The organism is Rhodococcus cercidiphylli (assembly GCF_033042225.1).
In the GTDB taxonomy this organism is placed as follows: Bacteria; Actinomycetota; Actinomycetes; order Mycobacteriales; family Mycobacteriaceae; genus Rhodococcoides.
On sequence record NZ_JAWLKE010000004.1, the window covers coordinates 1 to 56,148 of the forward strand.

Here is a 56,148-nt window from a genome sequence, read left to right on the forward strand (position 1 = left end):
CTCCGGATCGATTTTCTTGGGCATGTGCTCATCCTTCCTGACTCAGAAGGAAGCGGCATCAAACCTAGGGTGATTCAGATTGCCGAGCGTAGGTCGAGTGCTCTCATGTTGTGGGCGGGATGTCTGATGTCGTCCAGGTCGAGGGCAGAGCTGTGCCGTGTGCCCCGGCCGACGGGGGTGTGGGTGCAGAACAGGGCTGCGGCGGAGGTCAGTGATCCCAGGCGACGCTGGCGTGGATTGTCGCTGGCGGCAGTGGCAGCGTCGGTCGGGCCTGTTCCCGGTTCCGGGCCTCGGGCTGACGTCGCCCCGGATGCCGAGGAGTCGGATGGTGTTGTGGGAGAGTGTGATTCCGAACAGTTCGATGTGATATCAGGTGCCGGTGGTGTCTGTCCCGCAGGTGATAGTGACGCTGAAGCCGGTTCAGGCGAAGCAGCGACGTCAGGGCCGGTGGCCGATGTTGCCTGAGCGGGAGGGTCGATCACTGGCGTCCCTGCGCGTGTCGCTGCGTGCTTCCGAACAGGATCGGTGTCTGGGTCGGGAGTTGCCGGCGGGTCGGTCGCAGGTGCGGGTATGGACTCGTCGTTCTCCTCGGCATCGCCGGTCTCGCCGGTCTCGTCGACCTCATCTGAGAGTGTCTCTGGTGACTCTGGTGACTCTGGTGACTCTGGTGCCGGTGCCGGTGCCGGTGCCGGTGCCTGTGGTGGCGCTGGTGCCGATGCGGGTGCTGCTGGTTCCGGTGTTGGTGTCGAGGTGTTCCCCGGCGCAGGTGCAGGTGCAGGTGCACTTGCCGGGGTCGGTTCGGTCGAGGAATCTGTCGCCGCCCTCGAGTCCGCTTCCGACCCATTTCCCTCGTCAGCATCCGCAGCCGAGTCTGCAGCCAAGCCCAAGCCCAAGCCCGCGTCTTCGTCCTTCTCTGTTTCCGTTTCGGGTTCTGTTGCAGCCGATGCCTTCTCGCTGTCCGAGCGTCGTTCCCATTGCCCGGTCTCCGGGTTCTGCACAGCGAGTCCGAGTTTCTCGGCGAGGGTCACTGCTTCGGTGAGCAGGATCTGCCAGTGACTGTTGCGTGCCAACTCTCGTGCGAGATCCGGGTCGATGGAACCGTGCCCGGCCAGATAGGCCGGGTTGGCGAGTAGTCCGATGAGGGTGGCGATGTCGACGGTGATCATCGTGAGCGGCACCCGCCGATCCGGCAGCACTGCCTCGGTTTTGGGGCAGTCGGTGCGTTGGCACAGGCATGCCAGTCGGGGTTCGCCGTGCATGCGGGCCATGAATGCATCGCACAGGCGTTCTTTCTTCCCGCGCGGGTCTTTGGGGCAGAGGGTGTCGGCCATCTCCTCGAGCAGTTGCCATGCGGCGGCGGCTTCGGGGGCGGTCAGCTCGGCTCGGATGCGGGCGAGTTCTCCGGCGGGGCTGTAGGTGACGGTGCGGAATTTCTTCGCGAACTCCCGCAACGCGGCGGCTTCCTCCGGTGCAACGCGCAGCAGGATGTCCCAGATCGCCTGCTCGAGCGGGCCCGGGGACGACCTCCGCGCCGCCTCGACCACCTCGGCTTCGACCGACCTGACGATGTCGTCGGAGAGATTGTCGAGGATTCGGCATACCGTCCGCACCCGCGCGAGATCGATCTCACCGGTCTCGAACGTGGTCTTCACCTGGGGAAGCCGGGTATGCAGGGCGACGCCGACGGAGACATACGCTTCGGCGACGGTCGCCGAGCAGCCCAACGCCACTGACATCTCCGTGCGCCCGTATCGGCTGTAATGCTCGTGCTTGGCGTCCCGCGCGATCCAGTCGCAGTGCACGCGATAGCAGGCGGTGATCTTGCGGGCCGCCTGCCGATTCTCCTCACGCGCGGCAGCGGTCAACGCCTCCAATGACACGGTCGGTATTGCACCCATTTTTTCACCCCCCGGTGAGCCGAAACAAGAACGCCTGTTCGAACAAGAAGAAGACTAACCGGACCCACCGACAGGTTTCGATAACCGCTGTTGCGGGCCATGACCTGGACGCTTATCGTTACCTGTGCGAATAAATGGCGATGTCATCTACGACGATGGACCGGTCCGTCTCGACGAGGCAGGCGTCACTCTGAGGTACTACTACTTCCCCTTCGCCACGAAGAAGTTCGTACCGTACGACAGGATTCGCGCCGTAGACACCGCCGTCCTCGGCAACTGGAACGGTCGTTGGCGTCTGTGGGGTGCGTCGACAATCGATCAGTGGCTCCCGCTGGACGTGATGCGTCCCAAGAAGGACACTGCAGTGGTGCTGACTCTCCGCCGCATCTCGCCGGTCTTCACCCCCGACGACCCGGACCAGGTTGCCCATCTGATTCGCGAGCGCATGACCCCACGGGCGTGACGCGCCCCGACGAGCGGTTCACACTCGCCAGCGAACGCACATTTCTCGCCTGGCTGCGAACCTCTCTCGGCCTGCTCGCCGGCGGAATCGCGATCGTCCACCTGGTTCCTGATTTCAGTACCGGGTGGGTTCGGACGGCGCTGGGCCTGATTCTGATCGGTCTCGCTGCGGCGGCACCGATCATCGGTCTGCGACGGTGGATGCGCGTTCGCGACGCCCTCGAAAGTGGTGCACCGATGCCCGAGTCACGAGATCTGTGGATCTTCGCTGTAGGTATCGGGTCCGTGGCGGTACTGGCGGCAGTGGTCACGGTTCTGGGGATCCAGTAGCAGCCCAGGAGTGGAGCCTGCGGAACGACCCGTGGGGCAGGAGTGGAGCCTGCGGAACGACCCTTGGGGTACGCCGCGAACCACCACAGGTGCACAATCGAAGAACTAGGACGACCAACGACAGGAGTTCGGCGTGGCGCAGGGTCTCAAGCTGGGGTACAAGGCATCGGCGGAGCAGTTCGGACCGCGGGAGTTGGTCGAGCTCGGTGTGCTCGCCGAGCAGCACGGTATGGATTCGGCGACGGTCAGCGATCACTTCCAGCCGTGGCGGCACGAGGGTGGCCACGCGCCGTTCTCGCTGGCATGGATGACGGCGGTCGGGGAGCGGACGAACACGATTCAGCTCGGCACCTCGGTACTGACGCCGACGTTCCGTTACAACCCGTCGGTCATCGCGCAGGCGTTCGCGACGATGGGTTGCCTGTACCCCGGACGCATCATGCTGGGTGTGGGCACCGGAGAGGCGCTCAACGAGATCGCGACCGGATTCACCGGCGAATGGCCGGAGTTCAAGGAACGATTCGCGCGCCTGCGTGAGTCGGTGCGGTTGATGCGTGAGCTGTGGCTCGGCGACCGCGTCGACTTCGAGGGCGAGTACTACACCACCAAGGGCGCGTCGATCTACGACGTCCCCGAGGGCGGTATTCCGGTCTACATCGCGGCCGGCGGACCCGTGGTGGCGCGGTACGCAGGACGTGCGGGCGACGGATTCATCTGCACGTCGGGCAAGGGCATGGAGCTCTACACCGACAAGCTGCTTCCGGCCGTCGAAGAGGGCGCGGGCAAGGCCGAGCGCGACGCCGGCGAGATCGACAAGATGATCGAGATCAAGATCAGTTACGACACCGATCCCGAACTGGCGCTGGAGAACTGCCGTTTCTGGGCCCCGCTGTCACTGACGCCCGAGCAGAAGCACTCGATCGACGATCCGATCGAGATGGAGAAGGCCGCCGACGAGTTGCCGATCGAGCAGGTCGCCAAGCGCTGGATCGTCGCATCGGACCCGGACGAGGCAGTGGAGAAGGTCAAGCAGTACACCGATGCCGGCCTGAATCACTTGGTGTTCCACGCGCCCGGACACGATCAGAAGCGGTTCCTGGAGCTGTTCGAGAAGGACCTGGCCCCGCGCCTGCGCAAGCTCGGCTGAATCCCGAAGAGACTAGAGATCGGCCGCGAGTGCGAACAATCGCATGTCGCGGTCGGTCCGGGTCTCGTATTCGCCGTAGACCTCGACCATCGCGTCGAACTGCCGGTAGATACGAGCCTTCTCGTCGCCGGTGATCCGGGTGGCCGTCACCGGAATCTTCTTGCCGCCGATGGCCACCACGGCCTTCGGGTCTGCGAGGAGGTTCGACGTCCACGCCGGGTGGTGCTGCTGACCGAAATTGGATCCGACGACGTAGATCTTGTCGCCCTCCCGGTAGTACAGCAGCGGACTCGTCCTGGGCTTGCCGGATTTTCGGCCGGTGGTGGTCAGCAACACCACCGGAGCCGCGATCGGCCCGAGGACGGTGAAGCGGCCGTCGGATTTGGTCAAGAGCCACCGGTCGACGCCTGCGAGGTTCCGGATTACCCACGAACCGGGCTTCGTCGACGCGAACTTCACGGCGGGCTTGCGGATGAACGATGTTTCGCTGCCCCAGCGCACATCCGGGAACGGTGATTCGGCCATGGTTCATGGGACAACCCGACCGCGCCCGGTGTCAACACCCCAACCCACTGGGCAGGAGTGGAGCCTGCGGAACGAGCCCTACCAGCCAGGAGTGGAGCCCGCGGAACGACCCCTACTAGGCTGGCGGTCATGGCTGAGCCCAGCGGCACCGACGCGTCGGACATGTATCCCTCGAGCATCTACATCGCGTCACCGGAAGGGGATACCGGGAAATCGACCATCGCGCTCGGTGTGCTGCAGATGCTCGCCGCTTCCGCGGCCCGGGTGGGGGTGTTCCGTCCCATTGCTCGATCGACCGACGAACCCGATTACATCCTCGAGTTGCTCGTCGAGCACACCACCGCAGATCTGACGTACGAGCAGTCGCTCGGTGTCACGTACGAGCAGGTGCACGCCGATCAGGATGCAGCGCTCAGTGAGATCGTCAATCGCTATCACGAGGTGGCGTCCCAGTGCGACGCCGTGGTGATCGTGGGCAGTGATTACACCGACGTCGGCAGCCCCAGTGAACTCGGCTTCAATGCGCGCATCGCGGTCAATCTCGGTGCCCCCGTGTTGCTTGCGCTGCGCGGGTCCGGTCGCATGCCCGACGAAATCGCGCAGTTGGCCACTCTGTGCCAGGGCGAACTGCGTCAGCATCATGCCCACCTGGCTGCGATCGTGGCGAACCGTTGCGCCCCCGAGGATCTCGATGCGGTCACCGACGCGTTGGCGTCGGTCGGCGTGCCCGCGTGGTCTCTGCCGGAGATTCCGCTCCTCGTCGCGCCGACGATGGCGGAACTGCTCGAGGCGGTGGACGGCAAACTGTACTCCGGTGATTCGTCGTTGCTGCAGCGAGAAGCGTTGCGGGTCATGGTCGGTGGCATGACGGCCGAGCACATCCTCGAACGCCTCACCGAGGGCGTCGTCGTCATCGCGCCTGCAGATCGATCCGACGTATTGCTCGCCCTCGTCAATGCCCATGAGGCGGAGGGCTTTCCGTCTCTCGCCGGAATCATCATGAACGGCGGCATCGAGCCCCATCCGGCGATCGCTCGTCTGGTGGCAGGGCTCGGCCCCCGGTTGCCGATCCTGACCACCGAGCTCGGCACCTTCGACACCGCTTCTGCTGCAGCGCAGACGCGCGGCCGCGTGGCGGTGGGTTCGCAGCGCAAGGTGGACACCGCGCTAGGTCTGATGGAACAGCGGGTCGACGCGAAAACTCTTCTGGAGCGGCTCGACATCGCCATTCCCACCATCACGACCCCGCAGATGTTCGAGTACCAGCTGATCCACCGGGCGCGCGCCGATCGCAAGCACATCGTGCTCCCCGAGGGCGGCGACGATCGCATCCTCCGGGCTGCCGGACGTCTGCTGCAGCGTCAGGTTGCGGACCTGACGATCCTCGGCGAGGAAGGCCCCATTCGACGACGCGCATCGGAACTGGGCGTCGATCTCGACAGTGCGACGGTTCTCGACCCCAGGAACTGCGACTACGCCGAGGACTTCGCGGCCGAGTACACCGAGCTGCGCAAGCACAAGGGTATGACGATCGACCGTGCCCGCGAGATCATGGCCGACATCTCGTACTTCGGAACCATGATGGTGCACAAGGGAATTGCCGACGGCATGGTCTCGGGAGCGGCGCACACCACCGCACATACCATCAAGCCGTCGTTCGAGATCATCAAGACGACCGAGGGCGTGTCGACGGTGTCGTCGATCTTCCTGATGTGCCTGTCCGATCGTGTTCTCGCCTACGGTGACTGCGCAGTCGTACCCGACCCGACGGCCGAGCAGCTCGCCGACATCGCCGTGTCCTCGGCGCAGACCTCGGCCCAGTTCGGGATCGAGCCGCGGGTGGCCATGCTGTCGTACTCCACCGGCGAATCCGGTTCCGGAGCCGACGTCGACAAGGTGCGGCAAGCCACAGCGCTTGTGCGCGAACGCAATCCGGAACTGCTCGTGGAGGGTCCGATCCAGTACGACGCGGCGATCGAACCGTCCGTCGCCGCGTCGAAGTTGCCCGATTCCGACGTGGCAGGCCGAGCGACGGTGTTCATCTTCCCGGACCTCAACACCGGCAACAACACCTACAAGGCCGTCCAGCGCAGCGCCGGTGCGGTTGCCGTCGGCCCCGTTCTGCAGGGCCTGCGCAAGCCGGTCAACGATCTCTCGCGCGGTGCGCTGGTCGAGGACATCGTCAACACCGTCGCCATCACTGCGATTCAGGCGCAGGGGATTGCCGCCGCAGCCGATCAGGAGGGCAAGTGAGCATCCTCGTCGTCAACTCCGGTTCGTCCTCGGTCAAGTTCCAACTCGTCGACCCTGGCTCCGGAGAGTCCGTGGCCACTGGGCTCGTCGAGCGCATCGGTGAATCCGACGGCCGAGTCGAACTCGACTATCGGGGTGAGAGTGTCGAGCGAATCCAGCACATCGACGACCACGGTGCCGGTCTGGCGCTGGCGTTCGAGATGCTCGCCGACGCAGGCGTCGAACTGGAGGCGGTCACCGCGGTCGGGCATCGTGTCGTCCACGGCGGGACCGTGTTCTACCGGCCGACGATCATCGACGACGCCGTCGTGCAGCAGATCTCGGACCTGAGTAGTCTTGCACCACTGCACAATCCGCCGAACGTGCTGGGCATCGAGGTCGCCAGGAAGCAGCTGCCGAACGTGCCGCACGTGGCAGTGTTCGACACCGCCTTCTTCCACTCCCTGCCCGACGCGGCCGCGACCTACGCCATCGACGCGAACGTCGCCGCCGAGCACGACATCAGGCGCTACGGCTTCCACGGCACCTCGCACCACTACGTCTCGGACCAGGTGGCGCAGTTCCTGGAACGCGATCTCGCGGAGCTGAATCAGATCGTGCTGCACCTGGGCAACGGGGCCTCGGCCTCGGCCGTCGCCGGCGGCAAGGCGGTCGACACCTCGATGGGACTGACTCCCCTCGAAGGTCTGGTGATGGGTACCCGCAGTGGGGATATCGACCCCGGGGTGATTCTGCATCTGCGTCGCAGTGCAGGCATGAGCGCCGACGACATCGACGCCCTGCTCAACCGTCGCTCCGGGTTGATCGGACTGTCCGGGGTCAACGACTTCCGGCAATTGCAGCAACGGATCGACGACGGCGACGCCTCCGCACGCTTGGCATACGACGTCTACATTCACCGTCTGCGCAAGTACATCGGTGCGTACATGATCGGGTTGGGCCGGCTCGACGCCATCACGTTCACCGCCGGTGTCGGCGAGAACGCCGCAGCAGTGCGCGCCGATGCCCTGGCGAATCTCGAGGGCTTCGGCATCGAGATCGACCCAGAGCGTAATGCGGTGCGCAGCAAACAGGCTCGGGTGATTTCCACCGACTCGTCGACCGTCACTGTGATGGTGGTGCCCACCAACGAGGAGCTGGCGATCGCTCGGGCAGCGGACAGCCTGGTACGCAGCTAGAACAGCGAACGCGGCCGAATGGCGTTCGCCAGGTCCACCAACGAGAAACGGTGGGCGCGATCGGTGGCGTTGCGGGCCAGTGCGCGTAGGCCCTTCTCGGTGCCGCGCCGCAGCCCGTCTTCGGTGAACGGGACGCTGAGAATGGGTTCTCGTTCGGCTGTCGCAGCGTGGCCGGAGACGATCCAGTCCAGGGCCATCGCCAGCACCAGCGTGCGCATCTGCAGCGCCCGGCTCTCGGCCTTGGGTAGCAACGCCACTCGCCGTGCCGCAGAACGGAAATCGGCCTCGGACAGCTCGGCTCGCGAGCGATCCATCAGCAACGTCAACACGCTGGTCATGCGGGCCATGGAGTAGTGTCGCGAGCTGATCGGTACCTGATCGAGCGCGGCGATGGCACCGGTCTGATCGCCGCGGCGCTGCAACTGCCTGGCCAGGCCGAACGCGGAGCTGACGATGCCACGATTGGTTCGCCACACTGCTCGGTACAGGCCCTCGGCGCGGGCCCGCCACTTCTCGGCTTCTTCTTTGTTGCCCGCGGCCACATGCCCGAGTAGTTCGGAGGTGGCTCCGAGAGCGAGCTTGGGTGCCAGTTCGCCGGGCATCGCACCGAGAACGTTGTCGAAATTGGTGAATGCAGAGTCGTATTCGTGGTGCAACAGCGCGATCAGGCCCGCGTACCACTGCACTCGCCACGGGTCCGCGGTGTGGTCGGTCGACTGCACCTTGGCCAGAATGTCGGTTGCGTCGACGACGTTCCCGAGATCCAGGTGGGCCTTGACCTCGGCCAGGGTGATCTCGAGACTCAGTTCCACCGGACTCGAGGAGCCTGCGGAACGGTTCGATTCGGCTCCGGCGGTGACGCGTTCGATGCCGTTGCGTTTGGCGTGCTGCAGCGAGTCCAGGGTCTGTCGAGGTTCGACGTGTACGGCCGCCGCCAGCAGCGGTGCGCTCGGGTCGTTGGGGTCCACGAGCGGAACCGGAAGCGCGGCAACCACTTCGGCTGCGGTCATTCGTTCGTGGCGTACCGTGCCGTCCACGTAGGTGTCGGTGCGGCCCACCGACTGCTCGGTGCCGAACGTCGTACGCGGCGGGCTGAACACCGTCGACAGTCCCGGCCGCTCGACACCTGTCCTGATGGCCAGAATCTCACGCAGCACCCCGGTGGCCTGCCCGGCGAACTCGTCCGCGGATCGGAACCGCCGAGTGGGGTCCTCGTGCGTCGCGCGCAGCAGCAGTCGATACAGCGACGGAAACTGCTGTAGTACCTCGGATTCCTCGGCGGAGGGGAGCCCGTCGAGGTACTTGCCGTTCTTCGACGGCATGTCCAGCGTCAACACCGCGAGCGTGCGGCCGACGGTGAAGATGTCCGACGCCACCGTCGGTCCCGTTTTCACGATCTCCGGTGCCTGGTAGCCCACCGTGCCGTACAGGTAGCCGTAGTCCTCGATGCCCGCGACCGCGCCGAGGTCGATGAGTTTGATCTGGTCGTCGGAGACCATGATGTTCTCCGGTTTGAGATCGTTGTAGACCAGCCCGATCGAATGCAGATAGCCCAGTGCCGGAAGCACTTCGAGAACGTAGGCCAGCGCCTGCTCGACGGGCAGACGGGCACCGTCGCCGCAGGCGGTGAGGATGTCGCGCAGTGAGCGGCCGCCGACGTATTCCATCACGATGAAGCCGACGGTCGACCCGTCGCTGCGGGGTTGCTCGACGAAGTTGTAGATCTTCACCACGCCGGGATGGGCGACCTCGGCGAGGAACTGCCGCTCGGCGACCGCGACGGCGTGGGCCTCTTCGTCCCCGAAATGCAGCAGTCCCTTGAGGACCACCCAACGGTCGCTGACGTTACGGTCGATGGCGAGGTAGATCCAGCCGAGCCCACCGTGTGCGATGCAGCCCTGAACGTCGTACTGGCCGACCACGCGATCGCCCGGCTCGAGCAACGGAGTGAAGTCGAACGTGGCACCGCAGTGCGGGCAGATACCCATCGCCACGTCGGGCTCACCCGGTTCACTGCGGCCGACCTTGGCATTGCACTTCCAACAGAACCGTTTGTGCTGCGGCACCGTCGGATCCGACATCACGGCAGTGGCGGGATCGATCGGTTCGACGCGAGGCACGTCCACCAGACCGCCACCGAGTCGACGCCGAATGCCGGTGCTGCGCGATCGACCGGATCTCGACCGACCCGTCTTGGAGCGAGTGGAAGCGGACTGTGACGCGGTGGATGTCGGGTTCCGATCACCGACCGATGACCGCGATACGGCCTGAGTACGCTCGACGCCGTCCGTTCCCGAGACTGCTTGCGTTCTCGACACTGCCCGGGTGCGTTCGCTGTCGTCGGCGCGCGAGACCGCCTGCGTTCGCTCCGCCGGGGCCGTGGGCTGCTGTTCGTCGTCGTCCATGTCCGGGCCCCCTAATCGCTGTACGTCGCGCTGGGCGGACCGGGAGAGGGGCCGAGCACCGTCAGCCATCGGTCGTAGATGCGATTCCAGGTGCCGTCGGAGCGGATGCGTGCCAACGTCCCGTTGACGAAGCGCACCAGATCCTCGTTGTTCTTGTTGATTCCCACCCCGTACGGCTCCGGGCTCAGGCTGTCGCCGACGATCTCGAGGTAGGGATCCTGAGCGGCGAGGCCGGCGAGGATGGCGTCGTCGGTGCTGATGGCGTCGACCTGCCGTTGCTGCAGCACCACAAGGCAATCCGACCACATCGGTACCGTCACCACGGTCGCGGCGGGCTGGACGCGTTGAAGGCGTCGCAGCGAGGTGGTGCCCTCCACGGCGCATACTCGCTTGCCCGCCAGGTCCTCGACACCGCGGATGCCCGATCCCTGCACCACCAGAACACGGTGCTGCGCTTGGAAGTACACGGTGGAGAACTGCACGTCCTTGCGGCGAGCGCACGTGATGGTCATGGTCTTGACCACCATGTCCACCGAAGAATCCTGCAGAGCTTCGAGCCGCTGTGCGGAGGTGAGGATGCGAAAGTCCAACCGATTCGGATCGCCGAACAGGTCTCGTGAGACTTCCCGTGCGATGTCGACATCGAACCCGACCAACTGGCCGGTCATCGGATCGCGGAAGCTGAAAAGGTTGCTGCCCGTGTCCAACCCGACGACCAACCGGCCTTTGGCGCGCAGCGCGTCGAGTGTCGGTTGTGGCGGCGGTGGAGCATCGGTGCCTACCGTCAGCGGTCGCAGGCTGGCGGTGGGGCGTGCGCACTCGTCGTCGGCCGGGCTCTCGGTGGGCCTGGCGGCGACGGACGCGCCGTCCGGTAGCGGCGGTTCGGTGAACGTCGTCTCCGCTTGCGGCGGAGCGTTGTCCGGCGTGGCGCAGCCGACCACGAGCGCGGTGACCAGAATGCCGACGGCGAGCAGACGTTTCACAGGTACTCACGCAGCCTCGGGAACAGGCCGACACCGAAGGCGACCGACGCGAAGACGGTGAGCACGTATGCGCCGTTCGACAGTCCGGACAGCACCCACACCGATCGGTCGATGTTGGACCGCAGTTCGCTTCGCGCATTCTCGATTCCGTCGACCAGAACGCTGTCGAGCGCGGTGAACGCGGCCGCCGAATCGGACTCGCCGGTGCCGGTGGCAATGGAGACCGCGCCGTTGAAATCGCCGACCTCGAGTGCGGAATCGATCCTCGAGTGCGAGACCGACCACGTGTTCAGTGCATCGATCACCGCGGTATCGCCCTGGAACATCTCGGTCAGCCGAGAGACGTTGGCGTCGAACGATTCTCCGTAATCCTGACCGCCGCCGCGGCGGGCGAGGTCGAGTGTCTCGTCCGCTCTGGCCTGTTGCGCCAGAATGAAACCCGTCGTGTAGGACTTCAGCGGGGACACTCCGCGGTCGATCGCGCGATCGGTGGCGATCGACGAAATCAGTCCCACCACCAGCATCCAGCCGAGCAGTCCGGCGACAGCGGCTGTGGCAGTGAGGAATCCGGCGTTCAACGTTCGGCGAGTGGTCCGTGACAGGTACCACTGGGCCAGGCCGGTCATCAGCAACAGGAACACCAGCGAGCCGATCGCGAACAGTGGCGGACTGGTGAATCGTTCCTGATCGGCCGAGACCCGCGACGCCTGTTCGGTGTACAACTTCTCGGCCAGCGGCAGCAAACTGGACTGCATCATCGTCGACGCCTCGCCGAGATACGCCGCGCCGACCGGATTTCCGCTGCGGTTGTTGGCTCGCGCAGTCTCGACCAGACCGCTGTAGACCGGCAACCCAGCGGCGATCTGCGTGAGCACCGCGCTGGTGGCCGCGTCGTTCTCGGTCACCCCGGCCGAGGCCGCGATCAGCTCGGACGACGCCTCGCCGAGCGCCTGCGAGTAACGCTCGCGTACCTCCGCCGGCTCGAGACCACCGGCGATGAACGCGGTGGCCGCGGCTGCGTCGGCCACCGACAGAGCCCCGTACAGATTCTGTGCCGAATTCGCGAAGGGCTCGGTGCGCACCAACAGGGTGCCGAGGGTGTCGACCCGATCGTGCACGGCCGTGGACGCGAGATTCCCGACCGTCAACGCGAGCACCACCAGCGCGATTCCCATTGCGACCAACCGCGCAGGCGTCGAACGCATCGTGTAGCGAACCGGTGGCTTGCCTGCAGCGACACCGACGTGCGTAGCCGTTGTCGGGGGGACGGCAGCGGAGGGGGTAATACCGGCCGCGATCACGCACCCGAGCATATAAGCAGGCGGACCGTACTGCAGCCACTACAGGCAGGTGATTCACCTAGGGTGGTGAGCATGCGTGGTGACGGTGACGGCTGGGTGATCGGCGAGAACGGCACACGGCACTGGGGAAAGCACGGAGCCGCCGGACTGTTGCTGCGTGCACCGTCCGACGCAGGCGAGCCGATGGTGTTGCTGCAGCACCGTGCCTTGTGGAGTCACCAGGGCGGAACCTGGGCACTACCCGGCGGAGCCCGCGATTCCCACGAGAGCACCGCGCACGCCGCGGTGCGCGAGGCCCACGAAGAAGCCGGCATCACGGCCGACCAGCTCAGTGTTCGCAGCGAGCGCGTCACCGCGAGTGTCGAGAGCGGCTGGTCGTACACCACCGTCGTCGCCGATACCGATCATCCGTTGACCACCGTGCCCAACGGGGAGAGCACCGAGCTGCGCTGGGTGCCGGAGTCGATCGTCGACGAACTCCCGTTGCACCCGGGCTTCGCGTCCAGCTGGCCGTCGCTGCGCACCGTGCCGCTGCGGGTGCTGCTCGACACCGCCAACGTGCTGGGGTCCCGGCCGAACGGATGGTGGAAGGACCGCGCCGGATCCACCGGTGCACTGCTGACCGCGCTCGCCGAGACGCTGCCGCGGACCGTCGAACTGCCCAGCGGTCAGTACGGCTGGCTCACCCGCATCGACGCCGTGCTCGAAGGCCAGGCCCGCGACGCCGTGGTCGACGACCCCCGCACTCGGACGATTCTCGCCGACGGCAGTGGCGACGACACCTTGGCCGAGCAGGCCGACATCGACGGAGACCTGACCGCGCTCGTCACCGCCGACCGCGGACTACGCGACCGGCTGCCGGAATCGGTGCAGGTCCTGACGCCGTCCGCGGTACTGGGTTGGCTCTAGGCCTGCAGCGCCTGCACCAACGAACGGGCGGCGGCCTGCGGGTCCCGCGCCTCGGTGATCGCTCGGACCACCACGATGCGATCGGCACCGGCTGCTCGAACCTCGTCCACGTTGGTCGCGTCGACGCCGCCGATCGCGAACCACGGCCGTTCCGGCAGCGCGTCCGCGGTCGCCCGAAGAGCTTCGAGTCCCGCGGCCTTGCGATTGGGCTTGGTGGGCGTCGGCCACACCGGCCCGACGGCGAAGTAGTCGACGCCGTCCTCGATCGCGGCGAGCGAGGACTGAGCGCGGTTCTGCGTCGACCGGCCGATCACCACGTCCGGCCCCAGGATCTGACGGGCGTAGTGCACCGGCAGATCTCCCTGACCCAGATGGAGAACGTCGGCGCCCGAGGCCAACGCCAGATCCGCACGGTCGTTGACTGCCAACAGCGCACCGTGCCGCTTGGTCGCGGCGAGCAGAATCGCCAGCGCCGCGAGCTCGTCCTTGGCCTCGAGGGGACCGAACTCGCGCTCGCCTGCGGAGTTCTTGTCGCGCAGCTGAATGATGTCGACGCCACCGGACAACGCGGCCTCGGCGAACTGCGCGAGGTCGCCCTTGTCGCGCCTGGCATCGGTACACAGGTACAGGCGAGCGGACGCAAGACGCTCACGGGGAGTCTGGTTGCGGGCGGTCTGAGATGGATGCACAAAGCGAACTGTATTCTCATGGTGGCCGCCACCGACGACGGAGTGGCCGAGAAATCGCGGGAGTCCCGGGGATCGTGGGGCTGAGAGTGGGTTCGCCGCCCTTACCGTCAATACCTGAACCCGATCATGCGGGCGCAGGGAGTGAGGACGTGAATCGCGTGCATATCGTCGTAATCGGCGGAGGCGTCATCGGGTTGTCGACGGCGCTGCGCCTGTCCGAGGACGGTCACCGAGTGGTCGTGCACGATCCCGCGCTGGGTCGAGGCGCATCCTGGGTCGCAGGCGGAATGCTGGCCCCGCTGTCCGAGGGCTGGCCCGGCGAACACGAACTGCTGCACCTGGGCGCTGCGTCGTTGGCGCGTTGGCCGGACTTCGCCCGACGCCTCCCCGGCCCCTCGGTGTTCTCCGCAACCGGATCGGTGACGGTTGCCCTCGACTCCGCCGACGCCGCCGACTTGCGAACCATCGCCGAGTGGGTGGGTGAGCAGGGACACGAACTCGAGATTCTGGGACGAGCGCAGCTGCGCGAGCTCGAACCTGCTCTGGCGCAGAACATTCGACTCGGCCTGCTGGCTCCGAGCGAACTGTCGGTGGACAATCGGGCGCTGATCGCCGCGCTCGAGCAGGCGTGCCTGGACGCGGGAGTCGAGTTGGTGACCACCCCGGTGGAGACCGTGCCCGACGCCGACCAGGTGGTCCTGGCCGCCGGTGCGCAGTCGGCCGCGTTGTGGCCCACGCTGCCGGTCCGGCCGGTCAAGGGCGAGATCCTGCGACTGCGCAGACGGCCGAGCGCCGCACCGCCACCATCGCGCACCGTTCGCGGAACCGTGCACGGCCGCGCGATCTACCTGGTACCGCGCGGCGACGGATTGGTCGTCGGCGCAACCCAATACGAATCCGGCCAGGACACCCAGGTCACCGTCGCCGGGGTACGAGACCTGATCGCCGACGCCGAACGACTCATGCCGAGCATCGGTGAATACGAACTGTACGAAACCGCTGCAGGATTACGCCCGATGAGCCCGGACGGACTCCCGATCATCGGCAGGCTCGACGAAAATGTCGTCGTCGCCACCGGCCACGGCCGCAACGGCATCCTGCTCGCGCCCATCACCGCCGACGCCGTCGCCGCGCTGATCTCCGGTGACGCCCTGCCCGAGGCGAAAGCAGCCACACCCGAACGCTTTGCACACATCGAGAGGACACCATGACACAGGTCGCGATCGGCATCACCGTCAACGGCGAGGATCACCTGCTCACCGAGGACATGACCATGCGTCGGCTGCTCGAATTCCTGGGCCTGCCCGAGAAGGGCATCGCCGTCGCCGTCGACGGAGCGGTGCTGCCCAAGAGCCGCTGGGACACCACCAGCGTCGAAAAGGGTTGGACCATCGACGTTCTCACGGCAGTGCAAGGTGGTTGAGGGCATGGCGGGTTTGACGATCGCGGGCCGCACCTTCACCTCCCGGCTCATCACCGGCACCGGGGGAGCGGCGAATCTCGCAGTGCTCGAGGAAGCCCTCGTCGCGTCGGGAACCGAACTGACCACCGTCGCGATGCGTCGCGTCGACGCCGCGGGTGGAACGGGAGTGCTGGATCTGCTGCGCCGGTTGAACATCGCGCCGCTACCGAACACGGCTGGCTGCCGTGGTGCGGCCGAAGCAGTACTCACCGCGCAGCTCGGGCGTGAGGCGCTCGAAACCGATTGGGTGAAGCTCGAAGTGATCGCCGACGAGCGAACCCTGCTGCCCGACGCCATCGAATTGGTCAAGGCCGCAGAACAACTCGTGGACGACGGCTTCCAGGTGCTGCCGTACACCACCGACGACCCGGTCCTGGCGAAGCGACTGGAGGACATCGGCTGCGTTGCTGTCATGCCGCTCGGCTCGCCCATCGGCACCGGCCTCGGCATCGCCAACCCGCACAACATCGAGATGATCGTCGACGCTGCAACTGTGCCGGTGATCCTCGACGCGGGCATCGGCACCGCCAGCGACGCCACCCTCGCAATGGAACTCGGCTGCGATGCGGTGCTGCTCGCGACCGCGGTGACCAGGGCGAAGGACCCGGCACTGATGGCGTCGGCGATGCGGAACGCGGTGGCCGCGGGCTACCAGGCCAGGCATGCGGGTCGAATTCCGAAACGATTCTGGGCTCGGGCCAGCTCGCCCATGTGATCACCTGCGTTGCCTGGGTGCTGCGTTGCCTGTCGTCCTGCGTTGCCTCTGGTGCTGCGAATCCAGCAAACGCGCGCGCGTTCGTGAAACGCGTGCGGAATAGTGGCGGGTACGGGGGCGATTCCGCGAGCATCTGGCAAACGCGCGCGCTTTTGCGGCTGTGCCCAATTGGCCGTGTGCCGCCGATGTGGCCGCGTGCCGCCGATGCTAAATGGCCGTGTGTCGCCGCCGATGTGGCCGCTGCCTCCTCACATCCAGCAAACGCGCGCGCGTTCGTGAAACGCGTGCGGAATAGTGGCGGTTACGGGGACGATTCCGCGCGCGTCTGACAAACGCGCGCGCTTTTGCGACCGCGCCCATGTGACCGCGTGCCCAGCAGCCGCGTGCCGCCGAAGTGACCGACTGTCTCAGGGTTGGGTCATCCGAAAGGATGATGCAACTGACGACTGTGGGTCGATGTGCGGACGCTGTCGATGGGGGAAGGTTGACCCATGATCGAAGTGACAGGACTAACCAAGCAGTACGGCGCGGTGACGGCGGTCGACAACCTCACCTTCACCATCAAGCCCGGCATAGTGACCGGATTCCTCGGCCCCAACGGCGCAGGCAAATCGACCACGATGCGGATGATCCTCGGTCTCGACCGCCCCACCTCGGGAACGGCGACCATCGAGGGCAAGAGCTACAGCCACCTGAAGCAGCCACTGCGTACCGTCGGCGCTCTGCTCGACGCCAAGTGGGTGCACCCCAATCGCTCGGCGCGTGCGCACCTCGAGTGGATGGCGGCCTCCAACGGCATTCCGAAGTCGCGCGTCGACGAGGTACTGCGGCTGGTGGGCCTGTCCGAGGTCGCGAAGAAGAACGCGGGCGGGTTCTCGCTCGGTATGTCGCAGCGGCTCGGACTCGCGGGCGCATTGCTCGGTGACCCCAAGGTGCTGCTGTTCGACGAGCCGGTGAACGGACTCGATCCAGAGGGCATCGTCTGGATCCGAAAGTTCATGCAGCGCTTGGCAGCCGAGGGCCGCACCGTGCTGGTCTCGAGCCACCTGCTCTCGGAGATGGCGCAGACCGCAGAGCACCTCATCGTCATCGGACGCGGCAAGTTGATCTCAGATTCCACAGTGCAGGAATTCATCGACCATGCTTCCGAAGCATCGGTACGCGTGCGCAGCCCGCAGCTCGACGGACTCCGCCAGGCCCTGACCACCGCCGGTCTCACCGTGCGTGAGCCGGACAAGACAGACGAACTTCAGCCCTCGTTGGTAGTTCTGAACTCCACGACCGACGCGATCGGCGACATTGCCGGTCGAGCTGGAATCACATTGCACGAGTTGGCCTCTCAGCGAGGCTCGCTCGAGGAAGCATTCATGAAACTCACCGGAGACACAGTGCAATATCACGGCGCGGGAGCCGAAAACCCCAACACTCAGCAAGCAATGGGCGGTGCACTCTGATGGGCGTCTTGGCAGCAGAAAGAATCAAGTTCACCTCGACCAAGTCGCCGTGGTGGTGCAGCGCGATCATCGTGGTGCTCGGTCTCGGGTTCGCGGCAATACTGGGGTGGGCTGCACAGCTGGCCACCGACACCGATGCGCCCGAGGGCATTCCGCCCACAACGGCAGCCGACGTCGTAGGACTCGGCGTCGGAACGTTCGGTTCGATGGTGCTGATGATCTTGGCCGCGTTGACCGTGACCAGCGAGTACCGTTTCGGACTCATCCGCACCACGTTCCAGGCCGTGACCAACCGAGGATCGGTGCTGGCGGCCAAGGCCCTGCTGGTCGGTGTCTACGGTGCGATCCTGTCGTTCGTGCTCGCCGTCATCGGGCTCTACCTCGCCAAGGCGCTCGCCGGTGAGCAGGCCGGTGCGCTGCTGGGCTTCGACATCGATGGAACCTGGCGCATCCTGTACGGCACAGCCATCCTGGCGTTCGTCCAGGTGGTTCTGGCCATCGGCGTCGGCGCTCTCATGCGGCAGTCCGCCGGAGCAATCGCCATCCTGCTGCTGTGGCCACTGCTCATCGAGAACCTCGTCGGGGTGATTCCGACGGTCGGCGAGAAGATCCAGCCGTTCCTGCCCTTCCTCAACGCCAATCACTTCCTCGGATCCAGCGGCGGCGTCGACTTCCACTGGGGTCCGATCGGCGGCCTGATCTACTTCGTCGCCTTCACCGCGGTGATCTTCGGAGCAGCGGTGTTCGTCGTCAATCGTCGGGACGCCTGACGCCGCTCGCCGGTAGGGTGTCCGCTATGCGGATTTCCTTGCTTGCAAGTAGCGCTGTCACTGTCTTGATTCTGGCCGGTTGCTCGTCCACCTCGGACGAGGAACCGGCCAGAGTTTTCGCTACACCCGACGGGCCGGGCCTGTCGGAAGCGGTCACCGAGGAGGCGTTGGTGGGGCACCTCGAACAACTGGAAGCCATCGCCGCCGAGAACGACGGTAACCGCGCGGCCGGCACCGCCGGGTACGACGCGAGTGTCGATTATGTTGTCTCGCAACTCGAATCGGCCGGGTTCGAGGTCACCACTCCGGAATTCGATTTCGATACCTTCGAGGCGCAGACCCAGACCCTGTCGGTGGCGGGTACCGAGATCCCGGTGTTCGCGCTCAGTTACTCGCCGACCACCACCGCCGAGGGGATCACCGCACGCGTCGTCGGCGCTCCCGCCGGTGCAGACGGCTGCGAGGCGACCGACTACACCGGCCTCGACCTGGCCGGAGCCGTTGCGGTCGTGCCGCGCGGAGTGTGCCCGTTCGGTGTGAAGCAAACTGTTGCAGCGGATCTGGGAGCGGCCGCCGCGATCATCGTCAACAACGAACCGGGACCGCTCGATTCGGGCACACTCGGCGACACCGACACCGCTCGGATTCCGACCGGCGGCGTCAGCCAGGAGGACGGCGCGGCCGTTCTGGCCGCACCCGAGGTGACGCTGACACTTGTCACCGAGACCGAAACGACCACCAGCCGCAACATCATTGCGCAGACCACCACCGGTTCCACCGAGAACGTGGTGGTCACCGGTGCGCATCTGGACAGCGTCCCCGAGGGCCCCGGCATCAACGACAACGGAACCGGTACCGCGGCAGTGCTCGAGACCGCACTGCAGATGGGTAGCGCCCCCGAGGTCACCAACGCGGTGCGTTTCGCGTTCTGGGGTGCCGAGGAGAACGGACTCGTCGGGTCCACCGAGTACGTCGAGGGCCTGTCCGACGAGGACAAGCGAAACATCGCGCTGTACCTGAACTTCGACATGATCGGCTCGAACAATGCCGGCTACCTCGCGTACGACGGCGACGACTCCGACCAGGTGGGTGAGCCCGCCGGACCGGCCGGATCCGACGCCATCGAGCGCACCTTCGTCGAGCGACTGGCGACCGAGGGCGTAGCCGTCGACGGGACCGATTTCGACGGTCGGTCGGACTACGGCCCGTTCATCGAGGTCGGCATTCCCGCCGGTGGTGTGTTCAGCGGAGCGGACGAGAACAAGACCGCCGCGCAGGCCGAGAAGTGGGGCGGCACTGCGGATCAGACCTTCGACGAGAACTACCACACCGATCAGGACACCCTGGCGAACGTCGACCGCGCAGCACTGGCGAAGAACGGCGCGGCGGTGGCCTACGGAATCGGCGTCTACGCGCAGTCGGTGGAGGGCCCCAACGGGGTTCCGGTGGGCGCCGCGCGTGAGGCCGCTCGCGCCGAAGGATGAGGGTAAGTATGTGTAACCGTGGGTTACGCTCGATGCTGTGAACGCAGTCGTCTCCTCGGTCGTGGAGTGGGTCCGCACCACCAATCGAGCGCCCGCGGTGGTCGGGGCGGTTCGACGTGTGCGCCGCGCACTACCCGGTGACCCCACGTTCGGCGATCCACTGTCGATCGACGGCCCGGGCAGAGCTATGGCCGTCGCTCGCGTCGCCGACAGGTTCCTGGCCGCGAACGGCCTCGACGACGAACCCGGTGCGTCCCGCGAAGTGGGCCTCGGAGCGTTGCAGTTGTGGCAGGCGATCCTCGAACGAGCCGGCCGAGGCCGTGGCGAGCACGACGTCACCATCGTGTTCACCGACCTCGTCGGGTTCTCGTCGTGGTCGCTGCGGGCCGGCGACACCGCCACCCTGACCCTGCTGCGCAAGGTCTCCAAAGCCGTCGAACCCGAGGTCGCATTCCGCGGTGGCCACGTCGTCAAGAGACTGGGCGACGGCATCATGGCGGTGTTCGCCGATCCGGGCAAAGCAGTCGACGCGGTCTTCGCGGCCCGTGAGGCACTGAAGGGCGTCGACGTCGACGGCTACACCCCGACGATGCGCGTCGGCATCCACACCGGCAGCCCGCGGCAGGTGGGATCCGACTGGCTGGGCGTCGACGTCACCGTCGCCGCCCGGGTGATGCAGACCGGCGGCAACGGCAACATCATGATCTCCGCGGCGGCCCTGGAGGGGGTCCCGCCGGAGGTGCTCGACGCCTTGCGCGTGGTCTCCAAGCCCTATCGCCGCAGCTTCTTCGCTCCGAAGATCAAGGGCGCACCCGACGACCTACGCATTCTCCGACTCGTGCAGTCGCCACAGCGGTGACACCGGCCCGTGGCCCGCGCCCAGATCGTAGGACGCGGCCAGGCAACGGGTGACCCACTCCTTGCCGAACGCCACCGCGTCGGGCATGGAGTATCCGTGTGCCAGGGCCGATGCGATCGACGCGGCGAGGGTGTCGCCGCCGCCGTGATCGTTGCCGGTGTCGATGCGTTCGCTGGTGAATTCGAGGAAGGTGTCTCCGTCGAACAGCAGGTCGGTGCTGTGCGTGGACGTCCGCAGGTGACCGCCCTTGACAAGCGCCCACTGCGCGCCCAGTCCGTGCAGGGCCTCGGCGGCGCGGTGCGCGCTCGAGTCGTCGACCACGTCGATGCCGGTGATGAGCCGCACCTCGTCGAGGTTGGGGGTCACCAGCGAGGCGATGGGAAACAGGGTGTGGCGAATGGCGTCGAGGGCTTCGGCGTGCAGTAGCGGATCGCCGTGCATCGATGCGCACACCGGATCTACGACCAACGGAACCGGCTGATCGCGGCCGATACCGACCTCGGTGCAGACGGCGGTGACCGCGTCGATGATGGCGGTGGAGGCCAGCATTCCGGTCTTCGCTGCGCCGACGCCGATGTCGGAGACGACGGAGCGAACCTGCGCGGCGACGACGTCCGGCGGAATCTCGTGGAAGCCCGTCACGCCGACGGTGTTCTGGACCGTGACCGCGGCGACCGCGACACAGGCGTGCACGCCGAGCAGTGCCATCGTTCGGCTGTCCGCCTGGATTCCGGCACCGCCACCGGAGTCGGTTCCGGCGATGGTCAGCGCGCGGACTGGAGTCTCGCCGTTGGGCGTGAGCGGTAGGAACTTCACGAGAGAAGACAGTACCGGCGCGTGGGGAGACGGGGGTCGCGGCCGCTGAATCGGATTGCCGAGTCCGTGGCGAAAACTTGGGCAGGCCTTGAATGTTGTTGTATCACAACGTCGAACGGGGCCACTTATGATCCGTACCAGCATTCGTGTCGGGTTCGACGGACAAACCTACGCATCCGAAGGTTTGTTGGTAGAAAAGGTGACAGAGCCACCGTGCGCATGTTTAATAGTGGTGCACGTCACATCGGTTTCACTCGTTCACCACTCCACACACAGCGAAGGAGGCGTCCCATGCTGGCAAGTTCTCCTAGCGCTGATGTCTCGATCAACAAAGACCAGAACCGATTCGAGCTTCGATTGAACGGTGATCTGGTCGGGATCGTCGGCTTCTACGAGGTCGAGGGAAACGGCACGCGTGCGACGCGTACTCACGTCGTGTCCTTCATGCACACCGTCGTCACCGAGGATTTCGGTCATCAGGGTTTGGCCGGCATTCTGGTGCGGCGCGCACTCGACAGTGCGCGGTCGTACGGCTGGAAGGTCAAGCCGGTCTGCACCTACGTTCAGCGCTTCGCCGCGGCCAACCCTGAGTACAACGACATGCTCGTCGCTCTCTGACCTCGGGTTCCTGCACACATCGCCCGGTCACATCAAGCTGGTCACATTAAGGGCACGACTCGGCGACGATCGGTGCACTCGCCTCGCGTCACATGGACAACACTGGTCTCATGAGTGACATGAGTCACATACTTCCACGGCGGGTCACCGGGCCCGCTCCGGTCGACCGGCCCGTCGTTCGCATCGAGGACGACGTCGATCACAACAGGTTCGATCTCTTCGTCGACGACGAACTCGTCGGCATTCTCGGCTATCGCTTCGGTGAGGGCGACGACGGCGGCGTCGGCCCGGTCGTCGCGCTCATGCACACCGTCGTCAAGGAAGAGTACGGCGACCGCGGATGGGCGGGCGTGCTGGTACGGGCGTCCCTGAACACCGCGCGTGACCGGCAGTGGCGCATCGTGCCGATCTGTACCTACGTGCGGCGATACCTGGCGCAGCACGAGGAATTTCTGGATCTGATCGCCGAATAGAGAGCAGTGCTCTTGTTTTATGGGCGTATCGAATGAATACTGCTTCCTGTAGAGAGCGCCGCTCTCGAAAGGTTGGCATTCCCCGATGCGTGTATCCCTGTATCTGTTCGTCGGCATCATGTTCGCCGCGTATCCCACACTGCGTCCCTACTCGGGCGAGGTGGGCACGGCGGGAGCCGACGCCTTCGCATCCTCGAACTGGGTGCTCTCCCACACCTTCGCCATGCTCGGCTTCATCGCGCTCGGGCTGACCGTGCTCTACACCGGTCGACGGTCGGAGTTCGCGGTCGTGACCACGTGGATCGGCGTCGGGTTGGTGCTGCCGTACTACGGCGCGGAAACCTTCGCGCTGCATGCGCTGGGTGTCGATGCCGTACAGAACGCGAACCCCGGCCTGATCGATCTGGCCGACTCGATCAGGTACTCGCTCGTACAGTCCGTCATGTTCGGGCTCGGACTGGTGCTGATCGCCGTTGGGCTGGTGGCATTCGCTCTACGCAACCGCTACGCCGCGGTGCTCGCTGCCGGGTTCGTGCTCTTCCTTCCTCAGTTCTACACCCCGCCTGCCGTGCGAATTGCGCACGGAGTGCTGATCGCCGTCGGGGCGATTCTCGCCGCCAGGGCCGTGGCGGACAGGTCGGCGGACTCTGCTCAGCCGATCTCCACGATCACCGGAGCGTGATCGCTCGCTCCCTTACCCTTGCGTTCCTCGCGGTCGATGGACGCGCCGGTCACTCGTGCCGCCAGGGCAGGGGAGGTCAACGCCATGTCGATGCGTAGGCCCTGCTTCTTGGGGAACCGCAACTGCGTGTAGTCCCAGTAGGTGTACGTCCTGGGCTCGGGGGTGAACTGCCGCGTCACCTCGGTGAAGCCGGCGTCGCCGAACGCGGTGAAGGCGTCACGCTCGGCTTGGGAGGTGTGGGTCTTGCCCTCGAACAGTGCGGGATCCCAGACGTCGTCGTCGGTAGGCGCGATGTTCCAGTCGCCGACGAGCGCGATCTGCGCCTGCGGATCGGCCGCCACCCACGCCTGCGCGTCGGCCTTCAGCGCAGCGAGCCACTCGAGCTTGTAGGTGTAATGCGGATCGGCGAGTTCGCGACCGTTGGGCACGTACAGGCTCCACACGCGCACCCCGTCGCACGTGGCACCGATGGCGCGCGCCTCCTGAGCGGGATCGATCTCGGGATCCTTGCTGAACCCGGGCTGGTCCTCGAACCCGACCTGCACATCGTCCAGGCCGACGCGTGAGGCGATCGCGACGCCGTTCCACTGGCTCAGCCCGACGTGGGCGACCTCGTACCCGATGTCGGTGAACCGCTGATACGGAAACTGTGCGTCCTTGCACTTGGTTTCCTGCATCGCCAGCACATCGACATCGGATCGCTGCAGCCAATCGACGATTCGATCCTGACGAGAGCGGACGGAGTTCACATTCCAAGTAGCCAAGCGCACGGGAACGAACCTTATCGAACGCCTCCGACAGGCCGGGCATAGCGATACCGATGGTGGTCCTCGAAGCCGAGGTCTCGGTACAGAGCAACGGCTTCGGTGTTGTCGACGGCTACCTGCAGGTACGCGTGTGTCGCTCCATGGCTGCGTCCCCAGCGCACCAGTTCTCCGCACATCAGGGTGCCGAGGCCGTTGCGGCGATGCTCGGGAGAGACCCAGAGCGAGGTCAGTCCCACCCAGCATCGACCGTCCGGGGCGGTGGTGACGGCCGCGCGACCGACGGCGGCCGCCGACGACGAGTGCGCGCCGATCATGCCGAAACCGAGGGTGCCGCCCCGCACTGCGGCGACCACCTCTGCTGCGCCCGCGGGAGCCTCGCTGCCCTGGTAGCGCAGGGAATTCAGCCACTCGGCTGTCGGCTGCGCGGTGACGGCGATAGCCGAATCACCCTCGCGCAGAACGAGCTTCGCGATGTCCGCAGCCATGACGGCGGTCTCGTTGTAGGTCCGCCACCCGGCCGGCGCGCTGCCGAGACGGTCGGGGAGCGAGAGCGTCGGCACCAGTCCGCGAGCGGCGTATCGGTCGACGATCTGCGCGAGAGTCTCGGCCGTCGTCGACGCTCCGGGTTCGAGCGGTGCCGCCGAGTTCGCGCGGCCGGTGAACCCGTGACCGAACCGCAGCTGCCAGCCGTCGATCCACTCCCGCTTTACGCCCGGCCAACCGTCGGCGGCAGCGGCCTCGAGCGAGCGGATCTCCGACGTCCGAATCGGCTTGGGCCCCAGAGGTTTCAACGCTACGACTCGTTCGGCGGCGACCTGCACCAGCGCGCCGTCCCTGCCGCGCACCGAGACCGAGCCTGCGTCCATGGCCACCAGTTCGCCGATCACGTCCGTCATCGGGTGGGTGTGGCCGGGTGGTAACCGATAGCGAAGCATCACCCGGGTACCCACCGGGACGGTCAGTCGTCGTCCTCGTCGTCGTGCCCGAACGGGTCGTCCACCGTGCCGGGCGTCCAGCTCAGACCGGGCACGCCCCACCCGGCGCGCTTGATCGCCTTCTTCGCGGCCCGCGCATGTCGACCGATGAGCACGTCCGTGTAGAGGAAGCCGTCGAGATGACCCACCTCGTGCTGGAGCATCCGAGCGAAGAAGCCGTGACCCTCGATGTCGACGGGATCACCCTTGGCATCCGTACCGGTCACCCGGGCCCACTCGGCGCGCCCGGTGGGGTGCTGCTCGCCGGGGACGGACAGGCAGCCCTCGTCGTCGTCGTCCGGATCGGGCATCGTCTCCGGAATCTCGGAGGTCTCGAGTACCGGATTGACGACCTCGCCGCGGCGGCGGAAGACCTTGCCGTCCTCGCCTTGATCGGGGCAGTCGTAGATGAACAGACGCTTGCCGACGCCGACCTGATTCGCGGCGAGTCCGACGCCGTTCGCGGCGGCCAACGTCTCGTACATGTCGGCGATCAGCTCGGCCAGCTCGGCGGGTGACTCGGTGACGGGAGCGGTTGCGGTGTGCAGCACCGGATCGCCGACGATCCGGATGGGAAGAATTGCCATGGTCGACAAGGATACCGGGAGTGGAGCCTGCGGAATGACCCGTGGTGAGGAGTGGAGCCTGCGGAATGAGCCAGTGGTGTGCGTCGCGCATGTGGTCGAGTAGGTGGAACACGCCACGCGCGGGCAGCCCGCAGGAGCCGTGTCCCCGGCGTCGGACATGGTTGAATGATCCCCGAAGTACAACTGTGTAATTCGGTCGGCGCTCCTACGGGTGTCGGCAGTACTGGGGGAAGCAGATTTCTCCGGGTGGGTGATCCTGCCGACCCTGGGAAGTCGAGAAGTCGAGGAGTGGGATGGACGGCGCAGCAGCGCGTGACTCGAACCAGTCTCAGCAACCGGGAAGTTCGGACGGCTCTCAGGATCCGAACGAGGTCGGTGCGGACGGACTGAGTCGACGAGAGCACGACATCCTGTCCTTCGAGCGGCAGTGGTGGAAGTACGCCGGGGCCAAGGAAGAGGCCATCAAGGAACTCTTCTCCATGTCGGCGACCCGCTACTACCAGATCCTGAATGCGTTGGTCGATCGTCCCGAGGCGCTCGCCGCGGATCCGATGTTGGTCAAGCGCCTGCGCCGGTTGCGTGCGAGCAGGCAGAAGGCTCGTGCGGCACGTCGGCTGGGTTTCGACGTCTGAGCAGGTCTTGCGTTCCGTGTGCCGAGTCGCCGTCGACGGTCGGCTAGGGTCGATCAGGTGAGCAGCCCGAACCCGGAACAGACCGGGCCACCACTCCGCGCCCTGGCCATGGTGTTGATTTCGCTCGCGATCCTGTTCGCAGCGATCGGGGCGTTGTCTCTGACGGGTTCCGATTCCGACGATTCGGCCGCCGAGCCCGCCGCCGAGACGACGAGCGCACCGGCCGCGGTCGCACCGACCGCACAGGCTCCTGCAGCCCAGGTTCCCGCGGGCGATTCGTCGACCGGTGCCGCGGCACCCACCACCACCTCGGGCGCACCCGCCGACGTCGAAGTGCGAGTACTCAACAACTCCAATGTCTCCGGCCTGGCCGCCGGTACCGCCAGCATGTTGACCGCCGAGGGTTGGAACGTCGCCGAGACGGGCAACTTCAGTGAAGACCAGTTCGCGCAGACCGCGGTGTACTACGGCACGACGGCAGGTGAGGAACAGGCCGCGCAGACCATCGCCACGCAGCTCGGCGTCCCGGCCGAACCCAAGCCGACCTCGCTCGAATCCACGGCAGGCGTCGTCGTCATCGTGACCCAGTAGTCCTGCAGCGGCCAGTTCCACAGCGTCGACTTCCGTGCCCGATTCGGCTGAATCGGTCGGCACGTTATCATTTCCGAGCCCGGCGAAACTGCCTGAAAGAGGAGCGATTTCCGATGGACATGTTCAAGCGACGCACTGCCGCGACCCGATCGTTGCGTTACGTGGCCCCGGTCCTCGCGATCGCAGCTCTCGGGCTCTCCGCCTGCAGCAACGGCGAGGTCCCGTCCGACGTCCCCGGCACCGTCCCGCCGGTGTGGACCGGAGAGGCCGACCCGTCGGCAGAAGCTGTCGCCGGCGACAGCCCGGCCGAGTCGAGCTCCGGCGACATCATCGAAGCCGCACTGCGCGACGCCTCCGGTGCCGAGGTCGGCACGGTGTCGTTCGCGTCCGAGGGCGACAAGCTCACCGTCACCGCCGAGGTCGAGGGCATGACCCCCGGCTTCCACGGCTTCCACGTTCACACCGTCGCCGCCTGCGAGCCGAACTCCGTGGCACCGACAGGCGGGGAGCCCGGCGCATTCCTGTCCGCGGGCGGTCACCTGCAGGTCGACGGCCGCACCGAGCACCCGTCCAGCGGTGACCTGACGTCCATCCAGGTCGGCGAGGACGGCACCGGAATGCTCGTCACCACCACCGACGCGATCACACTCGACGATCTGCGTGCCGACGGTGCCGGAACCTCGGTGATCGTGCACGACGGTGCCGACAACTTCGCCAACATCCCGCCGCGGTACACCCTGCCCGACGGTGCCGCCGTGCCGGACATGACGACTCTGATGACCGGCGATGCCGGCTCGCGGGCGGCGTGCGCGGTACTGCAGTAGTTTGAGCGCTCCCCGGATCGACTTCGCGAGTTCACCGCGCCCGACGCTCGGCGTCGAGTGGGAGATCGCGCTGGTCGACAAGAACACGCGAGACCTGGTCAACTCCGCCGAGGCGGTCATGGACGGTGTCCGCGACCTGGCCGGGGACACCCCGCGGGTGACGAAGGAACTGCTTCGCAACACCGTCGAACTCGTCACCGGAGTGTGCGAGAACGTCGGGGAGGCGATGGCAGACCTCGGTGAGTCTCTCTCGCTCGTCGAGCGCGCAGCGGATCCGCTGGGAATCGATCTGTTCTCGGCGGGGACCCATCCGTTCGCGGAGTGGTCCACCCAGCAGCTCACCAGTTCCCCGAGTTACGACGAGTTGATCGCTCGGACGCAGTGGTGGGGTCGGCAGATGCTGATCTGGGGTGTGCACGTGCACGTGGGAGTGTCGTCTCCCGACAAGGTCTTTCCCATTCTCAACTCACTGCTGCTGCAGTACCCGCACCTGCTGGCACTGTCGGCGTCCTCACCGATCTGGGCGGGCAACGACACCGGCTACGCCAGCAATCGTGCGTTGATGTTCCAGCAGCTGCCGACGGCCGGGCTGCCGTTCCAGTTCGAGAACTGGCCGCAGTTCGAGGGATTCGTTCGTGATCAGCTCAAGACCGGCGTCATCGAGCAACTCGGCGGCATGCACTGGGACATCCGGCCCGCCCCCAAGTGGGGAACCATCGAGGTTCGGGTGTGCGACGGGGCGTCGACCAAGCGGGAGCTCGCGGCTCTCGTCGCGTTGACGCACTGCCTCATCGTCCATCTCGACGAACGTCTCGAAGCGGGGGAGACCCTGCCGTCGATACCGCCGTGGCACGTGCAGGAGAACAAGTGGCGGGCTGCCCGGTACGGCCTCGATGCCGAGATCATTCTCGACTCGGACAGCAACGAACGTCTGGTCACCGACGACCTGAACGACCTGCTCGAGAAGCTGACGCCGACGGCCGTCCGGTTGAACTGCGTCGACGAGTTGGCCGCGGTGGCCGACATTCCGCGGCTCGGGGCGTCCTACCAGCGTCAGCGGGCGGTGGCCGCGAAATCCAACGGTGACCTGCGAGCCGTCGTGGAATCGTTGGTCACCGACCTCCGCACCTGATCCGGCGCGGCTCGCACTACTCGTCGGGGTCGTTCGGTTCCATCTCGTTGACGATCAGCAGACCGTCGCGACCCCGCTGTTCTCGATAGGCGACGCGGCCCACGGTATGCGCGATCACCGGAGCGGTGACCAGCGTGAAGATGCCCACCAGTACGAGCATCCAGATGTCGACGTTGCCGCGCAGGCTGATGATGGCACCGATCAGCACCATGATCAGACCGACCACCTGCGGCTTGGTGGCCGCGTGCATCCGCGAGAGGGTATCGGGGAAGCGCACGATGCCGACGGCTGCAGTGAAGGCGAGCAGTGCTCCGAACAGGATGAAGGCAGAGGCAATGACCTGGGCTACGGTGCTCATTCGTCCCTCACTGTGTCACTCATTCGTCCCTCACTCTGAATCGCGCGATGCTGACCGACCCGACGAAGCTGACCAAGGACAGCGCGACGATGGCCGGTACGAGGGTGGTGTCGCGGCTGTAGACGGCCCACACACCGAGACCGCACATCGAGACGGCCAGGATCGTGTCCATCGCGACGAGACGGTCGAGCGTGCTCGGTCCGTCGAGCAGTCGGTATGCGGTGAGGATCGCGGCACCGATCAGGAGGGCTCCGGCTATCGCCAGGACGACGGTCACGACCAGTCCCCCTTCCTCTTGTCGTCGGTCTTCTTGTCGTCCCTCGGGGCGTCGCGGTCCGTCGATGCCGGATCGTCGCCGAGCACTCCGTGGTACTGCTCGTACTCCTGGAAGTGCAGCGGGCTCGGCTTCCAGTCGGAGTCTCGCTCGAACGCCGCGATGAAGAGTTTCTCCAGGTTTCGTACGTAGGCGTAGAAGCCGTCGACGGCCTTCTGCGTGCCCATGTCCAACACGTGCACGTAGAGCAGGCGTCGGGTTCGGTCTATCTCGAGCACCATGGTGCCGGGCACGAGGTTCATCGCGTCGACGAACAGGGTGAGCACCAGATCGGACTTGATCGCGATGCGGCAGCGCAGCACGCCGGTGACCGGCGGTGCTTTCGGGCGGATCGCCAACCAGGCCACATTGACGCTGGATTCCCCTGCGTAGTAGAGAAATACGACGGCCAGCTTGACGAGTGACAACACGTGGATGCGGCCCTCGACCGGAACACGAGGCAACGGCAGCAGCACCATGATGAGCAGTCCCACCGCGATGCCGCCCAGGACGTTCGCCGCAGAGACGTTGCCCCACAACAGAACCCAGATTGCCGTCAGCCACGCGAGCGTCCACAGGCGCAGCAGAACGGAGCGGTTCATCTTCATCGGGTGCCCTCCTCGTTCGTGCGCGACTGCTCGTAGGCCTGATCGCCGACCCATTCCGCACCGCGCACCGCATCGATGTACACCGACCGATCGCGAAGATCTGCCGCAGCGCGATCGCTGATGTCGATGATGGGGCCGGCGAACACCGTCATGGCCAAGCCGACGGCAACGAGCCCGATGGTCGGAAGCAACATGAAGGCGGGCATCCGGCCCACGTCCTCGCGGTCACCGAACTGGATGTCGGACGAGTCGTCGAGAAGAGCGGACGGGCTGTTGTCGGCCAGGTCGCCCTCGGGAGCGTCGGCGCGAGCTCGCCAGAACGCCTTGGTCCAGACTCGGGCCACCACGTACAGCGTCAACAGGCTGGTGACGGTTCCACCCGCGACGAGCAACCAGGCCAACACGCTGCCCTGCTCGCTACCGGCCTGCAGCAGTGCGACCTTGCCGATGAAACCCGAGAACGGCGGAATGCCACCGAGATTGAGGGCCGGCACCAGGAACACGATCGCCAGCACCGGGCTGGCCGCAGCCAGACCGCCGAGGCGTCGAAGCGACGAGGAACCGGCCTGACGCTCGATGAGACCGACGACGAGGAACAGCGTCGTCTGCACCAGAATGTGGTGGGCGACGTAATAGATCGAGCCGGACAATCCCGATTGTGTCGACAGCGCGACGCCGAAGATCATGTAGCCGATATGGCTGACGAGGGTGAACGACAACAGTCGCTTGATGTCGCTCTGCGCGATGGAGCCGAGGATACCGACGAGCATCGTCAGCAGGCCGCAGACCATCAGTACGTTGTCGAGTGAGCCGTCGGGGAACAGCAGGGTGTGCGCGCGGATGATCGCGTACACACCGACTTTCGTCAGCAGGCCGGCGAACACGGCGGTGACCGGTGCCGGGGCGGTGGGATACGAGTCGGGCAGCCACGTCGAGAGCGGGAACACCGCGGCCTTGATGCCGAACGCGACCAGTAGAACCGCGAAGATCGCGGTTCTGGTTCCGGGGGTGATGTCGTCCATACGCACCGCGATGTGGGCCAGGTTCAGCGTTCCGGTGGCTGCGTAGACCAGCGCGATGCCGATCAGGAAGATCAGCGAGGACACCATCGACACCATCACGTACGACACGCCCGCACGCACGCGGTCGGCACTCGCGCCGAGTGTCAGCAACACGAACGACGCCGCGAGCAGCACCTCGAAGCCGACGAACAGGTTGAACAGGTCGCCTGCGAGGAACGCGTTGCAGACACCTGCGGTCAAGGCGAGGTAGGTCGGCAGGAAGATCGAGACGGGCTGATTCTCGCTACCGTCGCGGATGCCCTGGCCGATCGAGTAGACCATGACGGCCAGCAGCACGATGGACGAGACGACGAGCATCATCGCCGACAGGCGGTCCACCACGAGGGAGATGCCGAGCGGGGAATCCCAACCGCCGACCTGCAGTGCGCTGGTGCCGTCGCGATCGGCGAGATAGAGCATCACCGACGAGATCGCGACCACCGCGGTGAGCGCGACGATGGTGATGAATCGCTGAGCGCGAGGCCGTCGCCCCAGCACCAGGGTCGACGCGGCGGCGAGCATCGGAATCAGTACCGGCAGCGGAGTCAGAACGTCGATCACTGCGGGGGAGATCGTCATGCGTGGTCTCCCTTCTCATCTGGGCGGCTGTCGTCCTTCTCGGCGGTGTCGAGTCCGTCCAGCCCGCGCAGCTGCGGATTGTCGTCGTCGTTGTCGAAATCACCGTCGTGCAGATCCTCGTAGCACTCGAGATCCTCGAGGTTTCTGATCTCCTCGAGCGGAATGGGGTTGCCCTTCGAGTCGAATGCGTCGCCGCCGAAGCTCGGCTCGCCCGTCACCGGGTCGTCCGAGCGGTCGCGGTCGGGGGCCTCGGCCATCGAGCGGCGCCGGGAGACCTTGGTGTCCTCGGGGTCGTTCTCGACGTCGTCCTTGGTGTTGAGAGTGAACGACCGGTAGGCCAGAGCCAGCACGAACGCCGCGATTCCCATCGTGATGACGATTGCCGTCAGGATCACCGCCTGGGCCAGGGGGTCCGCCATCTCCTGGTTCACCGCGTTGTCCCGACCCACGATGGGCGGGGCTCCCGCAGGGCCGGCGATCGTGAGCATGAGCAGGTTGACGCCGTTGCCGACGAGTAGCAGGCCCAGCAGCATCTTGGTGATACTGCGCTCGAGCAGCAGATACACACCCGCCGCGATGAGGACACCGACAATGACGAGCATTCCGAGATCAGCGGTCATGGGGCGCTCACTCGGCCTTGGCTCTGCATTTCCACCTGTGCGTCGAGACGCGCGCCGAGACTACGGAGCACGTCGAGTACCAACCCGACCACGATGAGATACACACCGAGGTCGAAGAACAATGCGGTGACCAACTTGATGTCGCCGAGGATCGGCAACGTCACCTCCAACGTCGCCGAGGACAACGCCGGGGCTCCGAGGAACATCGACGCCACCGCGGTTCCGGCCGCGAAGATCAAGCCGAGTCCGAGGATCTTTCCGGCGTCGATCGGAACTGTCTCACCGAGCTCGTAGCGGCCACCGGCCAAGTACCTCAGCACCAGAGCCAGGCCGGCGGTGAGGCCACCGGCGAAACCGCCGCCGGGAGCGTTGTGACCGGAGAAGAAGAAGTAGATCGACAGCACCATGATCGTCGGGAAGATCAATCGCGTCGTGACCTCGAGAATCAACGAGCGATGACGCGGATCGATCAAATCGCCGCCGAGCAGCCACGTCGTCTCCGCCGCGTAGTTCGCATCGGAGGACGACGAGGGGGCGTCGGACACCCGCGGAGCGCTACCGAACCGGCGGTTGCGGAAGACCAGGCTCGCCACGCCCGTAGCCGCGACGAGCAGGACGCAGATCTCGCCGAGAGTGTCCCAGGCGCGGATGTCCACGAGGATCACGTTGATGACGTTCTGGCCGTCGCCCAGGTTGTATGCGGCGTCCGGCAGGAGCAGCGACACCGGGTCTGTGTTTCGGGCGTTCATCGCGAACGCACCCAGGATGCTCACGGTCGCCCCGACGGCGACGGCGAGCACCGCGCGAGGTCCGCGCGATCCGGCCGAACCCCGGTCGTCGACCTCGGCCGGGAGCTTGCGCAGGACGAGCACGAACATCACGAGGGTCAGAGTCTCGACGAGGAACTGGGTCAGCGCCAGGTCCGGGGCGCCGTGGATGGCGAAGATGACTCCGCAGCCGTAGCCGGTGAGACCGACGAGAATGACGCTGGCCAAGCGGTTGCGCATCACCGTGGCTCCGAGGCCACCCGCGATCATGATGGCCCCGATGATCAGCTGCAACGGGTTGTTCCACAGGGTGTAGTCCAAGTCCGGTTCTGCGCCGAGGATCAGCACGATCATCGGCAGCAGCACCAGCGTCAGCAGGATCGTGCCCTGAGTGAGAGGGAGCGAACCGCGCTGCGTGGTGCCGGTGAGACGGATCGACAGGGTGTCCATGGACTTGAGCACGTTGTCGTAGATGCGGTCTGCGTTGCCGAGCGGAGGATGCTCGAACTTGAGCCGGTTGACCACCCGATGCGCGATGAACAACCCGACACCACCGGTGACGACGACGACTGTCAGCGCCAACGGCAGATTGAATCCGTGCCAGAGCGCCAGGTGGTACGGCTCCTGGCCGTACGACGGCAGCGTGCGAGCGTACGGGCTGACGATGCGATCTACGATGGAGGACGCGAATCCGGCGACCAGACCGAGCACCGCCAGGAAGGCGGGCGCGGCGAGGAACAGGGCTGCCGGCGCGTGCATCGCCTTGACCGACGGACTCGCCCGCTTGAGCTGCTTGCGCGCGAACGCGCCCCAGACGAACCGAATGCTGTAGGTGACCGTGAGTATCGAGCCGATCACCAGGCCTGCGACGACGAAGGCCGCGACCGTGGGATCGAGCGTCGGGGTGCTGATCACGGCCGACAACGCCGTTTCCTTGCCGACGAACCCGAGCATCGGCGGAAGTCCGGCCATGCTGGCCGCGGCCAGCGCGGCTATCGCGGCGAGCCAGGGAGCCTTCTTGCCCAGGTGGGCCAGTTTGCGGATGTCGCGGGTGCCGGTGGTGTGATCGATGATGCCGACGACCATGAACAGCGCCGCTTTGAACATCGCGTGGGCGATCACCATCGTCAGGCCGGCGAGCATCGCCTTCTCCGAGCCGATGCCGACCAACACCATGAGGAAGCCGAGCTGGCTGACGGTGCCGAACGCGAGTATCAGCTTGAGGTCGAATGCGCGCAGAGCTCGCCACCCGGCCAGGATCATCGACAGCAGTCCGAGGCTGATCACCGTGGCTCGCCACGGGCCGGAATCGGCAAACCCCGGGGCCAGGCGTGCGACCAGGTAGATGCCTGCTTTGACCATGGCAGCGGCATGGAGGTATCCGCTGACCGGCGTCGGGGCGGCCATGGCTCCGGGGAGCCAGAAGTGCAGTGGCACGATGGCCGACTTGCTCAGTGCGCCGATGAGGACCAGCACGATCGCGACACCGGGCAACCAGCCGCCCGGCGCGTTCGCGACCAGCTCCGAGAGGTTGTAGGTGCCGGACACCTGGCCGAGGATGATGATGCCGACCAACATCGCCAGGCCGCCCGCGGTGGTGACGAGCAGTGCCTGGGTGGCCGCTCGTCTGCTCGACGCTCGCTCGGCGTAGTGGCCGACGAGCAGGAACGACAGGACGGTGGTGACTTCCCAGAAGATGTAGAGCACCAGCATGTTGTCGCTGGTGATGAGGCCGAACATCGCACCGGAGAAGGCGACCATTTCGGCGGCGAACAGCCCGAGGCGGGGCTCGTCGTCCTCGAAGTAGCGCGCACAGTAGAGCAGAATCAGTGCGCCGATGCCGAGGACCAGCAGCGACATGATGGCCGCGAGGGAGTCGAACCGCATGTCGATGTTCATCGACAGGCCAGGGACCCATTCGATGTTCAGTTTCTGTTCGGTTCCCCAGTTGCCGAACACCCAGATCAGGCTGAGCAGGGGTACGAGCGCGAGCGGGAAAAAGGCATTGCGACCCCACCAGCGGACGAACAGTGGCGCGAGCAGCGCGGCGGCGGCGTGCGCAAGAAGAATGGCGAGCAAAAATCACTCCGTCGTCTCGGTCGCATCGGCGGTGAAACCGAGCGGTGGTCGTAGGGCGGCGATGAGTAGGGTGTGCGAAGTCCGTGTGAAGTTCGATGTGAAGCTTTGAGAAATAATGAACCGGTTGCCGAGCGGCAGCCGCGAGTTGTCGTTGTCCACTTTACTTTGCGAGGTAGGCGGCGTGCCAGGCGGTACAGAACGGTGCGGGTCCGTGAGTGAGGGGAGCGCGTCGGTGACCGATCCGAGGCTCATTCGGACCGCCGGGCTGGCGTACGTCCGAGATCGTCGAATGATCCAGACCCGATCGGCCGGAAAATCCGCGTTCTACATGGCGGGCGGAAAGATCGACCCGGGCGAGACGCCCGAGCAAGCACTGCATCGCGAGATCAGGGAAGAGCTCGATGCAGCGGTGACGGACGCCCGGCTCCTCGGGGTGTTCGAATGTGAGGCCTGGGGGCACCCGGCAGGAACTCCGCTCGAGATCACGTGTTTCCTCGCCGATCTGGCGACCGAGCCGACGCCGACCAGCGAGATCGCAGAGATCAGGTACTTCACCCGAGACGAGTACGCCGCCATGCCGGACGTCGCTCCGGGATCGCTGATGGTGTTCGACCGGATGAAAGCGCTCGATTTGATCGACTGAAGCGCGTATGTTGGTCGTGGAGAGAACGTACGTTCTCTGTCGGTCACCGCGAAGGAGTCTCATGACGAACCTGTCCCAGAAAGCCACCACCCTGCTCGAGCTGCACAAGCCGGGCAACCCGGTCGTATTGCCGACGGTGTGGGACGCCTGGTCTGCCAACCTCGCCGTCTCCGCCGGGTTCACCGCGCTGACCGTCGGAAGCCACCCCGTCTCGGACTCCATCGGCAAGCCCGACAACGAGGGCATCACCTTCGACGAACTGCTCACCCGCATCTCGCAGATCTCCGCCGCCGTGGACGCACCCCTGTCGGTCGACATCGAATCCGGCTACGGCGAGGACCCCAAGCGACTCATCGACGGACTGATCTCTGCCGGAGCCGTCGGCCTCAACATCGAGGACACCGTGCACAGCGAAGGCGGACGCCTCCGCGAAGCGCAAGAACATGCCGACTTCGTCGGAGCACTGCGCGCAGCATCCGACGCCACCGACGTCCACGTGGTCATCAACGCCCGCACCGACCTGTTCGTCAAGGCGATCGGCGACGAGAGCGACCGCGTCGACCGCGCCATCGCCCGGCTGAAGCTGTGCGCCGCAGCCGGTGCCGACTCGCTCTACCCCGTCGGCTTCCACAACGACGCGGACTACAAGCGTCTCGCCGAGCAACTCCCGCTCCCCATCAACGCCATCGCCAACCCGGCCGAGGGCGACCTGTCGCACTTCGCCTCCCTGGGCGTGGGTCGCATCAGCTTCGGCCCGATCTTCCAGATGGAACTGGCCAAGCGGGCAGAGGAAATCCTCGGCCGCTGGAAGTGAGTGCTGCGCAGTGGTGGGGGGGGGGGGCGGGGGGGCCGGGGGGGGGGGGGCGCGGGGGCGGGGCGGGCCCGCGGGCGGGCCGCCCCCCCCCCCCCCCCCCCCCCCCCCCCCCCCCCCCCCCCCCCCCACTGCCGCTAGGCACTCCCGTATGCCCGCAGATGCGCCACCTGCTCGGGATCGAGTGACGGTCTGACCGTCGCCCGAGCGTCGGCGACATCGGCGGCGGTGACGTCGGCCGCATCCATCGACCGACGCATCGCCGTCAACGCGGCCTCGCGCAGCAACGCCGCGCAGTCTGCCGCGGAGTAGCCGTCGAGATCGCGCGCCAACGACTCCAGATCCACGTCCTCGGCGAGCGGGATGGATTTGCCCGACGCCTTCAGGATGTCCACGCGGGCATCGGAATCCGGCGGCGGCACGAAGACGAGCCGCTCGAGCCGGCCCGGCCGGAGCAGTGCGGGATCGATCAGATCGGGTCGGTTGGTTGCCCCGAGTACGACGACGTCGCGCAACGGTTCGACGCCGTCGAGCTCGGTCAGCAGCGCCGCGACGACCCGATCTCCGACGCCGGAATCCGAGCTCTGCCCGCGTCGGGGCACGAGAGCATCCACCTCGTCCAGGAAGATCAGCGAGGGAGCGGAATCTCGGGCGCGTTGAAAGAGTTCTCGGACAGCCTTTTCCGAGGAGCCGACCCATTTGTCCATCAGCTCCGCGCCTTTGACCGAGTGCACGCTGAGCTGCCCGGAGCTGGCCAGTGCGCGCACGAGGAACGTTTTGCCGCAGCCGGGCGGACCGTACAGCAGAACTCCCCGCGGCGGTTCGATTCCCAAGCGCGCGAACGAATCCGGATGGCGTAGCGGCCACAGTACCGCCTCTGTGAGTGCCTGCTTGGTCTCCACCATGTCGCCGACGTCGTCGAGCGTGAGACTGCCGATCGCCAGTTCTTCGCTTCCCGAACGCGACAGCGGGCGAATCACCTGCAGAGCGCCCACCAGATCGTCCTGCGTCAACGAGGCCGCGGCCGAATCGTTCGATGCGCGCGCCGCCGCCCGCAGCGCCGCCTCCCGCGTCAGGGCGGCCAGATCGGCGACCACGAAACCCGGTGTCCGTGAGGCGATTTCGCCCAGGTCGACGTCGCCCTGCGGAACTTTTCGGAGCAGATGCTCCAGCAATCCCTTGCGGCCTGCCGCGTCGGGCAGGGTGAGGGTGAGTTCACGATCGCACAGGTCCTGACCGCGCAGTCTGGGATCGGTCGCCTCCGGATGGGCCGTCGTCGCGATCAGGGCGAGACCCGGAGTGTCGACGGCCCGGCGCAGTACATCGAGGACGAACGTGGACGCCGGTTCGGGCTCGGAGGGCAACAACGCGTCGACGTCGGTGATGAGCAGAACCCCGGAACCGGCGAGTTCGTCCACTGCCGCGGTGACGCGATCGACCCGGGCCGACGCCTCGAGCGCGCCGATCGACGGTCCGTCCAGCACGACGCATGCGCGTTCACCGACGACCGCGCGCGCCAACGTCGCCTTGCCGACCCCACCCGGTCCGGTGATCAACACCCCCAGATGCGGCGATGCGCCGAGCGTTGCCAGCAACTCCGACTCGTCCAACGCCAGCCGCAGCCACTCGGTCAGCTTGGCCGACTGCGCGCTCACTCCCACCAGATCGGCCGCGCTCACCCTGGCCGCCGTGGCTTGCGGTGGCGCTGACACAGGTGCGGATGCCGAGGCAGCGACGGTGCCGGAGCCCCACCCGACCGCCGAATTGGGTTGCACACTCACCGGCCCATTCGACGGGTCGACGGCCGAGACCGTCAACAGTTCGGTGGTCCACGCGACCCCGAATGTCCTCGACAGCGCCTGCGTCGCAGATGTCGTCGAGGTTCCGGGGCCGAGATCACGGGGGAGAAGTGAGACCGTGTCACCCACCGTCAGTACCTTGCCGAGCAACGCTTGTCGCAGGGTGGCGTCGGAGATGGAACCGGTGGCGAGCGCCGAGCCGGTCACAGTGACGGCCTTGGCCCCGTAGACGGTGACGGGTCCGACTGCGACAGAAGCATTTTCGCGAAGACCGGTGTTGGAGAGCGTCACGTCGTCCAGCAACGCGGTGCCCTGAGGTGATCCCTCCGGAGCCACGGCGACGACGGCGGCTGTGCGACGAGAACCGATGAGCGACACCGCATCCCACTCCCGCAGGCCCAGAGCCGCAAGGACTTCCGGATGCAGGCGCACGACGCCGCGTCGGGCATCGGCCGCCGAGGTGTTGAGGCGGGCAGTGAGAACGAGCTCAGGCGTCGTCGAGCGAGATTCGGTCACACGGTCAACAGTAGCGGCGAGGTTCTAACTACGAGGCCGACGCAGTCCCAGACGAGCCTGCGACCGCCGGTTGTTCCCCGGCGCGCGGCGGATGGCCCGACGCTCGGCGCGGCGCTCGGCCGGCTTGGCGTCCCAGGTGTACGGGCGCGCGGCGGTCCACCGCTGCGAGCGCACTGCGAACGGGATGTGCACCAGGTAGGCCAACACCAGGCCCATCAGCAGGATCAGCGGGAACGTGATGAGCGCGGCTGCGAGCAGTGCGACGAGCACCAGCAGGATCGCGGCCAGTCGCGGCGGCACCGAGACCGTCTTGAGCGCGAGCGTGGGGATGCGGCTGACGATGAGACCGGCGGTGAGGATCGCCCATCCGGCGACGACGTAGAACGAGGCCCACCAGCCGTCGCCGAACTGCTCGAAACCCGCGATCGGTGCCATGGCGATGAGCGCCCCGGCCGGTGCGGGAACACCGGTGAAGTACTCGCGCGCGTAAGCGGGAGTGTCGTCCTCGTCGAGCAGAGTGTTGAAGCGCGCGAGGCGGAGCACGATGCTCACCGCGTAGACCAGCGCCACGATCCAGCCGCCGCTGCTGCCCTCGAGCAGTGTCACGTACAGCACCAGCGCCGGGGCGACACCGAACGAGATGGCGTCGGACAGCGAATCCAGTTCGGCACCGATCTTGCTGGTGGCGTCGAGCAATCGGGCGATGCGACCGTCCAACGCATCGAGGATCGCAGCGGCACCGATCATGGCGAGCGCGGTACCGAGCTGGCCGTCGAGGGCGAACTTGACCGCGGACAGGCCGGAGCACAGCGCGAGAATCGTGACTACGGACGGAAGCAGACGAATGGCAGCAGGTGGCTTGGCGCGTCTGGTGATCATGTCGGTTTCTACTGCGAGAGCTCGGCGAGCACTGTTTCGGCACCGACGGCCCGCTGGCCGCGTTCGACCAGCAGGGTGGTGCCCGCCGGGAAGTAGGTGTCCACGCGGGATCCGAATCGGATCAGTCCGTAGGTGTCGCCGATCGACAAGGTGTCGCCGACCTTGGCGTTGTTGATGATGCGTCGCGCAATCAGGCCGGCGATCTGCACGACGGCGACATCCTGACCGGAAGCGGTTCTGATGTGCATGCTGTTGCGCTCGTTGACCTCGCTGGCCTCGGCGAGGTCGGCGGATTTGAACTGACCGCGACGGTGCACCACTTCCACGACTTTTCCGCCGACGGGAACACGCTGTACGTGGACGTCGAGGACGGAGAGGAAGATGCTGACGCGCGGGACCGGCTCGGAGCCGAGATCGAGCTCGGCCGGAGGAACGGCAGTGTCGACGAGTGTGACCAGGCCGTCGGCGGGAGCGACGACGACGCCGGGGCGATTCGGCGGGACTCGCGAGGGGTGGCGGAAGAAGGTGGCGCAGGCTCCGGCGGCAACGAGTCCGGCGTTGCGGACCCACTTGGAGCGTCGACCGAGAACGGCGACGGCCAGCGGACCGCCGACGAACGGCAGCCCGGCGGGGTGGAGCGGTGGAATCGTTTCACGGACCAAGTCGACGATGTGAGCCGCTCCGGTGCGGGGCGGTTGACCAATCGGGGCGGGACGGCGTGCCACGGTCTCCTCTAACTTTTGTCGGACAGGTGTCGGCAGGTCGTGGTGCTGCGAGCGAATCGTGCGTCGAACACGCGACTGCCGGAGCCATCACAGCGTACGTGAGGGCCCCGGCAGTCGAGAGGTGCGAGTGAGATCAGACGCGGCTGCGGCCCGTCACGAGCTTGACCAGGAACAGCAGGATGCACGCGCCGAGCAGGCAGGTGATGAAGCTGAAGATGATTCCGCCGCCCTCGACGTCGAGGAACGTGCTGAGCAGGAATCCGCCCAGGAGGCCGCCGATGATGCCGACGACGATGTTCAGGATGATGCCCATCTGAGCATCCGTCTTCATGATCTTGCTACCGATCCAGCCGGCGAGTCCGCCGATGATGATCCAGCCTACAAATCCGAGTCCCAACATAGGGTGCCCCCACTTTCCGTTCGTGTTTGTTGCTTGTCGAAACGACGGATGCCCGCGGGAAACAAACCTGAAACATTCCTGAGAAAAGTTATTTCTGGCTGGACTTCTCGCTCTCGGCCTTGATTCGACGCAGGGTCTTGTTCATGCCCTCGACGAGTTCGACGTCGAACTCGTCGATGCCCCCGAGGATGCGCTTGACCAGCAGTGACGACACTGCCGTGGTGCCCGTCGGTGCCTCCCGCTTCTCGACGACGGTCGTTCCGGTCGCGGTGGGAGTGAGCGTGTAGGACCAGATCGTCTTGTTCTCCACGACGCGGAACGCGAGTTCGCGGTTGGGTTCGAAGGTGACGACCTTGGCGGTGGTCGGCCAGACGAGCATCCCCTTGCGGTTGACGTTGAGCGTCTTGGTGCCCTTGCCGACCGGTCCGCCGAAGACCTTCATCTTCTTGCACTGCGGGCTCCACTCGCCCATGCGCTGCAGATCGGACACGATCGACCAGACGGTCTCGGGGCTCGCGGCGATGTCGATCTTGGCTTCGAGAGTCTTGCTCAACGTGGGCCTCCAGGTACGTGTGACTGAACGTTACGACAAATCGGTCACAGCATATGTGTGTCCGAGCTCATAGCGAAACGGGACGAAGGGGAATGTAAGAGAAGTTTGACATCGGAATCGAGTGGGGGTGAGATATGTCAAAGAACTCGTACACGCACGGGAGGTTGTCATGAGGGTCGCACTGTCACGAGTCCCCGCAGTAGTTCTCGGAATTGCCCTCGCCGCCGGTGTCGGGATCGTCGCCGCATCGGTGCGAGAAGAAGGCGGGTGGCAGGTAGGTCTGGTGTTCGCCGCGGCGGTGGCCCCTGCCCTCGTCGGAGCGATGTGGACATTGGTTCCGCAACGATCACCGAAGATGCCGGAGAATCCGGAGGATTCCGTCGAGTTCCAGTGGTTGCAGCACGCGTCGTCCGGTGCCTTCTTCGACCTGATGATCGCACTCGGCCTCGCGTCGGCTGCCTCGGCGATACTCGACACGGAGCTGGTTCCGGTAGTCGCGTTTCTGGTGTTGGCCATGGCCGACGTGGCCGTGCGGTACCTGGTCGTCTCGCGTACGCAGCGGTGACTTCGAACCACGTGCACCGGCTGCGCACTGCTGCCGGTTTGTCACAGCAGCAGTGCGCCGACGCGGTCGGCGTCAGCAGGCAGACGATCATCTCGATCGAGAAGGGCCACTTCGACCCGCGGCTCTCTCTCGCATTCCGCCTGGCCCGGCTGTTCGAGGTCAGCGTCGACGAGTTGTTCGATCCACGGTGATCGAGCAACCCCGCACAGGTGAGCGGAAACTCGTAGCAGGCTACGAAGTTTCGCTCACATGCGAGCGAAGCGAGCCAACACGAAGGCATAGAGCCCGTAGAGCGCGATACCCACGCCGGCGAGGATCAACAGGACCTGACCGTAGGGCTGTGAGCCGAGAGTCTTGAGAGCACCGTCGATGCCGGTGGCCTTGGACGGATCGGACTGCAGAACTGCCACCACGACGAGGAGTCCGGCTCCGACGAGGGCAGCGCCCTTGGCGGCGTATCCCGCGATGCCGAGTTTGACGACGGCCCCGCTCTGGTGTCCTTCGAGATCGTCGAGGAAGTTCTTCGAAACGCCCTTGTAGACGTGGTATCCGCCGACTCCGATGACGACCAGCGCGACGGCGATGAGCACGAGCTTGCCGCCGCCGGATTCCATCAGTCGTGCCGACCAGCCGGCGTTCTGTTGTCCGCTGGACTTGCCCGAGCCGGTCGCGAAGCCGTAGGTCGAGAAGGCGAACGCGATGTAGACGACGGCCAGCGCGCCTGCTTTGAGACGGTCCATCGCACTCCCGGCGCCGGCGTCGGATTTCTTGCCGACGATCGCTTCGACGATGCGCCACAGCGCCAGCGCCACCAAAGCCACCACTGCCACCCAGAGCGCGATCTTTCCGCCGGGCTTCTCGGCCAGCTCGGCGAGTGCACCGGACTGGTCTGCGTTGCCGGCCTGGCCGAAGGCCAACCGGACGGCGATGTATCCGATCAGAATGTGCAGCACTCCGCTGACGAAGTGACCGGCTCGCGCTGCTTTCTCGAATGCTCCGTTGTTCTGCACGGAACTGGCCACAGAATTTCCCGACGTGTTCACGAACGTTCCCCGATCAGTTGATTTGGGCAGCCGTTTACCCCGACCGTAGGCGCAGGAAACTGTCTCGAGCTGCGAAACGCCGCACGAGATCCCACCGAGGCGTTAACACCGGGCGGACACTGATCGATGTAGCAAGCGGAGTGTCGGGACCAACGAAGAAATTGTTCGGAGTGATCCACCGTGAAATTACAGTCGATAATGCGTCGTACCAGCAGTGATCTGCCCCTGTTGAAAACCGCCAGGATGAGCGGGAGCCCGCGTACGTGGCCCGCCGAGAAGCTCGAACGGCTCCTCACCCCGCAGGAACTCGACCTGATTCGACGCGGCCGAATCTGACCCCGCTCTTTCCAGGCCCGCTTGCCTCCCATTCGGGGTGACGCGGTGGCATGCTCATGTCGTTGATGAGCACCAGTTCTGGAGGGTCATGAAACCGGTCATTCTCAGCGTCGACGACGACCCAGGAGTGTCGAGATCGGTCGCCCGCGACCTACGTCGGCGCTACGGGGAGCAGTACCGCATCGTGCGGGCGGAGTCCGGTGCCGGCGCTCTCGACGCGTTGAAAGAACTCGCGCTGCGCGGTACCCCCGTCGCCATTCTGTTGGCCGACTACCGCATGCCGCAGATGAGCGGCATGGAATTTCTCGAGCAGGCCATGGACATCTTTCCGACCGCCCGTCGCATTCTTCTCACCGCATACGCGGACACCGACGCCGCGATCGACGCGATCAACGTCGTCGATCTCGACTACTACCTGCTCAAGCCGTGGGATCCGCCCGAGGAAAAGCTGTACCCCGTGCTCGACGCCCAGCTCGAGGCCTGGTGTGCGTACGACCACCGAGCCGTGGAGGACACCAAGATCGTCGGCCACCGCTGGTCGGCGCGTTCGTCGGAGATCCGCGAGTTCCTCGCTCGCAATCAGCTGCCGTATCGCTGGTACATGTCCGACGAGGCCGAGGGGGCGCGGCTGTTGGCCGCGGCGGGTGTGGACGACGGACGGCTGCCGGTGGTCATCACCACCGAGGGCGCCGCGCTGATCGAGCCGTCCGATGCCGAACTCGGTGATCGACTCGGCCTGACTGTCTCGCCGTCGGAGGAGTTCTACGATCTGGTCGTCATCGGTGGCGGTCCGGCCGGACTCGGAGCCGCGCTGTACGGCGCGTCCGAAGGCCTGCGGACCACCCTGATCGAGCGGACCGCGACGGGCGGTCAGGCCGGACAGAGTTCACGGATCGAGAACTACCTGGGTTTTCCCGACGGGGTCTCGGGAGCTCAGCTCGCCGAGCGGGCTCGTCGTCAGGCACTGAAGTTCGGTGCCGAGGTGGTCACCACTCAGGACGTCGTCGGCCTCGAAGCAAACGGTGCTGCGCGAACAGTGCGATTCGCCGACGGCCGCAGCATCAGCGCGCAGACGATCATCCTGTCCACCGGTGTCGCCTACAGGCGTTTGGACGCACCCGGAATCGACGACTTCACCGGACGCGGCGTGTTCTACGGATCGGCGATGACGGAGGCCGCGCGCTGCGCCGAGCAAGACGTCTACATCGTGGGAGGGGCGAACTCGGCCGGTCAGGCGGCGGTGTATCTCTCGCGCGGGGCAAAGTCGGTCACCATTCTGATCCGGGCCACCTCGCTCGAAGCGTCGATGTCGTACTACCTGATCAAGCAGATCGAGGAGAACCCGAAGATCAGCGTGCGGCCGTGCACCGAGGTCGTCGGGGTAGCGGGAGACGGTCACCTCGAGTCGATCACGCTGCACAACCGAGCGACCGAGGAGACGACGACGGTCGACGCGCAGTACCTGTTCCTGTTCATCGGCGCGGCACCGCGCACCGAGTGGCTCGACGGGGTCCTCGTGCGGGACGAGCATGGATTCGTGGTCACCGGGCCGGATCTCGTCGTCGACGGGCGCGGGCCTGCCGGGTGGACGCCCGCCCGTCTCCCACACCACCTCGAAACGAGTGTGCCGGGTGTGTTCGCTGCCGGTGACGTGCGATCCGACTCGGCCAAACGCGTCGCGTCGGCGGTGGGAGAGGGAGCGATGGCCGTGATGTTGGTGCACAGATATCTGGCGAACCCATGACCGAGCCGACGCAGAACACACCCGCATGTGATCCGGAAGAGTTACGGACGCTCTTCCTGTTCGAGCAGCTCACCGACGCGCAGCTGGCGGAGCTGTGCCGAGACGGGCGCATCGAAACGATCGAGCCGGGGCCGGTGTACGCGGAAGGTGATCCGGCGACGTGCTTCTACGTTCTGATGGAGGGGGCCGTCGTCCTCTCGAAGCTTTCCGGTGGCGAGGACCTGGTGGTCAATCGCACCTCGCAACGCGGGGTGTACGCGGGTGCGTGGCAGGCCTACCTGGGCGATCGGGTGCCGCAGACGTACCAGGGTTCGATGCGGGTGACCGAGCCCTCCCGGTTCTTCGTGCTCGACGCCGAGTGCTTCGCGTCCATCGTGCGGGAGTGGTTCCCGATGGCGTTGCATCTGCTCGAGGGATTGTTCTTCGGCAATCAGAACACCAAGCAGATAGTGGAACAACGAGAACGCCTGTTGGCGTTGGGTTCTCTGTCGGCCGGGCTGACGCACGAATTGAACAATCCGGCGGCGGCTGCGGTGCGGGCGACGTCGGCGTTGCGAAATCGGGTGGCGCACATGCGGCAGAAGTTGGCGATGATCGCCGGTGGCACTCTCGATCGCGGCAGCTTGGCGCATCTGGTCGGACTGCAGAACGAGGCCGTGGAGCTGGTCGCCAAGGCTCCGAAGCTGACCGCGATGGAGGCGTCGGACCGCGAGGACGAACTGGGAGAGTGGTTCGAGGACAAGGGCATCGGTGACGGCTGGGATCTGGCTCCGACGTTCGTCTCGGCCGGTCTCGACGTGCCGTGGCTCGATCGGGTTTCCGCGACAGTCGACGATCCAGCGTTGCTCGAGGGCGCAATTCGGTGGCTCAACTACACCGTCGAAACCGAGTTGCTGATGAACGAGATCTCGGATTCGACCACGCGCATCTCCACGCTCGTCGGTGCAGCGAAGCAGTACTCGCAGATGGATCGTGCGCCGTATCGAACGGTGGACGTGCGCGAACTACTCGACAGCACCCTGATCATGTTGGGCCGCAAGATCGGTGACGACATCACGGTGGTCAAGGACTACGACCCCGCGGTGCCGCCGATCCCGGCCTACGCAGCCGAACTCAATCAGGTGTGGACCAATCTGATCGACAATGCCGTGCAGGCGATGGCGGCTACCCCCGAGGAGAAGGGGGTGCTGACGGTGCGGACGTCGTTGGACGAGGATCAGGTCCAGATCGAGATCTGCGACACCGGACCCGGTGTGCCGCAGGAGATTCGGTCGCGCATTTTCGAGCCCTTCTTCACCACCAAGCCGGTCGGCGAGGGCACGGGGCTCGGCCTGGACATCTCGTGGCGCATCGTGGTGAACAAGCATCAGGGTGAGCTGCGGTTGGTGTCCGAACCCGGTGACACACGATTCGTCGTGCGGTTGCCCGTCGACCCTGCAATCGAGGAGGAACCATGACCATCGAAGGCATCGACCCGAAGATTCCGCCGTCGGGACCGGGTTGTGTGGAGTGCACGCAGACGCAGGGGTGGTGGGTACATCTGCGGCGGTGCGCGCAGTGCGGGCACATCGGATGTTGCGATTCCTCGCCGTCGCAGCATGCCAGCAAACATGCAGAGTCCACCCGGCACCAGTTCGTGCGCAGCTACGAGCCCGGCGAGGAATGGTTCTACAACTACGAGGACGAGCAGATGTACGACGGGCCGGAACTGGCTCCGCCGCAACATCGTCCACTCGATCAGACGGTTCCCGGTCCGCGCGAGCGGGTGCCGTCGAACTGGCAGGCCCTGATCAATTGAACGAGAACCTGACGCGACCCACCGACGTATCGGCCGAGGATTTCCTGGCGGCTGTGGAGCACCCGGTTCGCCGTGCGGACGGGTTCGCGCTCGCCGAGATCATGGGCCGCGTCACCGGGCAACCGGCGGTGATGTGGGGTCCGACGATGGTGGGTTTCGGAAGCTATCGATACACGACGGGCAGTGGCCGCCGGGGAGAGTATTTCGTCGTCGGGTTCTCCCCACGCAAGGCGAATCTGTCGGTGTACGGCGCCACGTACGCCCCGGAGTCGGAGAGCTTGCTCGAACAGCTGGGAAAGCACAAGCGAGGAGCGGGTTGCCTGTACGTGAACAAGCTCGCCGATGTGGACATAGCGATTCTCGAACAACTGCTGGCATACAACTACCCGTACATTCTGAGTAGCCTCGCGTCATGACCTTGATCGCGGAGGACCTGCTGTTGCTGTTGCTCGACGACGACTCGGGCAAGCCGCTCGCCGACAGCACGAAGTTGCCACGGGTACTGGCAGGTGCGCTGGTCGTCGAGCTCGCCATGATCGGGTCGCTGCGTATCACCGGCCCGGACGAGCAGATCAAGAAGGATCACGTGGTCGTCGCAGGCTCCACGACCGAAGCGCCGAGTGACCCGGCGTTGCGTCGAGTGTTCGATCTGGTCGCGTCGGCGTCGCGGCCGATGAAGCCACAGAAGGTGATCGAGAAGTCGCAGAAGAATCTGGCGAAGGAACTGGCTGCGCGACTCGTCGCACAGGGTTTCGTCACGGAGAAGAAGGACAAGGTGTGGGGGTTGTTCCCGACGACGACGTGGCCTGCCGAGGACACCTCGCGTGAGAAGGTGCTGCGAGACGCGCTACGCAGCGCACTGGTGGACGGGACGACGCCGTCGCCGCACACGGCTGCGTTGATCTCGTTGATTTCGGCAGTGGATCTGACACACAAGGTGATCGAGGATGCGGACAAGAAGCTGCTGAAGCGGCGCGCGAAGGAGATCGCCGAGGGGGAGTGGGCCGGCGCGGCTGTGCGCAAGGCCGTCTCGGACGTCAATGCCGCAGTGATGGCCGCGGTCATGGTGCCCGTCATCGTCTCCACCACGAGCAGTTGAGGAAAAAAATGACCAGAAGCATTGCCATTCTGTTGTTCGACGATGTCGAGGTACTCGACGCGTGCGGCCCGTTCGAGGTGTTCTCGGTGGCCAACCGGGTGGCCGAACGTGCAGGCAGCGCAGCGCCGTTCGAGGTGACGCTCGTCGGGATCGACGACAGGGCAGCTGTTGCTCGGGGCGGAATGAGGATCGGCGTCGACACCACGATCGACGACCCACGGCCCTACGACCTCGTTTTGGTTCCCGGTGGCGTCGTGGACGCAGTCGAGGCGAACGGCAGCGTTCTGCAGTGGCTGCAGGGTCTTCGGCCCACCGCCGAGTTGGTCGCGTCGGTGTGCACCGGTGCGTTCGTGCTCGCGGCTGCGGGACTGCTCGACGGTCGTCCGGTCACCACGCACTGGGAGGACTTGGAACTGCTGCGCGAACGGTGGCCCGCGCTCGTCGTTCACGAGGGTGTTCGGTACATCGATCACGGCGACCTGGCGACGTCGGCGGGAATCAGTGCCGGTCTGGATCTGGCGCTGCATCTGGTCGCGCGGTGGTCGGGAGCCGATCATGCTCTCGCCACCGCGGGCCAGATGGATTACGACTGGTCAGGCGCTGAGCACCCGTAGAACCAGCGCGACGACGGAGAACACGGCCAGTCCGGCGGCGGGTGCGAAGTCTTTGTCCCCGGCGCGCAGGTGCGCGACGACGGCTCCGACGAAGTAGAGGATGACGCCGACGGCGGCAGCGACGCCGATCGGCCAGACGACCAAGCCGACCAGGAGGCCGACGGCACCGAGGATCTCGAGGTAGGCGAGCCACGGGATCTTGTCGGCGGGAACCCCGACCTGCTCGAGCATCGGGACGACGGAGGGATTCTTCGTCAGTTTTCCGATCGCGGAGAACGTGAGTGCGACAGCGAGCAGAACCGAGACGACGAGGGTTGCGATGAACATGTGCCCTGCTTTCATTTCTGAGGCCACTAGTAATTGCGAAGTAGCAAGGCGGACTCTAGCACCTCGGTAGGGTGGAGGCATGGTCTCGAACGAGCAGCCTCACGACCCTCGTGCCTGTGATGGAGCGCTGACCAAAGCATTCGGCTTTCTCGGCAAGAGATGGAACGGCCTGCTGCTGGCGACTCTGATGAACGGGCCGATGGGATTCTCGGAACTCCGCCGCGCCGTCGGCGGGATCAGTGACTCGGTGCTGTCCGAGCGCCTCGGTGAGCTCGGCAGAGCAGGGCTGGTGGCACGGGCCGTCACGGAGGGTCCGCCCATCTCGGTGGAATACAGCCTGACGCCGTCGGGAGAGGCGCTGCTGCCGTCGCTGGAGGCTCTCACCGACTGGGCTTCGAAGAACCTCTGACCCCCGCGAAAGTTCGCGAGGGTCAGAGAGTGGTGGAAACGGCTCAGCTGGGGTTGTTCTGGTTCTGCCCCTCGGCCGATTCGGCGAACTCCTGAGTGTCGAAGACCTCTCCACCCAGGGGGTCGACCGGAGCGTTGTCGCTCGAGTACTCGACGGCTCCCGTCTCGGGATGGACTTCGAGCTGCTCGGTCGAGACCTCGTGCACTGCGAGTACGACGGTTCCGCCGGAAGCAGCCGAGGTCAGCCCCTCCTGTGATGGCGTCAGGCCGGAGAACGTGCTCGAGATACCCGACGTCGCCTTCTTGCGTGGAGTCGGCCGAGCGGGGGTGTCCGTGTCGTCACCGGTGACCTCCGAGGTGGTGGTCACCCGCACGTATCGCGGGGTGGTGGCGACGTCGTAGCGGAACGCCTTGAGCATCGACACACACGCCAGCGCCAACACCACGGAGAACGGCACGGCCGTCGCAATCGACATCGTCTGCAACGCTGTCAGAGAGCTGGTCCCGCCGACGAGCAGCAGTACCGCTGCGGCGATGCCCTGCAGCACGGCCCAGTAGACGCGGGTGATCTTCGGGGTTTCCAGTTGGCCACCCGTCGAGAGAATGTCGATCACCAGCGAGCCCGAGTCCGAGGACGTCACGAAGAAGAACACGATGACCGCGATGGCGATGACGCTGGTGATCGCGGCGATCGGGAGGCCGTCGAGCACCTGGAACAGGCTGGTGTTGGTGTTCACTGCCCCTTCGGCGTCGAGCAGGTCTCCCTCGTTGCGCTGCCGCAGGATGCCGGTGTCACCGAAGATGGTGAACCACAGCGACCCGACGATGGTCGGAGCCAGCAGCACGCCGAACACGAATTCACGGATGGTGCGGCCACGGGAGATACGCGCGATGAACATGCCGACGAACGGTGCCCAGCTCATCCACCAGCCCCAGTAGAAGATGGTCCAGCCGCCGGCCCAGCCGTCGTCGGAGAACGGCGAGGTGCGCAGGGCGAGCTCGGGCAGCGCCTGAACGTAGCCGCCGAGGTTCTGCACCCAGGACTGCATCAGGAACAGTGTCGGTCCCAGGAGCAGCACGAACAGGGCGAGCGCAGCCGCCAGCCCCATGTTGATGTTCGAGAGCCACTTGAGTCCCTTGGAAACTCCACTGACCACCGAGAAGGTGGCGATGCCGGTGATCACGGCGATGAGCACGATCACGAACAGGTTGGTGGTCTCCACCCAACCGAGGTAGTCGAGGCCGGCCGAGATCTGCTGAACGCCGAAGCCGAGCGAGGTCGCGACACCGAACAGGGTGCCCACGATTGCGACGGTGTCGATGGCGTGGCCGATCGGACCTTCGATGCGCTTGCGGCCGAGCAGCGGCTCGAGCAGCCAGCGGACGGTCAGCGGGCGACCCTTGCGGTAGGTCATGTACGCCATGCCGAGTCCGACGACGACGTAGATGGCCCAGGCGTGCAGGCCCCAGTGGAAGAGGGTGAGCTCCATCGCCTGGCGAGCAGCGGGGTCGGTGCTACCGGGAACGCCGCCCGCCTCGGGTGGCGTCACGTAGTGCGAGAGCGGCTCGGCGACGCCGTAGAACACCAGGCCGATGCCCATGCCGGCGCTGAACAGCATGGCGAACCAGGACAGGACGCCGAACTCGGGCTTCTCGTCGTCGCGGCCGAGGCGGATGTTGCCCACTCGGCTCAGGCCGCAGTACAGGGCGAACAGCACGAAGCCGGTCGCGGCCAGGATGTACCACCAGCCGACGCCTGCGGTGATGGCTTCGTTGAGCGTCTCGAACGAATCCGCCGCCGTGCTCGCATAGACCACGGAGAAGGCGATCATCACGAAGATGACGATCGATGCGGGGATGAAAACCGGCTTGAGCAGGCCACCCCAGGCTTCTTTTATTGCTTTCACTTAACTTGACTTCCTTACAACTCGAGTCACCGTAATCGGCTGACCACTATCGGCTTGCCGTTCTTTTTCTCTTGTTTCGGTCAAGTACCGGTAATCACCATAAACGACATCGGCCCAGGTGGCGAAACGTGCGAGGGCGGCCGAACTGGGAAACGGGCGTGGGTGCGCGCTCTGTCGAGTCGCCTCGAACAGTCGAACGGACTACAGTTCTGCCGATGCTGCGGACGTGTCCGATTGTGTCACCCCTCGTATTTCGCGGCGTGAAAAATGTTGTGCAGCAGGTGATTCGGTGACCAGTCGATTGCAGCCGGGTTCGGAGTTCGCCGGATTCCGGGTCCAGCGCCGCCTCGGGGTCGGCGGTATGAGCGAGGTGTATCTGGTTCTCGGCCGGGGCCACGATCGGTACGAGGCCCTCAAGATTCTGGACCGGGAGGCGTCGCGATCTCCGAGGTTGCGCAACAAGTTTCGGATGGAAGCGGCCGTCGCCGCACAGTTGGTGCACCCGAACATCGTGTCGGTGCACGAGCACGGTGAGTTCGAGCATCAGCTGTGGATGTCCATGCACTACGTGGACGGTTACAGTGCTGCGCGGCTCGTCGCCCGCGGACAGATAGCCCTCGACGTCTCTCGGGTGGCGCGCATCGTCGCCGAGGTGGCCAAGGGACTCGACTACGCCCACTCGCAGGGCGTCGTGCATCGGGACGTCAAGCCCGCCAACATTCTCATCTCCACCGAGCGAATCGACGGCTACGAGCAGGTGTTGTTGTCGGACTGGGGAATTGCGCGCCTATTGGGTGATTCGACTCCGCTCGCTGCAGGCGGGACGGTGTTGGCATCCATCCCGTATGCGGCGCCGGAACTGCTTCGTGGGGGAGTGCTGAGTGCGCAGACCGACGTCTACGGCCTGGGGGCGACGCTCGTCGAATTGGCGACCGGCCGGACGCCGTATCCGCTGGCCACGCCGTTGGCCATCACCGCAGCGCATTTGACGGCCGAGCCGCCGTCGGTGACGCGTCGTCGACGCTCGTTGCCGCGGGGCCTCGACGCGGTGGTGGCGCGGGCGTTGGCGAAGGATCCGTCGGATCGTTTCCGAACCTGCGTAGAGCTCAGCGACGCCGTCGCGGCTGCAGTGGAAGCAGGAGTTCCGGAACCGCCGCCGCGACGCTCGCCGTTCACAAGGTCGCGGTGGCTCAAGTTTTCTTGACCGATCGTTCTTGACCGATCGGTCATCAATCTGCCATGCTCGGTGCATGGGACGTACCAGAAGCTTCGACGAGGCGACCGTCGTCGCGTCGGCCGCCGAGCAGTTTCGATCCAGCGGCTACGAAGGAACGTCCCTGGACGATCTGCTGCGCGTCACGGGACTGCATCGCGGCAGTCTCTATCAGGCGTTCGGCAGCAAGCGAGGATTGTTTCTCGCTGCGTTGACCAGTACTCGATGGGACGTGGATCTGCTGCTCGTGGCGTTGTTGGAACTTGCGCCGTTCGACGATCATGTCCGCGAAATCTGCGCGAGCAGCCTTGCTTCCGGTGCCACCGGGGACGTCGCGCGCGCCCTCGGCGAACGGTTACTGGTGCGCGCCGGTATCGACTCGACCATTGCAATCGAAGGAGAACTCAGATGAATTCCGTGACCGTCGTCGACGGCACCCTGGTGGTGGAGCCGCAGGGGCTGGACAAGGTGTGGTCGTTCACTCGGAAGCTCGAGATCCCGCTGAGCAGCGTACGCGGAGCTACCCACGATCCGGGAGCAAGCAAGGAGCCCAAGGGGATTCGAGCACCGGGGCTCGGTCTGCCGGGAAAGACCGCGGGCACGTTTCACCGCGACGGCGTCAAGACGTTCTACAACGTCACCGGCAGTGCCGACACGATCGTCATAGAGCTCGAGCAGCAGGAGTATCAGCGGCTGATTCTGACGGTGGAGGATCCGCGTGCGGTGGTGCAGCTGATCAACAACGCCGCCGCGGCCGCGTGACGGGGCACCGGTCTTCGGGGCCCGTCACGCGAATCGGCTACTCCTCCGGTTCGGTCGGGCGGTTGGCCACCACCGGGTACTGGCCGGTGTAGCCGAGGCGTTCCTCTGCCACCGCGAGCACCTTGGTGCGCACCAGGAACCAACCACCGATCAGTGCGGGGACGATGACCACCAGAGTGGCGATGGTCCAGCTGCCGATCGGGGCGTCGAAGGCCATCAGCACCAGCACTCCGAAGAGGAACACCAGGGTCGCGTAGCTGGTGTACGGCGCTCCGAACAGCCGGAACTTGGGCCGCTCCACGATGCCCTTCTGGGACCAGCGGAACAGCTGGATCTGGCACAGCACGATGGTGGCCCAGCTGGCGATGATGCCCAGTGCCGACATGTTCAGCACGATCTCGAAGGCCTCGCCGGGGGCGATGGCGTTGAGCGCGACACCGAACAGCGTGATGAAGCAGGTGAGCAGAATGCCGCCGAACGGAACGCCGCCCTTGGTCATCTTCTTGGTGAACTCCGGCGCACTGCCGTTCATCGCCATCGACCGCAGGATGCGGCCCGTGGAGTACAGGCCGGCATTGAGGCTCGACAGTGCCGCGGTGAGCACGACGATGTTCATGATGGTGCCCGCGCCGCCGAGGCCGATGCTCGAGAAGAACGTCACGAACGGCGACGTCCCGGACTGGTACGCGGTGTACGGCATCAGCAGGGCGAGCAGCACCAGCGAGCCGACGTAGAACAGTGCGATACGGGCGATGACCGAGTTGATCGCCCGCGGCATGATCTTCTCCGGGTTCTCGGTCTCACCGGCTGCGGTACCCACCAATTCGACTGCTGCATAGGCGAACACGACACCCGAGATGACGATGACCAGCGGCCATGCGCCGGATGGGAACAAGCCGCCGTTGTCGGTGATGAGACTGATGCCCGGCATCTGGGTGCCGACGGGGATTCGGCCCGCGAGGAACACCACGCCCACGATCAGGAACGTCACCAACGCGATGACCTTGATGATGGCGGCCCAGAATTCCATCTCACCGAACCACTTGACCGACACGAGGTTCAGGCTCATGACGATGACCAGCGCGATCAACGCGATGACCCACTGCGGAATCACCTCGAAACTGCCCCAGTAGTGCATGTACGTCGCAATGGCGGTGACGTCCACGATGGCCGTCATAGCCCAGTTCAGGAAGTACATCCAGCCCGCGACGAAAGCTGCCTTCTCGCCGAAGAACTCGCGCGCGTACGAGACGAAGCTGCCCGACGACGGACGGTGCAGCACCAGTTCGCCGAGGGCCCGCAGGATGAAGAATACGAAAATTCCGCAGAGCGCGTAGGCAAGGAACAGGCCGGGTCCGGCGCTGGCGAGGCGTCCACCCGCGCCGAGGAACAGGCCGGTGCCGATTGCGCCGCCGATCGCGATCATCTGCAACTGCCGAGGTTTCAGGCCCTTGTGGTAGCCCTCCTCCTCGTGGTCCATCGCCGAGTTGTCGTACGAGGTGTCGACCGTATCGGACATGTTTCGATCCTTCTTGTCGTTTTTGTAGGGTTTTGTCCGAATTTTTTGGCGTCGAAGCTGTTGTCGCTCAACGGTATTAGCGCCGATGGTTCGAAGCACAGTATTCGGATGTTAACAACGCGTACGGATGTGAACAGTGCGTGAAGGACCCTCGCGAAGGTGAGCATCCGCTCGCGGCTGTCGCCGCGCGGTGGCGTCGGGCATGGGGGTGGCGGCGGTTCGCCCCTCGGCTTGCATGAATGGTCGACCTTGCACTCGCCATGGTCGAGTGCTAGAAATGCAGTTGGCACTCTCGACACGTGAGTGCCAGGTCGGGACACGGTGAGGCCGGGGAATCAACGACACCCCTGGTCGTCCGTCGCGGGCACCGAGCTCGGCCAGCAATGTGTCACCCCCAATCCGGAGGATCACTTCGCAATGGCCAAGATCATCGCGTTCGACGAAGAGGCACGCCGTGGCCTCGAGCGAGGCCTCAATGCCCTCGCCGACGCAGTAAAGGTGACGTTGGGCCCCAAGGGTCGCAACGTCGTACTCGAGAAGAAGTGGGGAGCTCCCACGATCACCAACGATGGTGTTTCCATCGCCAAGGAGATCGAGCTCGAAGATCCCTACGAGAAGATCGGCGCCGAGCTCGTCAAGGAGGTCGCCAAGAAGACCGACGACGTCGCAGGCGACGGCACCACCACCGCTACCGTTCTCGCTCAGGCACTCGTCCGTGAAGGCCTGCGCAACGTCGCAGCCGGCGCGAACCCGCTCGGCCTCAAGCGCGGCATCGAGAAGGCTGTTGCAGCCGTCACCGAAGCCCTGCTCGCGTCCGCCAAGGAGATCGACACCAAGGAGCAGATCGCTGCTACCGCTGGCATCTCCGCAGGCGACCCGTCCATCGGCGAGCTCATCGCCGAGGCAATGGACAAGGTCGGCAAGGAAGGCGTCATCACGGTCGAGGAGTCCAACACCTTCGGCCTGCAGCTCGAGCTCACCGAGGGCATGCGCTTCGACAAGGGCTACATCTCGGCGTACTTCGCCACCGATGCAGAGCGCCAGGAAGCCGTCCTCGAAGACGCGTACATCCTGCTCGTCAGCTCCAAGATCAGCACCGTCAAGGACCTGCTGCCGCTGCTGGAGAAGGTCATCCAGTCCGGCAAGCCGCTCGTCATCATCGCCGAGGACGTCGAGGGCGAA

The 56,148-nt window shown here is 65.6% G+C and carries 60 protein-coding genes (1 of these 60 only partly in view); 35 read left to right on the top strand and 25 right to left on the bottom strand.

What is annotated here, in order from left to right:
• Nucleotides 1-74: 74 nt before the first annotated feature.
• Complete coding sequence (locus R3P95_RS10400; protein ID WP_317548307.1) at nt 75-1,898, bottom strand: DUF222 domain-containing protein; 1,824 nt, start codon at nt 1,896-1,898, stop codon at nt 75-77.
• A gap of 124 nt (nt 1,899-2,022) precedes the next feature.
• Between R3P95_RS10400 and R3P95_RS10405 the strand changes: the two genes are divergently transcribed.
• From R3P95_RS10405 to fgd, 3 genes are all read left to right on the top strand, one after another.
• Nucleotides 2,023-2,361, top strand: a complete 339-nt coding sequence (locus R3P95_RS10405) for a hypothetical protein (protein ID WP_269596504.1) — start codon at nt 2,023-2,025, stop codon at nt 2,359-2,361.
• Nucleotides 2,358-2,690, top strand: a complete 333-nt coding sequence (locus tag R3P95_RS10410) for a YidH family protein (protein ID WP_269596505.1) — start codon at nt 2,358-2,360, stop codon at nt 2,688-2,690. The genes R3P95_RS10405 and R3P95_RS10410 overlap by 4 nt, the downstream gene beginning before the upstream one ends.
• A 133-nt stretch (nt 2,691-2,823) precedes the next feature.
• Complete coding sequence (gene fgd / locus R3P95_RS10415) at nt 2,824-3,837, top strand: glucose-6-phosphate dehydrogenase (coenzyme-F420) (RefSeq protein ID WP_032401751.1); 1,014 nt, start codon at nt 2,824-2,826, stop codon at nt 3,835-3,837.
• 12 nt (nt 3,838-3,849) lie between these two features.
• Here fgd and R3P95_RS10420 read toward each other — a convergent pair whose 3' ends face one another.
• Nucleotides 3,850-4,362: a nitroreductase/quinone reductase family protein gene (locus R3P95_RS10420; protein WP_068048034.1), complete on the bottom strand. Its 513-nt coding sequence runs from the start codon at nt 4,360-4,362 to the stop codon at nt 3,850-3,852.
• A 129-nt stretch (nt 4,363-4,491) separates the two neighbouring features.
• Between R3P95_RS10420 and pta the strand changes: the two genes are divergently transcribed.
• Nucleotides 4,492-6,615, top strand: a complete 2,124-nt coding sequence (pta, locus tag R3P95_RS10425) for a phosphate acetyltransferase (RefSeq protein WP_317548309.1) — start codon at nt 4,492-4,494, stop codon at nt 6,613-6,615.
• Nucleotides 6,612-7,793, top strand: a complete 1,182-nt coding sequence (locus R3P95_RS10430) for an acetate kinase (protein WP_283347751.1) — start codon at nt 6,612-6,614, stop codon at nt 7,791-7,793. The genes pta and R3P95_RS10430 overlap by 4 nt, the downstream gene beginning before the upstream one ends.
• On the opposite strand, the gene R3P95_RS10435 is transcribed toward R3P95_RS10430, so the two are convergent.
• Genes R3P95_RS10435 through R3P95_RS10445 form a run of 3 tightly spaced genes read right to left on the bottom strand, consistent with a single transcriptional unit; the run spans nt 7,790 to nt 12,482 of the window.
• Nucleotides 7,790-10,198: a serine/threonine-protein kinase gene (locus tag R3P95_RS10435; RefSeq protein WP_283347752.1), complete on the bottom strand. Its 2,409-nt coding sequence runs from the start codon at nt 10,196-10,198 to the stop codon at nt 7,790-7,792. The two genes, R3P95_RS10430 and R3P95_RS10435, sit on opposite strands and share 4 nt — an antisense overlap.
• A gap of 11 nt (nt 10,199-10,209) precedes the next feature.
• The gene (locus R3P95_RS10440) at nt 10,210-11,181 is read right to left on the bottom strand and encodes a glutamate ABC transporter substrate-binding protein (RefSeq protein ID WP_094613921.1); all 972 of its coding nucleotides are present in this window, start codon (nt 11,179-11,181) and stop codon (nt 10,210-10,212) included.
• Nucleotides 11,178-12,482: a hypothetical protein gene (locus R3P95_RS10445; RefSeq protein WP_283347753.1), complete on the bottom strand. Its 1,305-nt coding sequence runs from the start codon at nt 12,480-12,482 to the stop codon at nt 11,178-11,180. Before R3P95_RS10445 ends, R3P95_RS10440 begins: the two co-directional genes overlap by 4 nt.
• 72 nt (nt 12,483-12,554) lie before the next feature.
• On the opposite strand from R3P95_RS10445, the gene R3P95_RS10450 reads away from it, so the two are divergent.
• Nucleotides 12,555-13,391 (top strand): NUDIX hydrolase, encoded by an 837-nt coding sequence (locus R3P95_RS10450; protein ID WP_283347754.1) that lies wholly within the window; start codon nt 12,555-12,557, stop codon nt 13,389-13,391.
• Here R3P95_RS10450 and thiE read toward each other — a convergent pair.
• A complete protein-coding gene (gene thiE / locus R3P95_RS10455; protein WP_094613923.1) occupies nt 13,388-14,080 on the bottom strand; it encodes a thiamine phosphate synthase in 693 nt (230 codons plus the stop codon). The genes R3P95_RS10450 and thiE overlap by 4 nt on opposite strands.
• Before the next feature lie 158 nt (nt 14,081-14,238).
• Here thiE and thiO point away from each other — a divergent pair, with 158 nt between their 5' ends.
• From thiO to R3P95_RS10490, 7 genes are all read left to right on the top strand, one after another.
• A complete protein-coding gene (thiO, locus tag R3P95_RS10460; RefSeq protein WP_317548542.1) occupies nt 14,239-15,291 on the top strand; it encodes a glycine oxidase ThiO in 1,053 nt (350 codons plus the stop codon).
• A complete protein-coding gene (gene thiS / locus R3P95_RS10465) occupies nt 15,288-15,503 on the top strand; it encodes a sulfur carrier protein ThiS (protein ID WP_037186702.1) in 216 nt (71 codons plus the stop codon). The genes thiO and thiS overlap by 4 nt, the downstream gene beginning before the upstream one ends.
• A 4-nt stretch (nt 15,504-15,507) precedes the next feature.
• Nucleotides 15,508-16,257, top strand: coding sequence for a thiazole synthase (gene thiG, locus R3P95_RS10470; protein WP_317548310.1), 750 nt, complete (start codon nt 15,508-15,510; stop codon nt 16,255-16,257).
• A gap of 491 nt (nt 16,258-16,748) precedes the next feature.
• The gene (locus R3P95_RS10475; protein ID WP_317548311.1) at nt 16,749-17,711 is read left to right on the top strand and encodes an ABC transporter ATP-binding protein; all 963 of its coding nucleotides are present in this window, start codon (nt 16,749-16,751) and stop codon (nt 17,709-17,711) included.
• Nucleotides 17,711-18,481 carry an ABC transporter permease gene (locus R3P95_RS10480; RefSeq protein WP_317548312.1) on the top strand — a complete coding sequence of 257 codons (771 nt, stop codon included), beginning with the start codon at nt 17,711-17,713 and terminating at the stop codon, nt 18,479-18,481. The genes R3P95_RS10475 and R3P95_RS10480 overlap by 1 nt, the downstream gene beginning before the upstream one ends.
• A 26-nt stretch (nt 18,482-18,507) precedes the next feature.
• On the top strand, nt 18,508-19,965 hold the full coding sequence (locus R3P95_RS10485; protein ID WP_317548313.1) for a M28 family peptidase: 1,458 nt from the start codon (nt 18,508-18,510) through the stop codon (nt 19,963-19,965).
• Nucleotides 19,966-20,002: 37 nt separating this feature from the next.
• On the top strand, nt 20,003-20,824 hold the full coding sequence (locus tag R3P95_RS10490; protein ID WP_317548314.1) for an adenylate/guanylate cyclase domain-containing protein: 822 nt from the start codon (nt 20,003-20,005) through the stop codon (nt 20,822-20,824).
• Here R3P95_RS10490 and thiD read toward each other — a convergent pair.
• Nucleotides 20,786-21,640 carry a bifunctional hydroxymethylpyrimidine kinase/phosphomethylpyrimidine kinase gene (thiD, locus tag R3P95_RS10495; protein WP_317548315.1) on the bottom strand — a complete coding sequence of 285 codons (855 nt, stop codon included), beginning with the start codon at nt 21,638-21,640 and terminating at the stop codon, nt 20,786-20,788. The two genes, R3P95_RS10490 and thiD, sit on opposite strands and share 39 nt — an antisense overlap.
• A 291-nt stretch (nt 21,641-21,931) precedes the next feature.
• On the opposite strand from thiD, the gene R3P95_RS10500 reads away from it, so the two are divergent.
• The 3 genes from R3P95_RS10500 to R3P95_RS10510 all read left to right on the top strand — a co-directional run bounded on the left by R3P95_RS10500 (nt 21,932) and on the right by R3P95_RS10510 (nt 23,413).
• Nucleotides 21,932-22,258: a GNAT family N-acetyltransferase gene (locus R3P95_RS10500; protein ID WP_068048077.1), complete on the top strand. Its 327-nt coding sequence runs from the start codon at nt 21,932-21,934 to the stop codon at nt 22,256-22,258.
• Between the two features lie 119 nt (nt 22,259-22,377).
• Nucleotides 22,378-22,731 carry a GNAT family N-acetyltransferase gene (locus R3P95_RS10505; RefSeq protein ID WP_094641420.1) on the top strand — a complete coding sequence of 118 codons (354 nt, stop codon included), beginning with the start codon at nt 22,378-22,380 and terminating at the stop codon, nt 22,729-22,731.
• An 85-nt stretch (nt 22,732-22,816) separates the two neighbouring features.
• Nucleotides 22,817-23,413, top strand: a complete 597-nt coding sequence (locus R3P95_RS10510; RefSeq protein WP_317548316.1) for a hypothetical protein — start codon at nt 22,817-22,819, stop codon at nt 23,411-23,413.
• Here the strand turns inward: R3P95_RS10510 and R3P95_RS10515 are convergent.
• The 3 genes from R3P95_RS10515 to R3P95_RS10525 are packed head-to-tail and all read right to left on the bottom strand — an operon-like array spanning nt 23,383 to nt 25,741.
• The gene (locus R3P95_RS10515) at nt 23,383-24,183 is read right to left on the bottom strand and encodes an exodeoxyribonuclease III (protein WP_094613931.1); all 801 of its coding nucleotides are present in this window, start codon (nt 24,181-24,183) and stop codon (nt 23,383-23,385) included. The two genes, R3P95_RS10510 and R3P95_RS10515, sit on opposite strands and share 31 nt — an antisense overlap.
• Before the next feature lie 11 nt (nt 24,184-24,194).
• Nucleotides 24,195-25,142, bottom strand: coding sequence for an N-acetylglutamate synthase, CG3035 family (locus R3P95_RS10520; protein ID WP_449619235.1), 948 nt, complete (start codon nt 25,140-25,142; stop codon nt 24,195-24,197).
• Nucleotides 25,139-25,741, bottom strand: a complete 603-nt coding sequence (locus R3P95_RS10525; RefSeq protein WP_094640994.1) for a peptide deformylase — start codon at nt 25,739-25,741, stop codon at nt 25,139-25,141. The genes R3P95_RS10520 and R3P95_RS10525 overlap by 4 nt, the downstream gene beginning before the upstream one ends.
• Nucleotides 25,742-26,034: 293 nt before the next feature.
• Here R3P95_RS10525 and R3P95_RS10530 point away from each other — a divergent pair, with 293 nt between their 5' ends.
• The 4 genes from R3P95_RS10530 to R3P95_RS10545 all read left to right on the top strand — a co-directional run bounded on the left by R3P95_RS10530 (nt 26,035) and on the right by R3P95_RS10545 (nt 28,920).
• Nucleotides 26,035-26,373 carry a DUF3263 domain-containing protein gene (locus tag R3P95_RS10530; RefSeq protein WP_032393769.1) on the top strand — a complete coding sequence of 113 codons (339 nt, stop codon included), beginning with the start codon at nt 26,035-26,037 and terminating at the stop codon, nt 26,371-26,373.
• 57 nt (nt 26,374-26,430) lie between these two features.
• Complete coding sequence (locus R3P95_RS10535) at nt 26,431-26,964, top strand: LytR C-terminal domain-containing protein (RefSeq protein ID WP_317548318.1); 534 nt, start codon at nt 26,431-26,433, stop codon at nt 26,962-26,964.
• A gap of 113 nt (nt 26,965-27,077) precedes the next feature.
• Complete coding sequence (sodC, locus tag R3P95_RS10540; RefSeq protein ID WP_269595060.1) at nt 27,078-27,788, top strand: superoxide dismutase[Cu-Zn]; 711 nt, start codon at nt 27,078-27,080, stop codon at nt 27,786-27,788.
• Nucleotides 27,751-28,920 (top strand): glutamate--cysteine ligase, encoded by a 1,170-nt coding sequence (locus R3P95_RS10545; RefSeq protein ID WP_068048097.1) that lies wholly within the window; start codon nt 27,751-27,753, stop codon nt 28,918-28,920. Before sodC ends, R3P95_RS10545 begins: the two co-directional genes overlap by 38 nt.
• 16 nt (nt 28,921-28,936) lie before the next feature.
• Here the strand turns inward: R3P95_RS10545 and mnhG are convergent, their stop codons facing one another.
• Genes mnhG through R3P95_RS10575 form a run of 6 tightly spaced genes read right to left on the bottom strand, consistent with a single transcriptional unit; the run spans nt 28,937 to nt 35,305 of the window.
• Nucleotides 28,937-29,278 carry a monovalent cation/H(+) antiporter subunit G gene (gene mnhG, locus R3P95_RS10550; protein ID WP_068048100.1) on the bottom strand — a complete coding sequence of 114 codons (342 nt, stop codon included), beginning with the start codon at nt 29,276-29,278 and terminating at the stop codon, nt 28,937-28,939.
• 19 nt (nt 29,279-29,297) lie between these two features.
• Nucleotides 29,298-29,555, bottom strand: a complete 258-nt coding sequence (locus R3P95_RS10555; protein WP_032393772.1) for a monovalent cation/H+ antiporter complex subunit F — start codon at nt 29,553-29,555, stop codon at nt 29,298-29,300.
• Nucleotides 29,552-30,193 carry a Na+/H+ antiporter subunit E gene (locus R3P95_RS10560; RefSeq protein WP_373455139.1) on the bottom strand — a complete coding sequence of 214 codons (642 nt, stop codon included), beginning with the start codon at nt 30,191-30,193 and terminating at the stop codon, nt 29,552-29,554. Before R3P95_RS10560 ends, R3P95_RS10555 begins: the two co-directional genes overlap by 4 nt.
• Before the next feature lie 2 nt (nt 30,194-30,195).
• Nucleotides 30,196-31,839 (bottom strand): Na+/H+ antiporter subunit D, encoded by a 1,644-nt coding sequence (locus R3P95_RS10565; protein WP_094640997.1) that lies wholly within the window; start codon nt 31,837-31,839, stop codon nt 30,196-30,198.
• Nucleotides 31,836-32,459 carry a Na(+)/H(+) antiporter subunit C gene (locus tag R3P95_RS10570; protein ID WP_068048108.1) on the bottom strand — a complete coding sequence of 208 codons (624 nt, stop codon included), beginning with the start codon at nt 32,457-32,459 and terminating at the stop codon, nt 31,836-31,838. The genes R3P95_RS10565 and R3P95_RS10570 overlap by 4 nt, the downstream gene beginning before the upstream one ends.
• Nucleotides 32,456-35,305 (bottom strand): Na+/H+ antiporter subunit A, encoded by a 2,850-nt coding sequence (locus R3P95_RS10575; protein WP_317548320.1) that lies wholly within the window; start codon nt 35,303-35,305, stop codon nt 32,456-32,458. Before R3P95_RS10575 ends, R3P95_RS10570 begins: the two co-directional genes overlap by 4 nt.
• Nucleotides 35,306-35,537: 232 nt before the next feature.
• Between R3P95_RS10575 and R3P95_RS10580 the strand changes: the two genes are divergently transcribed.
• Together R3P95_RS10580 and R3P95_RS10585 are read left to right on the top strand one after the other, a co-directional pair.
• On the top strand, nt 35,538-35,948 hold the full coding sequence (locus R3P95_RS10580; protein WP_197477955.1) for an NUDIX hydrolase: 411 nt from the start codon (nt 35,538-35,540) through the stop codon (nt 35,946-35,948).
• 61 nt (nt 35,949-36,009) lie between these two features.
• Nucleotides 36,010-36,762, top strand: a complete 753-nt coding sequence (locus tag R3P95_RS10585) for an isocitrate lyase/PEP mutase family protein (RefSeq protein ID WP_317548321.1) — start codon at nt 36,010-36,012, stop codon at nt 36,760-36,762.
• Between the two features lie 134 nt (nt 36,763-36,896).
• Here R3P95_RS10585 and R3P95_RS10590 read toward each other — a convergent pair whose 3' ends face one another.
• The 5 genes from R3P95_RS10590 to R3P95_RS10610 all read right to left on the bottom strand — a co-directional run bounded on the left by R3P95_RS10590 (nt 36,897) and on the right by R3P95_RS10610 (nt 41,631).
• Nucleotides 36,897-39,074, bottom strand: a complete 2,178-nt coding sequence (locus R3P95_RS10590) for an AAA family ATPase (protein WP_317548322.1) — start codon at nt 39,072-39,074, stop codon at nt 36,897-36,899.
• 24 nt (nt 39,075-39,098) lie between these two features.
• The gene (pssA, locus tag R3P95_RS10595) at nt 39,099-39,953 is read right to left on the bottom strand and encodes a CDP-diacylglycerol--serine O-phosphatidyltransferase (RefSeq protein ID WP_037186737.1); all 855 of its coding nucleotides are present in this window, start codon (nt 39,951-39,953) and stop codon (nt 39,099-39,101) included.
• A gap of 8 nt (nt 39,954-39,961) precedes the next feature.
• Nucleotides 39,962-40,678, bottom strand: coding sequence for a phosphatidylserine decarboxylase (locus R3P95_RS10600; protein WP_317548323.1), 717 nt, complete (start codon nt 40,676-40,678; stop codon nt 39,962-39,964).
• Nucleotides 40,679-40,811: 133 nt separating this feature from the next.
• Entirely contained in the window at nt 40,812-41,078 is a 267-nt protein-coding gene (locus tag R3P95_RS10605) for a GlsB/YeaQ/YmgE family stress response membrane protein (RefSeq protein ID WP_094613941.1), read from the bottom strand.
• Nucleotides 41,079-41,166: 88 nt separating this feature from the next.
• Complete coding sequence (locus tag R3P95_RS10610; protein ID WP_317548324.1) at nt 41,167-41,631, bottom strand: SRPBCC family protein; 465 nt, start codon at nt 41,629-41,631, stop codon at nt 41,167-41,169.
• Between the two features lie 169 nt (nt 41,632-41,800).
• Here R3P95_RS10610 and R3P95_RS10615 point away from each other — a divergent pair, with 169 nt between their 5' ends.
• Together R3P95_RS10615 and R3P95_RS10620 are read left to right on the top strand one after the other, a co-directional pair.
• Nucleotides 41,801-42,196, top strand: coding sequence for a hypothetical protein (locus R3P95_RS10615; RefSeq protein WP_317548325.1), 396 nt, complete (start codon nt 41,801-41,803; stop codon nt 42,194-42,196).
• Complete coding sequence (locus tag R3P95_RS10620; RefSeq protein ID WP_068048135.1) at nt 42,193-42,387, top strand: helix-turn-helix transcriptional regulator; 195 nt, start codon at nt 42,193-42,195, stop codon at nt 42,385-42,387. The genes R3P95_RS10615 and R3P95_RS10620 overlap by 4 nt, the downstream gene beginning before the upstream one ends.
• Before the next feature lie 54 nt (nt 42,388-42,441).
• Here the strand turns inward: R3P95_RS10620 and R3P95_RS10625 are convergent, their stop codons facing one another.
• On the bottom strand, nt 42,442-43,239 hold the full coding sequence (locus R3P95_RS10625) for a DUF1206 domain-containing protein (protein ID WP_317548326.1): 798 nt from the start codon (nt 43,237-43,239) through the stop codon (nt 42,442-42,444).
• 424 nt (nt 43,240-43,663) lie between these two features.
• Here R3P95_RS10625 and R3P95_RS10630 point away from each other — a divergent pair, with 424 nt between their 5' ends.
• The 6 genes from R3P95_RS10630 to R3P95_RS10655 are packed head-to-tail and all read left to right on the top strand — an operon-like array spanning nt 43,664 to nt 48,830.
• Nucleotides 43,664-45,319, top strand: coding sequence for an FAD-dependent oxidoreductase (locus tag R3P95_RS10630; RefSeq protein ID WP_317548327.1), 1,656 nt, complete (start codon nt 43,664-43,666; stop codon nt 45,317-45,319).
• Nucleotides 45,316-46,776 (top strand): ATP-binding protein, encoded by a 1,461-nt coding sequence (locus R3P95_RS10635; protein ID WP_317548328.1) that lies wholly within the window; start codon nt 45,316-45,318, stop codon nt 46,774-46,776. Before R3P95_RS10630 ends, R3P95_RS10635 begins: the two co-directional genes overlap by 4 nt.
• The gene (locus R3P95_RS10640) at nt 46,773-47,117 is read left to right on the top strand and encodes a UBP-type zinc finger domain-containing protein (protein WP_094641005.1); all 345 of its coding nucleotides are present in this window, start codon (nt 46,773-46,775) and stop codon (nt 47,115-47,117) included. Before R3P95_RS10635 ends, R3P95_RS10640 begins: the two co-directional genes overlap by 4 nt.
• Nucleotides 47,114-47,533: a DUF1801 domain-containing protein gene (locus R3P95_RS10645; RefSeq protein WP_317548329.1), complete on the top strand. Its 420-nt coding sequence runs from the start codon at nt 47,114-47,116 to the stop codon at nt 47,531-47,533. Before R3P95_RS10640 ends, R3P95_RS10645 begins: the two co-directional genes overlap by 4 nt.
• The gene (locus R3P95_RS10650) at nt 47,530-48,216 is read left to right on the top strand and encodes a GOLPH3/VPS74 family protein (RefSeq protein WP_317548330.1); all 687 of its coding nucleotides are present in this window, start codon (nt 47,530-47,532) and stop codon (nt 48,214-48,216) included. Before R3P95_RS10645 ends, R3P95_RS10650 begins: the two co-directional genes overlap by 4 nt.
• Nucleotides 48,217-48,224: 8 nt before the next feature.
• Nucleotides 48,225-48,830: a DJ-1/PfpI family protein gene (locus R3P95_RS10655; RefSeq protein WP_068048154.1), complete on the top strand. Its 606-nt coding sequence runs from the start codon at nt 48,225-48,227 to the stop codon at nt 48,828-48,830.
• On the opposite strand, the gene R3P95_RS10660 is transcribed toward R3P95_RS10655, so the two are convergent.
• On the bottom strand, nt 48,810-49,157 hold the full coding sequence (locus tag R3P95_RS10660) for a DoxX family protein (protein WP_094641008.1): 348 nt from the start codon (nt 49,155-49,157) through the stop codon (nt 48,810-48,812). The genes R3P95_RS10655 and R3P95_RS10660 overlap by 21 nt on opposite strands.
• Before the next feature lie 79 nt (nt 49,158-49,236).
• Between R3P95_RS10660 and R3P95_RS10665 the strand changes: the two genes are divergently transcribed.
• A complete protein-coding gene (locus R3P95_RS10665; protein WP_317548331.1) occupies nt 49,237-49,566 on the top strand; it encodes a winged helix-turn-helix transcriptional regulator in 330 nt (109 codons plus the stop codon).
• A gap of 43 nt (nt 49,567-49,609) precedes the next feature.
• On the opposite strand, the gene R3P95_RS10670 is transcribed toward R3P95_RS10665, so the two are convergent.
• Entirely contained in the window at nt 49,610-51,472 is a 1,863-nt protein-coding gene (locus tag R3P95_RS10670; RefSeq protein WP_317548332.1) for a BCCT family transporter, read from the bottom strand.
• A 289-nt stretch (nt 51,473-51,761) separates the two neighbouring features.
• Here R3P95_RS10670 and R3P95_RS10675 point away from each other — a divergent pair, with 289 nt between their 5' ends.
• The 3 genes from R3P95_RS10675 to R3P95_RS10685 are packed head-to-tail and all read left to right on the top strand — an operon-like array spanning nt 51,762 to nt 53,447.
• Nucleotides 51,762-52,676, top strand: coding sequence for a serine/threonine-protein kinase (locus R3P95_RS10675; protein ID WP_317548333.1), 915 nt, complete (start codon nt 51,762-51,764; stop codon nt 52,674-52,676).
• 46 nt (nt 52,677-52,722) lie between these two features.
• Complete coding sequence (locus R3P95_RS10680) at nt 52,723-53,097, top strand: TetR/AcrR family transcriptional regulator (RefSeq protein WP_317548335.1); 375 nt, start codon at nt 52,723-52,725, stop codon at nt 53,095-53,097.
• Complete coding sequence (locus tag R3P95_RS10685) at nt 53,094-53,447, top strand: PH domain-containing protein (protein ID WP_068048169.1); 354 nt, start codon at nt 53,094-53,096, stop codon at nt 53,445-53,447. The genes R3P95_RS10680 and R3P95_RS10685 overlap by 4 nt, the downstream gene beginning before the upstream one ends.
• 37 nt (nt 53,448-53,484) lie before the next feature.
• Here R3P95_RS10685 and R3P95_RS10690 read toward each other — a convergent pair whose 3' ends face one another.
• Nucleotides 53,485-54,966: an amino acid permease gene (locus R3P95_RS10690; RefSeq protein WP_068048170.1), complete on the bottom strand. Its 1,482-nt coding sequence runs from the start codon at nt 54,964-54,966 to the stop codon at nt 53,485-53,487.
• Between the two features lie 417 nt (nt 54,967-55,383).
• On the opposite strand from R3P95_RS10690, the gene groL reads away from it, so the two are divergent.
• On the top strand, nt 55,384-56,148 hold the beginning of the coding sequence (gene groL / locus R3P95_RS10695) for a chaperonin GroEL (RefSeq protein WP_094641012.1). Its footprint extends 861 nt past the window's final position; the window shows 765 of its 1,626 coding nt (coding positions 1-765); it begins with the start codon at nt 55,384-55,386; its stop codon lies off the right edge, out of view.

Coding starts and splice junctions, on each gene's coding strand:
- R3P95_RS10400 (WP_317548307.1), bottom strand. CDS start 1,898: ATGGGTGCAATACCGACCGTGTCATTGGAGGCGTTGACCGCTGCCGCG.
- R3P95_RS10420 (WP_068048034.1), bottom strand. CDS start 4,362: ATGGCCGAATCACCGTTCCCGGATGTGCGCTGGGGCAGCGAAACATCG.
- pta (WP_317548309.1), top strand. CDS start 4,492: ATGGCTGAGCCCAGCGGCACCGACGCGTCGGACATGTATCCCTCGAGC.
- R3P95_RS10435 (WP_283347752.1), bottom strand. CDS start 10,198: ATGGACGACGACGAACAGCAGCCCACGGCCCCGGCGGAGCGAACGCAG.
- R3P95_RS10450 (WP_283347754.1), top strand. CDS start 12,555: ATGCGTGGTGACGGTGACGGCTGGGTGATCGGCGAGAACGGCACACGG.
- thiS (WP_037186702.1), top strand. CDS start 15,288: ATGACACAGGTCGCGATCGGCATCACCGTCAACGGCGAGGATCACCTG.
- thiG (WP_317548310.1), top strand. CDS start 15,508: ATGGCGGGTTTGACGATCGCGGGCCGCACCTTCACCTCCCGGCTCATC.
- R3P95_RS10475 (WP_317548311.1), top strand. CDS start 16,749: ATGATCGAAGTGACAGGACTAACCAAGCAGTACGGCGCGGTGACGGCG.
- R3P95_RS10480 (WP_317548312.1), top strand. CDS start 17,711: ATGGGCGTCTTGGCAGCAGAAAGAATCAAGTTCACCTCGACCAAGTCG.
- R3P95_RS10485 (WP_317548313.1), top strand. CDS start 18,508: ATGCGGATTTCCTTGCTTGCAAGTAGCGCTGTCACTGTCTTGATTCTG.
- R3P95_RS10500 (WP_068048077.1), top strand. CDS start 21,932: ATGCTGGCAAGTTCTCCTAGCGCTGATGTCTCGATCAACAAAGACCAG.
- R3P95_RS10505 (WP_094641420.1), top strand. CDS start 22,378: ATGAGTCACATACTTCCACGGCGGGTCACCGGGCCCGCTCCGGTCGAC.
- R3P95_RS10510 (WP_317548316.1), top strand. CDS start 22,817: ATGCGTGTATCCCTGTATCTGTTCGTCGGCATCATGTTCGCCGCGTAT.
- R3P95_RS10525 (WP_094640994.1), bottom strand. CDS start 25,741: ATGGCAATTCTTCCCATCCGGATCGTCGGCGATCCGGTGCTGCACACC.
- R3P95_RS10530 (WP_032393769.1), top strand. CDS start 26,035: ATGGACGGCGCAGCAGCGCGTGACTCGAACCAGTCTCAGCAACCGGGA.
- sodC (WP_269595060.1), top strand. CDS start 27,078: ATGGACATGTTCAAGCGACGCACTGCCGCGACCCGATCGTTGCGTTAC.
- R3P95_RS10545 (WP_068048097.1), top strand. CDS start 27,751: ATGCCGGCTCGCGGGCGGCGTGCGCGGTACTGCAGTAGTTTGAGCGCT.
- mnhG (WP_068048100.1), bottom strand. CDS start 29,278: ATGAGCACCGTAGCCCAGGTCATTGCCTCTGCCTTCATCCTGTTCGGA.
- R3P95_RS10560 (WP_373455139.1), bottom strand. CDS start 30,193: ATGAACCGCTCCGTTCTGCTGCGCCTGTGGACGCTCGCGTGGCTGACG.
- R3P95_RS10565 (WP_094640997.1), bottom strand. CDS start 31,839: ATGACGATCTCCCCCGCAGTGATCGACGTTCTGACTCCGCTGCCGGTA.
- R3P95_RS10570 (WP_068048108.1), bottom strand. CDS start 32,459: ATGACCGCTGATCTCGGAATGCTCGTCATTGTCGGTGTCCTCATCGCG.
- R3P95_RS10585 (WP_317548321.1), top strand. CDS start 36,010: ATGACGAACCTGTCCCAGAAAGCCACCACCCTGCTCGAGCTGCACAAG.
- pssA (WP_037186737.1), bottom strand. CDS start 39,953: ATGATCACCAGACGCGCCAAGCCACCTGCTGCCATTCGTCTGCTTCCG.
- R3P95_RS10605 (WP_094613941.1), bottom strand. CDS start 41,078: ATGTTGGGACTCGGATTTGTAGGCTGGATCATCATCGGCGGACTCGCC.
- R3P95_RS10615 (WP_317548325.1), top strand. CDS start 41,801: ATGAGGGTCGCACTGTCACGAGTCCCCGCAGTAGTTCTCGGAATTGCC.
- R3P95_RS10630 (WP_317548327.1), top strand. CDS start 43,664: ATGAAACCGGTCATTCTCAGCGTCGACGACGACCCAGGAGTGTCGAGA.
- R3P95_RS10635 (WP_317548328.1), top strand. CDS start 45,316: ATGACCGAGCCGACGCAGAACACACCCGCATGTGATCCGGAAGAGTTA.
- R3P95_RS10640 (WP_094641005.1), top strand. CDS start 46,773: ATGACCATCGAAGGCATCGACCCGAAGATTCCGCCGTCGGGACCGGGT.
- R3P95_RS10650 (WP_317548330.1), top strand. CDS start 47,530: ATGACCTTGATCGCGGAGGACCTGCTGTTGCTGTTGCTCGACGACGAC.
- R3P95_RS10655 (WP_068048154.1), top strand. CDS start 48,225: ATGACCAGAAGCATTGCCATTCTGTTGTTCGACGATGTCGAGGTACTC.
- R3P95_RS10660 (WP_094641008.1), bottom strand. CDS start 49,157: ATGTTCATCGCAACCCTCGTCGTCTCGGTTCTGCTCGCTGTCGCACTC.
- R3P95_RS10665 (WP_317548331.1), top strand. CDS start 49,237: ATGGTCTCGAACGAGCAGCCTCACGACCCTCGTGCCTGTGATGGAGCG.
- R3P95_RS10680 (WP_317548335.1), top strand. CDS start 52,723: ATGGGACGTACCAGAAGCTTCGACGAGGCGACCGTCGTCGCGTCGGCC.
- R3P95_RS10685 (WP_068048169.1), top strand. CDS start 53,094: ATGAATTCCGTGACCGTCGTCGACGGCACCCTGGTGGTGGAGCCGCAG.
- R3P95_RS10690 (WP_068048170.1), bottom strand. CDS start 54,966: ATGTCCGATACGGTCGACACCTCGTACGACAACTCGGCGATGGACCAC.